The following is a 54,932-nucleotide window of genomic DNA, read 5'->3' as shown; positions in this document are numbered from 1 at the left end:
ACCCGCGCCCCCGCCCCCGCCGACGGAGCCTGACATGGCGCGCGTCGAACCGGATCGCGCAGCGCTCGAGTTCGCCCGCCACCTCCTGGGCTCGAAGGACTCGGTCGACACCATGCTCAAGAACCCGACGCTCAAGGCGGCGCTGACCGCCGCGGCCCGCCGGCACATGCGGCGCCGCGCCCAGTTCGACCCGAAGAAGCTCCAGGCCAACGACCACGACGATTAACCACCGCCCTCCCCGGGCACCCAACCACGAGGACCACTATATGTTCAGCACCCTCCATGAGCTCGCGAAGCAGGCGACGCTGATGATCACCGTCGCCGCTGAGGGCGACGACCAGCTGCGCGTCAACGTGACGCCGATGCCGTTCGACACGAAGGCGAAAGCGAAGCTGCCGCAGCCGCTGTCGCTGCTGGCCACGCCGACCGAGTTCGACGCCGACTTCATCGCGGCGCTGTCGACCTGGCAGGCGCCGAAGCGCACGCTGATCCAGCAGGCCCAGGATGCCGCCGGCGGCGCGCCTGCAGCTGCAGCACCGGCCCTGCCCGCACCGAAGGCCGACAGCAAGTCCGAGAAGCCCGGCCGCAAGCCCCGCGCCGGCAAGGGTGGCGACGACGACAAGAAGGACGGCGCGCAGCCGGCCGCCGCACCGGGCGACCAGGCCGCGGCCAGCGACCAGGTGGTGGCCGACACGGCATCCAGCGAACAGCCGCAGGCCGGCGGCGACGCAGGAACCGCTGCGGCCGACGCCGGTGGCGACGGCGCGACCGATCAGGGCACCGAGCAGGCCGGCGGTGCCGAGGCGGTCGTTGAGCAGCCTGAGGGCGCGGCGGCCGTGGTCGACCATGTCGCCAACGGTGCCGGCGAAGCGGCGGAAGCCACCGCAGGCGACGAGCCTGTGGACAAGTTCACCCTCGACCTGTTCTAAGCGGGGGCCGACATGCAAATTGATAACCTCATCCGCGAATTCCGCTACAACGGCGTCGCCCTGGCCGACCCGGGCGCGGCGCTGAGCCTGCCCCAGGTGCGCGACTTTTACGCCAACGTCTACCCGGAGATCACCAGCGCCGATATCGAGGGCCCGGAACAGGTGGGCGCCAAGGCCATTTACACCTTCCGCCGCGCCGTCGGCACGAAGGGCGGGCGCGCGTGCGAGACCGCGCTGCAGCGCCTGCGCGAGCATGGCCGCCTGGATCTCGGCGCTCGGCCGGCGCACATCATCACCGCCGACCAGGCCCGCGCACCGCTGGGCCAGCAGCTGGCCAAGATCCTCGAGCAGGCGCGACGCGCCACCGGCCCGCGCTGCCTCGCCCCTTCAATCAACCAGGTGGTCCTGCCGTGACTGCGATGCTGCCCGCCTCCATCCTCGCCCTGCCAGCGCTCGCGCCGGAGGTACCCGAGCAGTACGTCCTGCCCGGCGAGGACCAGCTGGCCGTGCCACTGACGATCGCCCTGCTCGAAGCCGGCGTGATCAGCGACGCGATGCTGCGCACCCCGAGCAACGCGCTGCTGGCCGATGTGTTCGGCGCCCGGGAGAGGCGGCTGGCCGAGCGCGCGCTCGCGCACTGGTGGACGAAGCTGGTCCGCGCGCGGCCGTGCAAGTTCTTCCGCTGGGAGCTGCACGTGCAGCAGCTGCAGGACACCGGCCACGGCTACGACGAGACGAACACGGCCTGGTTCTGCTTCACGCGAATGGGCGTCGTCGCCAACTACCCGCCGCGCTTTGCTCTCGCAAAAGGGACTGAGCAGCTGGAGCGTCTGCAGGAAGGCTTCGGCCAGACCGTGCTGGCGGTCCTACACGATGCCACCCAGCTGCTGCCGGACGCTCAAACCCCATGGAGCGCGCTTGGGTGGGTGGAATCCGTCTACTGGGGCGACAGCAACAATGACGTCGAACTGCTCGAGAACCGCCGTTATGAGCACGGCTGGGATACGGTCGCGGAGCTTGTCGAGAACGAGCATGTCGTCACACGCGAGATGTTCTACCGAGAATTGCCCGAGTGGGTGTGCGCACCGAAGCGCGTGCGTTCGCGCGCCGAGATCGGGGCGGCGGCCACGACGGCACTCGCGCGCCAGGTGGTCGAGGTGTGTGACGCGCTTCACGCCCTGGTCTGCGGCCCTGACTTTATCCTCACGCCAGCCGATAAGGGCACCTATCGCTGCGGCCGCGAGACCATCGACGGCTCGATGATCCTTCTCTGGAAACAGCACGATGTGATCGGCGAGATGATCGACGAGTACCTCAACGACCTCGGCAACTGCGGCGAGTACTGCGACTTCATCGATGCCAACCCGGTGCCGATGACCGCTGCCGGAATCCGCGAGTTCATGACCAAGACCGAGCAGGCGATCCAGGTCGCCGTGCTGACTGAAAAGCTCGTTCTGCTGTTGGGAGATGAATTTTGAGCCTGCATCCTGTGAAAATCGTCAGCGAAGGCGAGCGCGTCCTGCGCCTGGCCGGCGCCGTGCTGATGTACCAGTCTAACGTGGGCGACGTGTATGCCACCTCGCACCCAGTGCTGGCCGACGCCGTGCACCCAGGCCGCCAGGTGATCGGCGCAGGCGTGCCGCTGTCGAAGGGCGCGCTGGCGAACTTCGCGAATGCAGTCGGCGCCGCTACGGCGTTCACCGGCTTCCTGCCGGAGAACCTGCTGTTCAGCTCTCCAAACGTGATCGCCTGGTGGACGCCGGCCGCCGTGCGGATGACCTGGTTCAAGGCGGCCGGCTCCGGCACGCTGGAAGGCCACGGCATGGCCGCGCACCCGGCGCTCGTGTTCGTGGCCACGCCCAACGACTGGTTCGTATTCGCGCTGCGCGAGGACGCACGGCCCACGCCGCGCACTCGCCTGTACCACTCCCCGCATTTCAACGTGTGGGACGGCGGCCGGATCTGCACCGGCAACGTGGAACTGCCGCCGACCTTCGGCGCTGAGGTGATCGACCGCTACGAGCGCGCCTTCTTCCGCAGCCATTTCACGCACCCGAACCGCAGCAACGCTGTGAAGTGCAAAGGCGGAATGGAGCAGCTCTGGCGCGCCCAGCTGGCCAGCGCCGACCCCGACGCGATGCAGCGCGCGCTCGTTGATTCAAAAGAAACCCTGCAGGAAGCGATCACCCGGATCGCCGCCCGCGCCACCACCATCTAATTACAAGAGGACGACATGAAAAAGCAAGAATATGCCAACCAGTTCAACGAGCTGCTCGATATCTGCCGCTCATCCTTTAACACCTTCCTCGAAACGGCTGAAGCCGTCCTGCGCGAGGAGCGCCCCCTGCCGCTGGCCGTCGACGAAGCGAACGCGCCGGCCGACCAGCTGCAGATGGACATGGCCCTGCTGGCCGCAGCGCCGGTCGCCGCCGTGCCCCGCTACGCGCCATTCCACGCGCTGCAAGAAAACGGCCACCGCTTCCTGTTGGCGGCCGACGGCCTGCACCTCGAGGTGCGCCGCCCCTGGCTGCACTACATCCAGCAGCTGGCCAAGCACACCGCTGTGGCGATCCCGTTCGGCGAGATGGCGAAGAAGTGCGAGCTGGACTTCGGCACCATCGGTAGCGCCCTGGAGCTGATGAAGGAGTTCGCTGCGAAGGCGAAGGCCGACGCGCCGCTCGAGGCGGCCGCCAGCCTGCTCTGGAACCACAAGGAAAAGACCTGGCGCATCGCCTACCCCAAGGTCATCGGCGAGGCGACGACCGGCAGCATCCAGTACGAGCACGTGGTGCCTGGCGAGGACGAGAGCCTGGCAATCGACCTGCACAGTCATGGCCACCTGGGAGCGTTCTTCAGCGAGACCGACAATGCCGACGACCGCGGCTCGGTGAAGATCGCGGGCGTTTTCGGCGACCTGGACAAGGCCCAGCCGACGGTAGCGTTCCGCATGTGCGTGCTCGGGCTCTACATCGACATCCCGGTGCCGGCGTCGAAGATCTTCGGGTGATCGCATGCCGCACATCACGCCCCCCACCATGCTGAGCCATAAGGTGCGCATCGCCCTGATCGGCTGCGGCGGCAACGGCTCGCAGATGCTCACCGGCCTGGCCAGGCTGAACCACGCCATCACGGCCCTGGGCCACCCTGGCCTGCACGTGAAGGTGTTCGACCCGGACACGGTCAGCGAGGCGAACATGGGCCGCCAGCTGTTCGGCGCCTTCGACGTCGGCGCGAGCAAGGCGCACGTGCTGGTGAACCGGATCAATGCCTTCTTCGGGCTGGACTGGGAAGCCGTGCACGGCCGCTACGACGACAGCTCGATGCAGTTCGGCATGGCGATCGCCTGCGTCGACAGCGCCCGGGCGCGCCACGAGATCCACGCGAAGCTGCAGCGCTACGGCGTGCACTACCTGATGGACCTCGGCAACCGCGCGGCCGACGGCCAGGTGCTGTTCGGGGAGTTATTCACAGGCCGGGCCGGCCTGGGCGCGCCGGCGAACAGCGCACCGCTGCCGAGCCCGTACCAGGTGCTGCCCGAGCTGGTCGACCTGCAGGCCGTCGAGGACGACACGCCCAGCTGCGGCCTCGCCGAGGCGCTCGAGCGGCAGGAGCTGTTCGTGAACCAGTCGATCGTGACGCCGGCGCTGTCGATCCTGTGGGAGTTCTTCCGCAAGGGGCAGCTGACCTGGCACGGTGCCTTCGTGAACCTGCGCACCGGCAGCATGCGGCCGCTGAACGTGCGCGAGCCGGCCGCGGCGCCGGCGGCGGATCTCCCGGCGGCCGTATGAGCACGACGTTCGAACAGGCGCGCGCCCTGTACGGCAGCGACGAGCAGATGGCCCGGGCCCTGTTCGACCAGGTCGCAGTCCTGCGCCTGGACCTGCAGCTGCAGCAGGCGCTGCGCCGGCGCGCCGAGGCGAAGCTGGCCAAGAGGCCGATCGTGATGAAAAACCCGAAGAATTAGAAAGTTCGAGATGGCGAATAAAACCACCCTGAAGACCTGGCGCGAGCGGATCGGCGCCAGGCCGGATTTCCCGCTGCACGCCCCGACCGACGTGGAGCGGGCGATGGAAGCCGAAATTGCGGAGCTGCGCGCGAGCATCGAGGACGTGCGCCGTGTCGGCGCGCTGATGGCAAACACCATGTTTAACCTGGGGCAGAAGGCCGGCACGGTGGTCGACCAGCGCCTGGCCGACAGCATGCGGGAAATGCAGCGTGCCTGGGATGTGGCCGTGCGCACTGCCCCAAGGGCAGTCCAGCAGGCAGCGTGCACGTGCCCATCCGGAGACGGCTCCCTGCGCTGGCCCTGCCCGGCGCACTCTCCAGCCTGCGTGTTGACGCTGCCAGTCGCGATCATGAATTTGCCTTGCAAGCCCAGGCGCGCGATCGCGTTGCATGGCGCGTCGAAGCAGGCATACCAGGAAGGTCACCGCGATGCGCGCCATGCCGCCGCTGATCTGGTTCTAGAGCGCGCAGATGAGCTGGCGGCGCTCGCGGTCCCACACTCGCAAGCGACCAGGGAGATCGGCAATGAAGCGTAAGAGCGACAACCCTGCCAAGGCCATCGACGAAGCTATGGTCCAAGAGGCACTCAAAGCCGTGTCGATCATCCCGAAACTGAAGCCGGAAGAGCGGGGGCCGTACCTGAGCGCCCTGCTGATGATCTCCTACAAGCTGCTGCGCACGGTAGAGGGCGATCCCTTCGTGCGCGGCTGGCTGGAGTCGGCACTTGATGAAGTCAAGACGAGCCCGCCCGATGTCGCGATCCGAGAATTCCACTAAGTCGAGAGGAGAAAAGTCATGAATTTCGAATACGTGCGCAGCCACTACGGCGTTCCGGCCGAACTCGGCCGGCGCGTGGTCGTAAGCGGTAAGCCAGGCGTTATCGCAGCTGATCGAGGCCACTACATCGGGGTTAACTTCGACAGTGACAAGCCGGGCGTGGTCCGCAACTGCCACCCGACCAGCGAAGTGGAGTACGGCGGAATGGGCAAGGTGCGTAAGCCGAGCAAGGGCGCGGCGCGCTATGGGCGCTGGCTGGAATACGGCGATGCCTTCGATTCCTTTATTCAGTTCTGCCGCTGGGACGCTGAACCCGAGCGCAGCTGGAACCGGGGCTACTGACAAAACGATCAAGGAGGAAACAACGATGAGCACGACGACTGGATATCTCAGCGCGGACGAGCTGGCCGAGCTGGTCGACTGCAAGCCGAACCAACGCACCAGGATGGTCACCTGGCTGCGGCAGAGGAAGTGGAAATTTGAGGTAGGTTCAACTGGGCTTCCCAGGGTCGCGCGAGCCTACCACGATAGGATGATGGGTATTACCGATGAGCCGAAACGACAAAAATATGCGGACGAACCGAACCTCAAAGCCTTCGCCGGCGCCCACTAAAGAGAAGACGGGGATCGACAGGCTTTACAAGAGGACAGGTGTCAAGAAGGTGTCGTGGTACTACCAATACCCGGACGGCCGGAACGAAACCGTGGCGACGGCGCCGGCCGGAAACAAGGAAGAGATCCGCAAGGCGGACATTGTCGCGAAGCGCAAGGCGATCGACATCCAGCAAGGGAGGATCATCGCCGGATCGGTCGCCGAGCTGATCGACCGTTTCAAGACGGAGGAAGACCCGAAGCACTACCTGGACCAGTCAAAGGAGGGTCTCGCGGTCAGGAACGGCACCTACGCGAACCTGATCAAGTTTTTCGGCCAGATGGCTCCGAATTCGCTCAAGACGATCCACGGTTATCAGTACGTCGAGGCGCGGGCCGCCGACGGCGCGCCGGCAAAGGCCTGGAAGGAGCTGTACACCTTCTCGACCATCTGCAAGAAGGCGATCCGGTGGGGCGTGATGGAGGCGAACCCGTTCGTGGACATGGACACGGATGTGCTGGAAAAGGACGTGCGCACCGTCACCAGGTCGCAGATCGTCCGGTTCTACCTGTGGAGCCAGCGGCAGGACAACCGAGTTGTGCGCCTGATGGGCTGCATGGCCCTCTTCACCTACCTGACCGGGTTCCGGACAGCGGAAGTACGGCCGATGCTGAAGACGGGATGCTCACGCGAGGGCGTGACGGTGACGGGCGCCAAGCGGAAGCGCGGCGAGGCAGAGGTGTTGAAGCTGCGGGAATGGTCGCCACGCCTGCGCATGGTGGTCAAGCGGATCGAGCAGGCCCAGCAGCACATGCCGTCTGTGCCGCCCGAGACCGCGCAGACCATGGCGCGTATCGCTATCGCGATCGCCAAGGGCGAGACGGCGAAGGCCGCCGCCACCGCGGCCGGCATGAAGGAATCGACCTATTACTACTGGGTCGCGCGGGTGAGGAAGGACGAGCGGGTCAGGCCGAAGGAGTCGGTCTACATGTTTCCGGCAGCGGGCGGAAAGTGCTATACGAAGGGTGGCCTGTCGTCGTCCTGGCAGGAGGCCATGCTCGCCTACGTGAAGACCCGGGATCCTGGCGTGACCGAGAAGACGCTCACCCAGCACCCGGAGTATTTCGCCCAGCTGGACATCCGCCCGGCCGCGATCACGACCAAGCTGGCCAACCGGGAGGCCGACGCATACGACTTCGCGGCGCACGCGAACCCGCAGACGACGCACCGCCATTACGACCGCCGGCAGGTGAAAAAAGCACGGGCAACGGAGTAAAAATCTTACAACGGGTTTTTGCCCTCATAGGGGAAAACCGGCGCCTAAAATCGCCGCCCGTTGTAACGGCAGAAATGCAAGGCCTTGATCTTGCAAGATAAATCATGGGTTTGCTGCCGGATTGTGATTCCTGTCGTCGTGGGTTCGAGTCCCATCAGCCACCCCAAAGAATTCGACAAGAAGGCCTACATGTTCCGCATGTAGGCCTTTTTTTCAGCGCGCCGAAGGACGTCTGGGCTGGTTACACGCCCGTTGCTGCTCGACTTTTCCAGGCACCATGGCTATCCTCGGGGCTCCGGCAATCCTGTCACGCAAGTGGCGCCCCTGATGACGCAATTGCACTCGGCACCGACTCCCATCACCAGCCTCACGGCCAAGAAGCGCCCGGCCGTCCTCTACGCCATCCGCCTCCTGCTGCTGTTCTGCATATTGCTGGTCGCCGCCCAGGTCTGGAGCGCCTGGAGCGCGCGCCAGAGCCGCCTGGACGAGCATGCCGCCGCGACCTCGAACATGGCCAATGCCCTCGCGGCGCAGGCCGAGAGCTCGGTGAGGATCGTCGAAACGGTGCTGGCCGGCGTGGTCGAGCGGGTCGAGCATGACGGATCGACCCCGGCGCTGAACGAGCGCCTGCGCACGCACATGCGCAACATGGTGCTGCAGGTGAACGAGCTGCACAGCCTGTCCATTTATGGCGCCGACGGCAGCTGGCTGGTGTCATCGATCGACCATCCGCTCGCCGGCACCTACGCCGACCGCGACTACTTCCAGTTCCACCTGAACAATCGCAGCCGCAATGCCTATGTCGGCAAGCCATTCCGCAGCCGCTTGTCCGGGGTCTGGCTGCTGCCGGTGTCGCGCCGCCTCGACCAGCCCGACGGCAGCTTTGCCGGGGTGGCGCTGGGCACCATCCAGATCGCCTTCTTCGCCGACCTGTACGAAAGCTTCGACGTCGGCCAGGAAGGCGTGGTGATGCTGGCGCGCGACGACGGCACCCTGATCTACCGGCGGCCCCTGAACGAGAAGCTGATCGGCACCAGCATCGCCAACGGGCCGGTGTTCACGATGTACCGCTCTTCCGGTCCGGTCGGCACCGCCATGCTGCGCTCGAAGATCGACGGCGTCGTGCGCCTGTACAGCTACCGCCACCTGGGCGCCGTGCCCCTGGTCGTCGCGACCGCGCAATCCAAGAAGGAGATCCTGGCCGAGTGGGAGCAGTCGACCCTCGTCATGACCGGCGCCACCGTGCTGGTGGTGCTGCTGCTGGCCGGCGTTGGCGCGCGCCTCGTGCGCCAGATCGTGATCCGCGACCAGCTCGAGGCCGAGCTGCGCATCGCGGAGGAGCACCTGCAGGAGCGCAACCAGGAACTGACGGTGCTGGCGACCCGCGACGGCCTCACAGGCCTGGCCAACCGCCGCCATTTCGAAGAGACGCTGCGCCTCGAACTCAAGCGCGCCGGGCGTACCGGGGCGCCGCTGTCGCTGGTGCTGCTGGACGTCGATTTCTTCAAGAAGTACAACGACCACTACGGCCACGTGGCCGGCGACGACTGCCTGCGCCAGGTGGCGGCGGCCCTGCGCGGCGGCCTGGCCCGTCCCACCGACCTGGCGGCCCGCTATGGCGGCGAAGAGTTCGCCGTCATCCTGCCCGCGACCGGCCAGGTCGGCGCGCGCTACGTGGCCGAGCGCCTGCGCCTGGCCGTCATGGAGCTCGGGATTGCGCATGCCGCCAATCCCCCCGGCCTGGTGACCATCAGCGCGGGCGCCTGCACCTTCCACGGCAAGCCGGGCGAAGAGGAGGATCCGGACGCCTTCGTGCGGCAGGCCGACGCCCTGCTCTACCGCGCCAAGGCCGAGGGCCGCAACCGGGTCGCGACCGATGCCGGCGACAGCGGCATGGCGCCGCCCGCAGCCATATGAAAAACCGCCTGCAGGTGCAGGCGGTTTCTTGGCCGAGCCGGTAAGGCTTAGTAGCGGTTCGGGTTGTTCGGGCGGGCATCGTAGCGGTTCGGGACGCCGTCGCGGTCACGGTCGCGGCGCGCCAGGCGGTGGTCGTCGCGGACCCAGCCGCCGCGGTCCATGTACCAGCCCTTACGGTCCTGGCGCCACACCGGCTTCTGGTAGACGTAGCCGGCACGCACCCGCTCGTAGTGGCCGCGTTCCCACACGTAGCGGCGGCCGTTCCAGTTCCAGTAGCCCGGCACCCATTCGTAGCCGCGGCGGGCGGCGGGGATGCTCTCATGGCGCAGCGGCGGCGGCGCCTTGTGCACCACGATCACTTCGGTGCGGCCCTGGGCCTGCGCCTGGACCGGCGCGAAGGCTGCGGCACTGATCAGGACAGCTGCGGTAGCGGCAAGAATCGTTTTCATGGTACTTCTCCTTTCGGTTGGTGTTGGAACCACTATAGCCAGCCTCGACCGCACACGGGAGAAATGAAAAACCTGCTTACACTCGAAACATGCTGCGACGAAAATGTAACCGAGGGTAGAAAACAAAACAGCCGGCGCAAGGCCGGCTGCTTGTGAAGGGAAGAAAACCCGATCAGTCCAGCTTCCAGGCGTAGTCGACCTTGGTCCAGGTCGCGGCCGGCGCGCCGTCCTTGGTGCCCGGCTTGAACTTGCACGAGGACAGGCCTTTCAGGGCCGCCTTGTCCAGGTTCTTGAAACCGCTCGACTTTTCCAGCTTCGATTCGGTCACGGTGCCGTCGGCGCCGACCAGGAACGATGCCGAGGTGGTGCCCTGCTCTTCGTTCATCAGCGAGGCCTTCGGGTACTCGACCGCGCATTTCTTCGGGTCGAACGATGCCGGCACTTCGGCAGCGAAGGTGGCGCCGGCGGCGGTGGCGAGGGTCATTGCAGCGATCAGTTTCACGGTCAGGTTTTTCATGGTTTCCCCAAAAGGTTTTTGTTTAAGCTCCGCCGGCCCGGGGACCGGCGGTCTTTTCTCTTAGAATTCTTCCCACTCGTCGCTGGCGACGGTGGCGGCTTTCTTGGCTTTAGGAGCCGGTGCGGCCGGTGCATCTTCCTTCGCCGCAGCCGGGGCTGCGGCAGGCTTCTTCACTGCCGGCTTTTTGAGGGCCGGAGCCGGACGCTTGGCAGCGGCCGGGCGCACCACTACCGCGGTGCCGGTGGCCGGAGCAACGTGTGCCTCGGCCTGGTACTGCTCGCCCTCGCTCAGCTTGAAGATGCTGACGACGCGGGCCAGTTCGCTTGCCTGGTCCTGCAGGCTCTGCGCGGCGGCAGCGGCCTCTTCCACCAGGGCGGCGTTCTGCTGGGTCATGCTGTCCATCTCGATGATCGACAGGTTGACCTGTTCGATGCCGGCGCTCTGCTCGGCGCTGGCGTTGGCGATTTCGCTCATGATGTCGGTCACGCGCTTCACGCTCGTCACCACTTCATCCATCGTCACGCCGGCCTGGCCGACCAGCTTGCTGCCGCGCTCGACCTTCTCGACGGAGTCGCCGATCAGGGTCTTGATCTCTTTTGCCGCCGCAGCCGAACGCTGGGCCAGGTTGCGCACTTCCGATGCCACGACCGCGAAGCCGCGGCCCTGTTCGCCGGCACGGGCCGCTTCCACCGCGGCGTTCAGCGCCAGGATGTTGGTCTGGAAGGCGATGCCGTCGATCACGCCGATGATGTCCGAGATCTTGCTCGCCGAGCTGTTGATCTCGCCCATGGTGCCCACCACCTGCGACACCACTTCGCCACCCTTGCGGGCCACGTCCGAGGCGGTCGCGGCCAGGGCGTTGGCCTGACGGGCGTTGTCCGCGTTCTGCTTGACGGTCGAGGTCAGTTCTTCCATGGCCGAGGCGGTCTTTTCCAGCGAGCTGGCCTGCAGTTCGGTACGCGAGGACAGGTCGATGTTGCCGGCCGCGATTTCACGCGAGGCGGTGCCGATGGTTTCGGTGCCGCGGCGCACTTGCTGGACGATGCCGACCAGGCTGTTGCGCATTTCCTTCATTTCCACCAGCAGGCTGCCGCGGTCCGATTCTTCGGTCTCGATCGCCACGGCCAGGTCGCCGTGGGCGATGCTGGCGGCGATCTGCGCGGTGTAGGCCGGCTCGCCGCCCAGCTGCTTGCGCAGGCTGCGCGAGATGACCCAGGCTGCTGCGATGCCCATGGCGACGGCGGCGACCAGCATGCCGATCATGAAGTTACGGGCATTGACGAATTCCGATTCGGCGTCGGCCTTGCTCTGGGCATTCTGCTTCTCTTCCAGGGCGGCCAGCTGGTCCAGCGCGTCGGTCCACTTCTTCTGCACCGGACGCACTTCGCGGATCATGACGCGGGTGGCGTCCATCGCGTTGTTCGACAGGTACAGTTCGGATGCCTTGGCGATGGCCGGCATGGCCAGGCCTTCGGATTCCTTGATCTGGGCCAGCAGGGATTTTTCCTTGTCGCTGGCGTGGGCGGCGAACAGTGCCGACAGCTTCTTCTGGGCTTCTTCGTACTTGCGGGTCTGTTCCTTGAACTTGACCATTTCCGGTTCCATGTCGGCCGGATCGGTCATCAGGGTCAGCACGCGCAGCGAAGCGATGCGGTCGCTCACGTTGTTGCGCATTTCGATGACCAGGCCGGTCGAGACGTTGCTCACGCTGACGACCTTGTCGAGGCGGTCCTGGATCTGCGCCATGCGCAGGATGCCGACCACCGTCACGGCGATCAGCAGCACCAGCACCAGTGCGAAACCGAGCGCGAGGCGGGTACCGACCTTCAAGTTATTCAAAAAAGCCATTTTTCCTGTTCATCCCTGTATCTATTGATCGAAATTCGCCCGGATTATTGCGCCGTGCGACGCGTGTCACAAGCCGTTCATGCGGCTATGGTATTTCCAAGAGGATAAATCAAAAGTTCCACCCGGAAAGTTGGAAATCGACTGTAACATCCGAACTGTTTCACCTCAACAACAGAGTTGATGTTCATCAACGCGTAGGGAGCGGAAGAAATTATGCGTCTAGACTTTCCATACGGCAAGCCCTTACTAGTTATCTATACAATTTGAACAACAAACTGTAGTTATTTGCCGACAGGAAATTAAAAAGGCGTACCGAAGTACGCCTTTTTCAAGAGAGAAACGCTGTGTCAGGCCGCAACCGGCATGCGTGCCGCGGCCTCCAACAGCAGGGCCGGATCGGCGCCGGCCAGTTTCTTGGGATCGGACAGCAACTGGCGGAAGGCGCGCGCGCCCGGCAGGCCAGTCATGATGCCCAGCATGTGGCGCGTAATGCTGTTCAGCTTCAGTCCATGCTGGCCGTACAGGCGCAACTGCTCGGCGATATACGGAATCATGGCTTCCAGCACCTGCACCCGGGTTGTCGGCGGCGCTTCCTTATCGCCGTAGAACAGGCGGTCCCAGGACGCCATGACCCAGGGGTTGTGGTAGGCCTCGCGGCCCAGCATGACCCCGTCCACGTGCTCCAGGTGCAGGGCGATCTCCGCGTCGGTCTTGATGCCGCCGTTGATGATGATTTCCAGTTCCGGGAACTCGCGCTTGAGCTGGTAGGCCACTTCATAGCGCAGCGGCGGGATCTCGCGGTTTTCCTTCGGCGACAGGCCCTTTAGCACGGCATTGCGGGCATGCACGATGAAGGTCCGGCAGCCGGCGTCGGCGATGGTGCCGATGAAGTCGCGGACAAAGCCGTATTCCTCGTTGTAGTCGATGCCGATCCGGTGCTTGACGGTGACGTCGATCGAGACCGCGTCGCGCATCGCCTTGACGCAGTCGGCCACCAGCTGCGGCTCCCCCATCAGGCAGGCCCCGAAGGCGCCCTTCTGCACCCGCTCGGACGGGCAGCCGCAGTTCAGGTTGATCTCCTCGTAGCCCCACTGCTCGCCCAGCTTCGCGCTTTTCGCCAGATCAAGCGGGTCGCTGCCGCCCAGCTGCAGGGCGATCGGATGTTCCACCTCGTCGTAGCGCAGGTGGCGCTCGACGTCGCCGTAGACCAGGGCGCCGGTGGTGACCATCTCTGTATACAGCCAGGTGTGGCGGGTGATCTGGCGATGGAAGACGCGGCAGTGTCGGTCGGTCCAATCCATCATGGGCGCAACAGACAATTTCCGCCCTCTTCTTTCACTCACATCTACCTTAATCTCGTAGGGAGATGGGTCGTTTTGTTTCCTTTGATCAACCATAATATTTCACATCACTTCTCAAAAGTTCCCATCATTTTTGGCACAGTTTTGGCACAAAATCGGTCCAGTCCTCTACAATACATGGCACAAAATAGACTGTAGAGGATTGCCATGAGCACTGTCATACCACGTGGGAATAAGTTCTTGGCGCGCTTTCGCGTGACAGGATACCCATCAAAATCTAAAACGTTTGCTACTGAAAAAGCAGGTCACGATTGGCTTAAAGAGCACGAAGAAAAGGTCACCAAAGATACCTATGTCGATGCGGGGGCCTTAGCAAAGAAGACGTTCGGAGAGCTCATCGATAAATACATTGAGGATGCAACACTGCTCCGCCCACTTGGCGAGTCAAAACGCTTCGCGTTGGCCGCAATCCGTAAGGCGCTTGGTAGCGAACGCGCTACCAACATCACATCACTGCGCCTTATTGGTTACGTCAAGTCGCGCATGCAACAAGGCGCAGGCGGTGTGACGATCAATATGGATATCGGATTTATCAAGGATGTCTTGACTCACGCACGCCTGATGTACAAGTCGATCGACTTGGACATTTTCCTTGATGTGCGCCAGTTCATGAAGCAAATCAAGCTGAAGACAAAGTCAACTGGCCGAGATCGTCGCCCGATCGAGGCTGAGATCGCCGCCCTCAAGGATTACTTCCGGAACAAGAAACGACAGAAGATACCGATGTGGGACATCATTGATTTTGCAATCTTTACAACTATGCGTGTTGCCGAGATCTGCAGGATTAGGTGGGATGACGTCAACTATAAAGATCAAACGGTGATTATACGTGACCGCAAAGATCCGCAAGAGAAGATTGGTAACGATCAAGTAGTCCCTGTACTGGACGATGCTTGGAAGATTTTGACTTCGCAGCCTAAGAGTGATGACCGGATCTTCCCCTACAAGGAGGCGACGATCAGTACGATCTTCCCTCGTGCCTGCAAGGAACTCGGTATTGTTGACCTGCACTTCCACGATTTCAGGCACGAGGGCACTTCGCAACTGTTCGAGATCTTGCGGTACGAGATCCAGGAGGTGGCTGTCTTCACTGGTCACAAAGATTGGGCGATGCTGAAAAGGTATGTGCACCTTCGTGCAAAAGACCTTCACTTCGACAGACACGGCAACCGCCGCAAGCGTCGTGACATCGCTCCGGAGCTCCTACTTGCTGCAGCTTAGTCCTCATTGAGAGGTTGACATGAATGAAGAGCTTGATACCTTGTTGTGCCTGCGATACCCGAAGATCTTCGCCGACTGTCGGCGCACACAGTGCAAAGATGGATGGTTCGACCTGATTGACGTCCTCTGCGAACGTCTTCAGTTCTGGACGGATCATAACCAGGCACCGCAAGTGTTTGCCTCACAGGTGAAGGAGAAGCATGGAGAGTTGTCTTTTCATGGTCACGGAGGCAATCGAGAGCAAGACGGGATGATCGTGATGGCTGAAGAGATGTCAACGCGGCTTTGTGAACTGTGCGGCAAACCAGGTAAGACCTTGATTAGCGGAGAAACTTACCTCACGCGTTGCCGAGAACATGCTCCACCATTAGTGACCTCATAGCGTCCAGACCCAAAACTTTCGTCCAGAATGCAACGAGGCTCCTCTCGCTAAGCCGATCGCAAAGTCCTCAAGCGATAAGTCTTTTGCAGGCCACCCCTTCGGTGGAAGGAAGACCGCTGCTTTCACAGCAGCTTCAGTGGTATTGCCTTTTTGACAATTAAATTTAAGGGGAAAAGCCGGAAATTTTCGATGGTACTGCTCTCCGTTGGTGACCGGACCACTTGGCATATTCATCGGCACACCATTAGTCTTAAGGCAACCCATAGTGAAATTCTCAAAGTGCCGAGAATTGATCAGCCATACCACCCTTACGCCGGATTGCAGGTATTTCTCTGAACGACGCTCGTACTCGTCAATGGTCTGCTGTGAAATATGAACTTCGATTGCAATCTTTCGTCCACCACACTCAACAAACACGTCGGCTTCCCAGCGCTCTCCTGAAGGCGCGGAACCAGGCTCTTCAATGCGAGCAGTGAACCCGGCGTTACGGGTGCTTTCACAAGCTGGATTTGTGCGAATTCGTGCTCAGGAGACTTAGAGCGCCTAACAAAACCTCTCGACATACCGCCAACAGATGAGCGAGCAGGCAAGCGTCGGGAACGCCTGGCGTACGTCTGCTCGTCGCTCATGCCGGATGCGCGATCTGCGCAAGCCGTGTAGCCAACCCAAGCTTCGCTCGACGACCCAACGCCACCGTCCAAGCCTTTCGCGCGACTCCACGCCGTAGCGCGATACGAGCCGCGATGCCACGACTGCGCAGCCAACCCCTAGGGGTTCTCGAAGCGTACGCTCGATCCGCATGCAGCTTACCTGGGCGTTTGCGGGCACGGCCTGCCAGGCCCTTAACTGCCGGGATTGACTCTACCAACCGGATGAGGAAACGAGAGTCGTGCACCTGCGCGCCCGAGATCTGGGCCACTAGGGGAAGCCCACGCTCATCCACCAGCAAATGGCGTTTGCAGCCGAGTTTGCCGCGATCGGTTGGATTTCGGCCTGTGTCCTCGCCTCCAGCAGGTGCCGGTACGGCTGCAGCGTCAACGCAAGCTCGATCCCATATGATCTGGTCGTGCTCTCGGAGCCGTTGAAGAATCGCCTCGTGGATGCGCTGCCAAACGCCGGCTAGCATCCATTCGTGAAGGCGACGCCAGCATGTCGTGCCGCTGCCGCAGCCGAGTTCGCGCGGCAGGTACTCCCATGGTATTCCAGTTTTGAGAACAAACAGAATTCCAGTCAGGGCCGCGCGATCATCGATTCGCGGGCGGCCGCCTTTCGGCGATGAGCGATGGGTTGGAAGATGAGCTGCTATAAGGGACCACAGGTCTTCGGAAAGAAGTGCGCGGGCCATGGCATCAGTCCGTCTAAAAACACGGACGCCATGTTAGTGCTCTGACTGAGCCTGCGTACGTCCGCTATCGACCCAAAGCAGACGTAATCAATTCGGGAGTGCTGTCGCTCTCAACAACTACTATCGAACAGCTCAACTCGGAAAGATAGACCTGACGTCGGCGCTAGGGCAAATAGCTTTGCCAGACTAGGCCAAGTGGTTCAATATGGAGGGGACTTGCTGGTGGAGCGTATTTAGGCAAGACTGGCCCAACCCTAGCCTAAAGCCAAAAAGCGCGGCCGGTTGATCGAGACTGCCGTGTGCATAGGCCTAGATCTTAAAGCTGGACGGTCTGAGCTAGTCAGTCACGAGAATCATGGCTCAGTTGGCATTGGCAAAGTGCCTGTCCAAAACATCATATAGGCCACCATGACTGAGGGAACAGGCTCTGAAGCTCTAGAAGCATGCAGAGCCTGGTCAAGACTTATATCTTGCGACGGCGGCTTGCTGCGATACCGGCCACGCCAATCCCCAGTAAGGCAACCGCAAGCGGTTCCGGAACTTCAGAACTCGAACCTTCACCCACGTTGACATTGGCTTTTAAGTTCGCGCTCACAAACTGGAAAGAACCGCTAGTCGTCGAAATCCGCAGCGACAAAAGGCCGGTATCGCTGAAGTTAGTCAAAGACGTCGTATTTGTAATCGAGAATGGAAAGTCCGCGCCGTTGTTGACGATATTGATGATGCCGCCGCTGCTGCCGAGCAAATCACTCCCGATCTTGATCGTGAAATTCTCGTTGTTGGGGTTGTTCTTGTTGTCTGGACCAGTATCTTTGAACCGGAACAGAAGCTCTGCCGACGTGACGGTGTCGATTGACGGGCGGTACAAGTATGGCGTGAGGGTCAGGTTGAAGTTTACGTCGTAAAACGAATTTACATCAATGGTGTTTGAGCCGCCTTGATGCGTGAAGGTCGTATCGATGGTCGTGGTGATGGGAGCAGCACATGCCACGCTAGTGAATACAAACGCGGCCGTAGCGAGAGCAGATTTGACAAATTGTTTCATATTGGATTCCCTGTTTTGGTTTGAAAATTACACTGTCCGTATTAAGCAATTTCCGTGCCAAAAACAAGGCTCTAGAGTGGAGAAACCGTTGGTAACACTGTAAGAAACTGACAGGTGTAAAGATTTCCGACATGGAAATGTTAATTCCTCTTGGATATGTCAATAGTGATTGCTGGGGCCTTAACCTCAGCGACGCGTTCATTGTTGGCAGTTTTGCTCATGACATCGCCAGCAGCCGAACCTACCTGACCCGTCAAATTGCGCCTGCTACTGAGGCTAGCTTGAAAGCAGACAGACCTGCCGGAAAAAGCTTTAGGTTGGGCAAGATTGATGTCAAAATGTAATGCTAAAGTTCCTGTAGCGCTTAAGCACTGCTAACCTAATATGCAAATTAAATCATTAACTGGAGAGTTCGCGAACCCTACCACCGAGACTGCGTTTCTCGAGTACAGGTTAGCCCAGACACGTTCACTGCTGGGATTTACCCTAACTTTCTGTACTCTGTTCTATCTGCTCTTCTTTGTAACCGATGTTGCGGCCCTTGGGCTAGGCCCTAATACGATGACCCTGTTCGGCATCCGCATGGCGGTCGGCGTAACGGCGGGCACCTGTGCCTGGTTCGCTTACCGACACCCGTTGACAGTTCGAGCAACACGACGCGCTGCGACGATTGCAGAAATAGTCGCGCTCACGTGTTTCATGGTGATTGCTGCGCATCGCCCAGCGGAGTTTCACTGGCACGCGATGTCACTTGCGATTATGTTGATTGTGATTTATCTGTATATACCGAACCGGCTGACTTACGCGCTAATACTTGCAATTTGCTCGACGGCTGCGTTCTTGATGCTGGCCTGGCAAGCCGCCAATATGCTGCCGGCAGACATACTGACAATGAGCCTTCTGCTGATTCTGGCGAACGCCTTTGGCGCCGTGGCGGCCCGCCGTTTCAATACCGTATCACGTGAGGAGTTTCGCGCGCAGCTAGTGCTTAAGGACGCTGCCGACCGCGACCACCTCACCGGCTGCTTTAACCGACGTTACCTGCACGAACACTTAATGCCAACAGAGCTGGCAAGGGCCCAACGTCTTAGCCAGAACCTGACCGTTGTATTGTGTGATATCGATCATTTCAAACGCATTAATGACACTCATGGCCATGCCGACGGAGACGCTGTACTGCGTGCCTTTGCCGATTTGCTGAAGCAGATGACGCGCGATCAGTTTGACAGCATCGTGCGCTATGGTGGGGAAGAGTTTTTGCTGATCTTGCCATCGACCGATCTCGATGGTGGTCAACATCTTTCAGAACGCTTGCGCTCCGCGTTTGCCATGATGCAGATCCCGTCGTTGGAAAATGGTAATGTAGTGCGTGCCACTGCTAGCTTCGGCATCTCCACAGCACATTTTGGCCAGATGGCCACTAGCTATACCCTGCACGATCTCATCTCGAGTGCTGACAAGATGATGTACGAAGCGAAGCGTAACGGACGTAACCGGGTAGAAGCATTTCAGCTATGTTGAGAAGCCGCGTATGCATGACGAATTGTTGCGGCATCTGTTGACAGAGCAAACTCGCATTCCGAACCGCCTAGGACTTCAAGAGAGTATCAGGCTACACCATAAACGTCCGCTTTTGGCCGAAGGCGGCCGTTCTGCTCAGCATAGCAGGTCGTCAGGGCGGAAAAATCGCGGACTGTCACAAAGGCTGCAACCGACCCGAAGCAGACATTTGATACAGCGACAGTGAACAAGGTGATCGTAACGTACGATCTACTTACAAAGTCAAATACAAGCAAATAGCTGTCGATACAACCACGTCAAATGGACGCCGATGAAGCTGGCAGCGTCGGTTACGAGTGCGTAGTGCTCGCAGTTCTGACTAGTTTGATAATAGGATGTCTTTCTTCACGGGTACGTAGCGGTAGGGTACGCGGTCAACAGCCCTGCCGCAGCTTTCACGTGCGGCCGAGGCATCGAGCAAGACCCAGTTGCGGCGATGGGCTTCGCCAAGAACGCGTTTCTTCGTCAGATCGAAGCACTGTAGCGCTAGATTATCGGGGAGCAGCAGCACGCGATTCGGAGCTGAGCGAATCCAGCGCCAGGCATTCCATTCCTGCTGGGGTAGCGGTGCCAGGTAGCTGAAATGGACCAGGGGTCGGCTTGCAAACAACAGGAACTGTTCCTTGAACTCGAGCATGCCGACTTCCGCTTCAGGTGCAAGGCTCTGTTCGAGTTCTTGCATGACTGCGCGCGGCGTCCGGTGTGTGTTGAGGGAGGGCCACAGCCAGAAAGAAATGAACAGCCAGGTCAGCAAGCTGGCTAGGGCGAGCTGTTCGAACAAGGCGCGTTTGCGCAACAGCCAGACGATGCTGGACAGCGCCAATCCCAGTATCAGCAGACCTGGAGCCAGAGCGGCGATGGCGTCGGCGTAGTCGTCCGCTCGGTGATGCAGGCGATCCGGAGCAAACAGCGCCATCGCTGCCAGCAACATCAGCAGCAGGCCAACCACCGCGAGCGCTCCCCGTAACAGAAGAGACGCGGTGCGGCGCCCTTTCTCCGGCGCTTGTTCCCAGACGTAGGCGAGTGCCAGGGCAGACATTGGTAGCGCCGGCAGGATGTAGACCTCGCGCTTGCCAGGACTGATGGAAAAGAAGAGCAACACTAGCGCAACCCAACTCAGCAGTACGCGCAGTGCCACGCTGGACGGCCACAGCTTCCTGATGCTGCGGATCTGCAGCAGGAACAGCACGACCAGCGGAAACCACATGCTGGGCAGTGCAGTCGACAGGTAGTAGTGCCATGGCTTTATGTGATGCCATGCATTGGCATAGCGTTCAGCGGTTTGCCTGAGCAGAATGTTGTCGCGATAGGCCAATAGCTCCGGACTTTGGATGCGTTCGACCGCCACCCACATCGGCACCAGCCATAGCGCCAGCGTGCCCAGCATCAGGGTTGGTCCCCACCACGTGCGCATGCACCAGACCTGCTGCCCGGATGCGGTGACGGGGCGGCGCCAGATCGCCAGCGGTATCAGCATCAGCGCGGGAAGAAAACCGACGCCCTTGGTCACGATGCCCAGTGCCATCGCCACCCAGCTGGCGGCATACCAGCCCCAGGCTGGACCGAGCAGGAAGTGGCGGACCAGCCCGTAGCAGCCGAGTGTGATCCAGAAGCAGGCCACCGCATCGATTTGTGCGGCCTTGGCCTGCAGCAGGAACTGCGGCGTGAACGCGAGGACAAGCACTGCCGAACGGGCGACGTTCTCTCCCCACAAGCGGCGACCTAGGTCGAATACCAGCCACAGCGTGCCCAAGCCCGCCAGCGCACTGGGCAGCAGGAAAGCGATCTTCAGTTGTCCGGTGAGCTGGTAGAAAAGGGCGATCAGCCACATGAAGACTGGCGGCTTGTCCGGATAGAACTCGCCGCCGCGAGTTGGGAATAGCCACTGGCCCGATTCCACCATTTCTCGTGCGACTTGGGCAAAGCGCGGCTCGTCGGCAGGCCAGGGGTCCCGCAACCCGATGCCGGCGAACAGGGCAGCGATCAAGAGGGCAGCGATCCACGGCCACCAGTGTGCGTCTTGCCTAGCGCTCGGATTGTGCGGGAGTTGCATGCGTTTGTCCTCGGATGTCCTGTAGCCTCTGCTTGAAGCCATGATGGTAGAGATAGAGCACCATCGCCGTGGACAGCACCAGCATCAAAAGGCTGATCCAGATCTGCTGCTCGTCATGCAAGGCTAGGCCCGCGCCGGCAAAGCTGAACAGCAGCATTTGCGGCAGATAGCCCAGGAGGCTGCCCCAGAAAACCGCCGGTATGCTCAGTCCAGCCAGGGCAACCGCGATATTCGTCGCCAAATTGCTGCCGACCGGCATTAGACGCAGTGTGCAGATCCACAGCCAGGTATTCTCGCCGAGCAGTAGGCGGATGAAGGCGACGCGTTCGCCATGCCGCCGAAGCAGCCAATCCCTGCCGATATTGCGCACGTAATAGATCACCAACAGGGCGCCAAGTCCGGTCAGCGCAGTGCTCAGCAAAGCCCCTGTCAAGCCACCCATCAGGTAACCGCAACTGAATGCGAGCAGTTGGCGCGGGCCGCCGAGCGCGGTATATAGCACGCCGGTAAGCACGAAAACGGGCCAGGCAATCGCCCAATGTCGTTCGAACAACCGGTTCAGCAGGTCCAGCTCAGTGAATGATCCCCACCATTGGAAATGGAGGGAGGCAAAGCCTAGCGCGAGCAGGCAGGTCAGCAGCAGCGGCTTGAAGAGCAGCCTCAATTCAGTTTTCAATGCTGCACTTCCATGCGCTCGATCAGCGGCAGCTTGCTGCGCCGGATTAGCCAGCTGACCCCCCACATGTCGACGATGCCCACCCATAGCCGATTCCAGGCGGTGTATTTCGATACGCCGGCGGTACGGTGTCGATGGTGCACCGGAACGACTGTGATCACGCCGCCAAGGCGCTTGACCAGTGCCGGCACGAAGCGATGCATGTGGTCAAAGTACGGCAAGCAAAGCCAGGTTTCGCGCGGCAGTAGCTTGAGACCGCAGCCGGTATCGGGTACGCCATCGTCGAGTATGCTGCGGCGCACGGCATTAGCGATGCGTGACTGGATTTTTTTCCAACGCGTGTCGCGCCGATTCTTGCGGAAGCCCGCAATGCAGAAATGTGGGTGCTTATCTTCCATCGTCAGCCCCTGCGCCACTAGTGCCGGAATGTCGGCGGGGTCATTCTGACCGTCGCCGTCTATCGTGACGAGAAAACGCCCGCTAGCGTGGCGCGCAGCGGTCCAGAGAGCGGTGCTCTGTCCGGCACTGCGAGCATGGCGGATGAGTCGCCCCGGCATGCCCAACTGCTGGCATTGCTGCAGGAACACAGCGCTAGTATCGTCGTCGCTGCCATCGTCGACCAGCACTACCTCGTGAGAATGATGGCCAGCGAGGGCGCGATGAATCTCGTTGACCAGATGCCCTATATTATCGGCCTCGTCTTTCGCCGGAATCAGCACCGAGACTAGGAATGCTTGCTTACCCTTCTTTTCGTCATCCATGTTGTTCAATCGTCTTAAAGAAATCACAGGTATACATCTTGTGCGCTACTTCCTGCAGGGGCCACCATGCAGTTGCTGACGAGTAGGTTGGTAAACGCCAACTCAATAATTCTTAACGATCCAAAGATTTGTATTTTCTGGCCTGCCGCCCTTAGTAGAAAGGCGATATCAGGTAGACCCAGATCGCCCAGGACACTAGGATCCATGCCAGTACGACTTAAGCAATGCCATAGTTGCTTTTTGGCGTGCGTCTTTGCTTTGCCGTCTACTCATTGACCCGTCCCCCTGCACTCAGCAAGGACATATGAGGGAATAAGTCTGACAGCTACCCATATCAGGCACGGTAGCAGATTACATCGTCGAGGTAGCTCAATACCGGGGATGAAGTCCGGGATTAAATGGATGCGACTAAGTGCATAGGCGACGACCAGCACGCACAGCGCTTGGCAATCAGGGCGTCCATGGTTCTTTACAGGCGCACCAGAGCTGAACTATAAACAATGCAGCGTTAAGAATCTGTTAACTCACTATCGCAGCATGCTCCGCACTGGGCCAAAGTCACGCAGGCTAGTTGAATAAGGGTAACGAAACTGTCGGCACATCCAGATGCCTTGATAGATCAGCGCTGTAGCCGATTTCGGAACATAGTTTAAACGTGCATCAAGTGAGTTTCCTCTCCGTCTTAACAAGATCTATGCGAGAGTAGTCCGCTTTTGGCCGACTCCAGACATAAAGAATTCCGCGTGAAGTCATGCCGTAAGGGTAATGCTCTAAGGATTTGATCTAGGTCATGGCAGCTACACATCAGTCTTTTACCATGAACTGATGACTACTGAACATCAAACAGATCTCCTTCGCAATGCAAAATTGCTCGTAGCTGCAGTTCAATTGAGGAAGACCCACGGGTTGCTCTACGCAATGCGATTTCTAGAGGAGCACAACTTTAGCACCGAGGTTGTGTGGGAAGTGCTGAATCTGATCCCCCATGCAGTGAGTGCCGACGCCGCCGATTGCTGAGTATTCCATGGGCTCGCCACGGGTGGGAAGAACCCCACTATCTGTTCTCCCTACAGGATTCACGCGTAACTTGGCAGTACGACGGCCCGTAATTAACTTCAGATTCTGAAGTCGTCCAACGCCTTACCCTTAGCTAGGCCCTCTGCAATCCACTTTGGCTGGCGTCCCCGCCCAGTCCAGGTTTGGCTATTGTCACTTGGGTTCTGGTAGCGCGCCTGGACCTTCTGTCCCTTGCCGGTCTTGGACTTCTTTCCACCTGCGGCAAGCAGTTCCTCTACCGATACCCCTGCCTCTTGAGCAATCGCCAAAATTTGCTCGCGGGCCTTCTGCAAATCTTGGTGTTGGCGGCTCTTGATTTCTCTTTCAATGTCATGTTGCAGGCCCTTCAGTTCAGCGAGATTGTAGCCAGACAGATCGATATTTGCCATTGATGACGTCCTTTAAGTTAGTAGTTGGGTTCCTGCTGGATCGATTCTACTACGGGACGCTGAATAATTCGACGAGTGTAAAAACATGCGCACTACTGCTGTCAGCAGTATTAAGGCTACTCACAATGAGGAGGTAAATATGGACACGATTGCAGAAACCACTAGCCGGGCTATTCCATGGAACAAGGGGCGCCTAATCGGACAAAAGCTTCCGTTGAAGCTGAAGGAGATCTGGGCAATCAGGATCCGTCTCCAGCTAGCGGAACGCCTGAGAGATCTAACACTGTTCAACCTTGCGATAGATAGCAAGCTCCGTGGCTGTGACCTGGTCAGTCTAAAGGTCAAGGACGTCGCACAAGGTCGAAGCATCTTCCATCGTGCAATTGTCATGCAGCAGAAGACCAGTCGGCCTGTTCAGTTCGAGATTACTGAGCAGACGCGTCAGTCACTCCTGAGTTGGATTGAATATCGTGCGCTTACTTCGAGCCACTATCTGTTCCCCAGTAGAGTTATCGGCTGCCCACATCTTAGCACTCGTCAGTACGCGCGAATCGTCGCGAAATGGGTGGAGTCGATCGGTTTAAACTCTACAGCGTATGGCACCCATTCCATGCGGCGAACTAAGGCAACCTTGATCTACCGTAGAACGAAAAATCTTCGTGCTGTGCAGCTGCTTCTCGGGCATACTAAGCTCGAGAGCACAGTGCGGTATCTCGGCATCGAAGTCGACGATGCACTCGAAATCGCGGAGCAGACCGAAGTCTGATGGCCACCGACTCACTGGTTGACTAGTGTTCGCAACAAGCGGTCTCTTAGAGGTGACCGCTTTCGGCCGGGACCGGCCCTTCTCAATGCGACAGCATATAAATCCGCCGACGGCGGACCGCTTGCGGCCCTGTAGAACCCTCGGGCAACGACCAGGATCCAGCACTGTGGCGATTGAACAACATAGTTTGAAGGACTGCTTCAGTCGAAGCAATCCTTTACGCTAAGCAACTAGCGAATGTATGCACGGCGCTACCCCGAGCTTATTTCAAAAGAGTGTATGCTGACTCAACAATAGCGACCTCTTCCTTAGTCATCCCATACAACCGATAAACAAGTTGATCTATCTGTTCGATATTATTTGGATCAACTTGTGACCCAGACTCCACTAAAGATACGATTGTGTCCACTTTCTCCTCAACCTGCTTCACCATTTCCGGATCAAAACATTTTGATACTGGGAGTAAGTTGAGGATAGAAGGTTTAATCTGGGCCAATGCACGACCTTCCTCCATAGATAAGAGACGGTAGAAATAAGTCATTAGTCGAGAATTCAAAAGACCAACGAGAAAACTGTTCGAATATTTGCCATTAGACGCAAATACGAAAAGCCCGTCGGTGGGATATAGTTTATTGCGGTCGATAGACGTATTGATACTATCGCCAGTGATAACACCCAAAATTTTCTCTGGCTTCTCAAATATTTTTACATCCCGTGCGCGGTGTAATGCCCATATAGGGTGGTTTCCGTTCTTCACCTCGGTACATTTTATTTTTGAGCTGAACGAAGACACATGCTTTATGATATTCGGGATCGAGCTCTCCAAAGTTGCTGCGCGCGTATAGATAATCTTTTGGGTTGTAGGTACCGCTAAGTATCGACAGATGTCCCTTCCTCCGGTAACCGTTGGCTTTATAAATTCGTTCTCTAATGAGCTAGTCTTAATAATGCTGTCATTGACTATGAAGGCTTCTTTTAGGTCTGGACTGACCCCCCGCTGTATCCCATCGCTGTCCACCAAGGCTGCTAATTTGGTACCGTCTCCTTTTGCAAGAAGGGCGTAACCATCAATATTTCTCGTCGCAAATATTTTATTTGGCAGCGTATTGAATAGCGACGTCGGGACAATATTGCCAACAACGCTCTCAAGCTGCAAACCGCTATTCTTTCTATAATTCGAAACCGTAGTATCAGGTTTGCTACGGTCAGAACTAAAAATAACGATGCAACAGGCCCGCGCGACGTCTTCGAAGATATTGTCTCCTAGATTTATAGCCCGATGAAGCTGAAGAGTATTTAAAATCTTTTCCCTGATCGCTTCGTTATCGATTTGATACAGCAAGACGTCCGGCACGATTTGGGCGACGACCCCACCATTATTTTTAATGGAAATAGATAGATTCAAGAAAAACATGAAAGTATCAACCATCCTGATAACGATGTCATCGTGAACTTTCTTGATATGTTCTAGGGCTTCTGGGCTGAGTTGTGCACCCCACGGCGGGTTTCCAATACAAACATCAAACCCGATGTAATCTCCGTCATCGTTGAGTACCTCAGGAAATTCAAAGCGCCATTCGAAAGCATTTTCAAAGATTTTGTTACTCCGGATGGTCTCAATTTCTGCTCTTATTTTTGATATCTGGGCCTCAAGCTGTTTGATCTCCTTTGAACGTGCAAGCACTTCTTTTTTCGACGGCTCGAACAGAGATCCCTGAAATACTATCATTTTTAGTTTGTCTTGGAGTCCGGCAAACTCTATTACCCTACGGTCGTTAGCACTAATTTCCGATCGAAAGTTTCTCTTAATGACTTGAATCAGCTCGTCTAGCTCACGCTTTTTAGCTTTGTCTTTCGCGTGCCGATACGCTGAGACAGCGGATCTGTAGTCCGTTAGAGTGATTTTGTTTTTCTTCAGCGCCTTTTTCAGATCCGAGTCTAATGGGAATCTGCTTATCAAAGAATTACCTTCCTTGATATTGATGTCAATGTTCGGCAGCGTTTCTAACACCCCATTCGCATTGTAGTAGGCGTTCTTCAGCAACTCAATCCAGAGACGTAAACGGCAAATTTTTACTGAATTTGGATTTAGATCTACTCCAAAAAGACAATTTTCGATAATCGTCTGCTTCTCGTGGAAAAGTGCTTCCTGTACCCGCTGGCTCTCCTTATTGTGCGGTCGGTATTGAAGGTGTTCTCCTTCGTCGTCTGTGACAACCAGCTCGTCGTTCTCGACCTCGACGGTGTACTCTTTTAGACGTTGGCCATTTCTATCGCAAAGAATGCGCAGCGAACTTTTAATGGCGAGAATCTCATTTAAAGCAGAAACAAGAAAGTGACCCGACCCAACCGCAGGGTCGCAGATAGTGAGGCTGTTTATGACACGGTTTGCTTCTGTGCGGTCGGTAATCAAGTCATAAACGTCATCAAGTGTCCGACATTTCCAATCATACTTTCGATTAAACTTTTGTATTACTGCTCGACGTATAGTTTCACGGCTCATGAACATCGTAACGAAACCAGGGGTGAAGAAGGATCCGTCTCGATAACCGTTGATCTTTTCGAATATCAAACCCAGAACTGCGGAGTTAATCAGGGGCTTGTTTTCTTCATGCAAAGGGTCGTCAACCGAACTCCCAAAGTCGTATGCGTCCAAGAATGAAAGGAGGTATTCGATGGCGTTTAGTGAGCCTGTGCGACGCGTCCCATTTGGTGTCTTAAGGACTGTAGTAGAAAGCAGGGGAATAGTCGCTGAATCGCTTAGATTGCTGATAAATATCGTCGCATGCTCAACCTCGGTTGGTTCGAAAAGGGAGCTGTTCAGATACGGAATGTTGGAAAAGGCGGCTGTAATTTGGGGTGCCCTTTCCTCTGGTTTAGTCGCCAATACCTTAAAGAATAGATTATTTAGGTCGCCGAAGTTTTTGATCTTAGTGACATGCAGAAATGAATACGATTGATCATGCTTATGGTAATTTAAAAGCTGTGCCTCTAATAATTTTAAGAAAATCACCCGATTTACCCAGGTGATAGCTAGTTCCAGTGCGATATTATAGCCGCGCTCTTCCGTGTTTTTTCCGAATTGATTTGGATTGGTAAGTCTGGATATTTTATCTAAGCTGTGAAGCTGATCTATCGCGTTCTCCAATATCGATCCGGAATCACGCGCTGGCTCTGCCTTTCGACCGATAAGCCGCTTTCCGGCTTCTTTGAATTCTGTAAGCCCGATTATGTGTAGTAGCTCAGTATAAAACGCGCGGTTTAGCGTATTATTATCGTTCGCAAATGGTAATTTAAGGAGATGCGCTGGAGATAATAATTTGAAAAGTGGTATAATTTTCCGACCGTGCGCATCATCCAACGACGCCTTGGTGCTGGATTCGTATGTATCCAGGCGAAAGTGGCAAAACGCAACGTTCCCACCAATGTTTTCTATGACCGGTCTCGCAATTTCTTTATAGAAAAATTCTGTTTTGTTGCCGCCTAATTGGCCAGATTCGAATTTCTCGAACTGACTGACCAATTTCGCATTTGTGGCAAAAAGCTTTTCAAATACATGTGCATCGAATATGAACCATTCGAATACGTTCGTAATAATTAGATGTTTGATTTCTAGATTTTTTTTCGAAATTCGCTCGCGCAAGTAGTATAAGATTATTTCTTGTAGTGCTTTGGTGTTTAAATTGTCCACGTGGACCATCTCGGCTTTATTGGATGGGCTTTTTACTTCAATGATTACGCCAACAGTGCTAGTTGAGTCCGGTCCATTATGTATAACGAGATCGTTACGGCCCTTGGTATTAATAAAGTTGCCTGGATCGTAGAACGACTTCTTCAATAGTGCTGTTATCAGATTTTTGTGAAACTCTTCCGACTCTGATGGATTTGTATTTGAGAACAGTAATGAGAGCTCCAACTGGAACTTCTGTAATTCACTGCGTTGGACTTTAGCGCGTAGATACGCTTTACTTATGCTCTTCTTTGGGGAGGATATCAATATTTCCATTGTATTAACCTAGGTTTATTGCTATAAAGAGTATTTTTGTGCATTATCATAGCATTAGGGATGTTTTGGTCGCTGGGAATTTTCAGGCATTGGAATTGAGCTGAAACACAACGAGTTTTCTTCTGATGGTTATTTGGGCTTGGAGGTACAGGCTGAGCAGCCTTCTCAGACTAAAAAGATGAGTTGGGCTTGCCTACCCCAATCAACATCGCAAAGCGCAATTATTCCCATGTGCCAGCAGCTTGCCAATCATGCAGCCGTCGCTAGCAGGTCATGCCGCTGCCAAAGTCCAGTTCTTGCGGTAAATCTTCTTAGGGATGCCGGTGTGGAGCACATACACGATACCGTTCAGGGCTGCCTGGTCATCAACTGAACGCCGACAACCACCTTTTCGCGACGGTACAAGCTCAGGGATCAACGGCTCCAGCGCCCCCACAATTCATTGCTAACTTTTGGTCTTGCGATGTCCGCTACGGTACGCAAGCCATGGTCTCCTGTCCAGTTGTGTTAGCGGCTCTTAAAGCGTATGTCTGCTAAGGGGCGGAAGCCGCAGATGGTGACATTCCGTGACTTTTCCAGCGTGGCAACCTTTGTTGTTGAAGCAAGTATGAAGTCTTGTTACACGCTCTGACTCAGTCCACATGATCCTTCCCGTTCGGTTCTTTCATCCAGTATTCGGACAGAATCCACAAGATCGTCCTCATTTTTTCCTGACATTTGAAAGGCCAGGCGGCATGAGCGGTTCGCACGGAATCGACTTGTATTTCTTGTCAGCAAATAGGGTCACGCCGTCCACTTTACACCGGTAAACCGTGTCGGGCGCCTGCACTTTTGAAATAGCGCCAGCAGCTCGCGTTCTTTCGAAATTCATGCTCTCGTCAATATAAGCACACACAGCCTTAGGTGGCTTACGCCCTTTGTAACGATGTGCCGCCTGCTCGACTCCTTCATCGATCCACGTCTGCATCAGATGACGGTAGTCGCTGGGTATCTGATGTGCGAGATTCTCCCGCCATTCGGCATAATCCCCTCGGCGGTCGATCTTCGCATGGCCCTGCGTGCAAAGCTCGTCTAGGGCCAGATGCCACGCTGAGCTTTTGGCATTAGCCCGATAACGCTCCGTGTCTTCGGTATGGCCGGGGATGGCAACAAGTGCAAAGGGAATCAGAAAGAGAAAACCTTTAATCTTCATAAGCGTGCGAACGAGCGCGGCAAGCGCGAGAGGTTAGACAACCCTGAGTAACTGGGCATACTGCGGCGCATGGCCTTTACGAGCGCGTTAAGCGGTCAAGTCGCGAGTATAGCGCGTGAGACGCCATCGATTCTCACTGATCCTCACGCGCTGCCGTTGGTTATGGGTGACACAGCCTAAGCTGAAGCCTGTACAATTTAGAGGGAGAACTGTGGTCGTGAATCTGTATAAACAAGAAGTCACACCGAAATTCTCAAAGTGATTCTTACAAGGGAACGACTGCTTTTGGCCGAAACCAGACAGTCATTCGAAATTACCTGTCGGGGAATTGAAAAGTTACAGGCTTCTTTATGAGAATGTCGTTAGCTGTAGGTGCATCAGTTATGTTCAACCTACCAATTTCCTGCTCGATTTGTCCTTCGAGATGCTTGACTCGACGCTCAATGTGGGGTCGAATCTCCGAAAGATTTACTTCATATCCGCCTGCGGACAAGCAAATTCGACTTGTAGGCCAGTTAAATGTAGCAGCTAATGGTGCAGCTCCTATTTCAGGAACTGCCCGAAGGGTCCCTGGACGCAGCATGCACAAGTACGCATCAAATGGCGCATCTCTAATTCCAGTTACCCATGTCAACACCCCCAAAGCGGCCCCGTCACCCTTTGCTACAATAAATTCCGCTCGCTGAGCAATGTGGTCGGCTACGTTCCTAAGCATGCGGACAGGCTCACAGACCTCTGCAAGAGTCATTACTCCCGGCGTCGGTGGTCCAAACGAAATTCCAGGAAATTTCTGGTACAGCATGCGAAATCGATCAACCGAGTCAACTATCGCCCATGCGTCTAAAAACGCCGTAGTTGACATCAAACGTAGGTCATCTGGCGTAGTAGGATTTGTAGCAAGCCCGGTGAGTGTTGAACTCAACCGCTCATAAGCGAGCTCCACAATTTCTATAGCGTGCCGAATGCCATCGATAAACATTGCGGTTTTAGGCTCAATAACTACCGGGATACGCCTAAGAATTGAATTTTCAGATAGCATAATAATTGTCTCTATTCATAGGTCCGGTTTTGGCCGAACGTGGCCTTTAATCTCAACATCAAAGTGATCACCACGCCTCATTGAGAGAGACGTCTGGCCCCGTTACTTCCCTTGTCTACGATCCAAAATTGCCTGACGAATTTCATGGTCAGAACTGCCCTGATGGCGGTCGCCGATGTAGTCCAACTCGCGTGTTGTCAGGTCAGGGATTCCAAGAGCTTGTTGCCACTGCTGACCTGCTCTTCTTTCTTCCGAATCCTTCAAATCGTCAACTTTCTTTACTGGCATTTCTCTCTCCTAGAAATTACATTTTGTTGTGTGTAAAACCATCCGCAATGCCTTCAGCTTATGGTGCCAGCACGACAACAAGATGGCACAGGCTAAAGGCAAAGCAGCTCTACTTTTCCATCTTGCCCTTCTCGCGCTCGACTGCTTCTGATATTGCCTTAGCAGCTCGACCTGAAAATATCTCGTTGCCAGCAAAAATAACGCTATTGATAGCTGCAATACCTGCAACTTTCGCAGCAGCGGCTGTAGTAGCAGCGAAACCATCGGCACGCTTAACCGCTTCAACACTATCATCTATATCCAAGAAGTCCATAAATATCCTCATAGTATGGATTAGCAAATTTCTGTAAACGGCCGATGATAGGCCAGTTTCCGTGTGCTCTTTCAAAGAACTGCCAACAATTGTGTAATGCTGGGCATAAAACTAAGACAGCCATTCGCTTAACTGCAGTGACCGTGGACTGCAAAAGCGTTCGCCAGCACATGCATCATATCAATTAAAGGATAATCGCTAACGTCCGCTTCTGGCCGAACCCGACCGTTCATTCTACGGCAGCTATCGACCCAAAGCGGACGTAGCTGAAGCAAACCAGTCGTGCTTGGACAAGCCTTCCGCCTTATATCCTTTTGAAAATGACCAGGTTAAGGCTAACGTGCCCTCCGTCCTCAACGTTATCTCGGAGATCGATACGCACGGGAGCATCGACAGGGAGAGGCATACCTTCGAGGCGCACGCCGAGGGTGACACCCTGGTCGAACCATCTGTTTGAATGATAGACATTTGTGACAGTAAGCTTTGACCCTTGTCGCACCGGAATGTTGAAGCCAACTTCCGACCCGGTGTAGCCGAACACGGGCATCAACTTGACATAGTCGATCTGTTTATATGGATTGCGACCTATCCCGTATGCCTCTAGTTTGCCTACGACCTCATACCTGGCTCCGACGATCTCCTTGTACTCACCCCGCGCACTGACGTCCTCCAAGGTTTCGGAACAGGCGGACAGGGTAATCAAGGCACAAAACACCGAGAAAGCATAACGTCCTTTCATCCTATCACCCATCCTTCGAGACCCGGCAAATTCAAGCAGGTAGGTTGCGGCGACCAGTTTCGACCCAAAACGGACGACAAATTCGCTTTGTTTCGACGCTTTTCTGCACACAGCATCGCTTTACTTAGCGGGATGCTTGGGGTTGGTCCTTTAACTCGAAATAGGTTTGTCCAATCGCCCATCCACCGCGAATTCCTACTGCGAAGGCGCAAACCCCTGCGCCAACAAGGACAAGGGTGATCAGTACCGATTTCTTCATGTGCTTTAGTCCTTATCTTTGGTTTTACTACAGCCGGAACAGCCACCTGCATTGCCAGCCGCCTGGCGAGCCAATCTCTTGGTTGGAAGGTCCGCTCTTGGCCGAACTTAGACAATCGTCTAAGTGGGGCGATGACAGCAGTGACACAACGTGCTCAAGTTGCGGCTCCTACTCTCGTTCACGTTGACATTTATGCAGCTGCCTTTGGCGCGGTGCCACTGAGTTCACTCACATGGCAACCACGTGTTTTCGCCACCGCTTTCAGCACACTCAGGATCTGATCAAACTGGACAGGCTTAAGCAAAAACCTGTCGAAGCCTGCGGCCCACGCATCTTGCGTTATGCCTTGATAATAATGACCGGTTAGCGCGACAAGCAATGTGTCCCTCGCACAAGGCAGTGTGCGAATTTGCTTGCCGAAATCGAGACCTGTCCCATCCGACAGCCATATATCGGTGAAGATTACGTCAGGTGGAGTGGCTTCTATTAGGGCGACCGCTTCGCTGCCATTTTTAGCCGTTTCAACTCGGCACCCAGTCAACTCGAGCAAGGTCTTCAGTAAAAACCGCAAGTCGTCGTCAGGATCGATAAGCATCAGACGAAGAGTGTTTTTTGAGGACATAGTGTTCGGACTCCCAAAGTTTGAATGCTTGCTTTGGATGAAGCGGCAGTCTCACGCTGTCGTACTTCACATACGGACACTATTGCATACTGGACAATTTTTGGTCACTATCCATTCTGATAGATTGTGCTTCGCAAGTTTCGAATATGGAGCAACCGAACTCCCGACTAGAGGAAGTTACGACGTCGATGGGCCAACACAGCCTGCTCCCCGTTTCAAGCGACACGACGCCTGTCCAGAGACCGATCCAGAGGTCTCGATCTGTGCGTTCATGAGTGGCGTCTGCTCTTGGCCGAACTCGGCCGTTCGACTCAGCATAGCACCTGACCAAGACCGAAAGATCACAGACGGTCACAAAAGGCCGGAACCGAACCAAAGCAGACGTCACAAAATCATTATCTAATTAGCATGCGCTAACGCCCTTACGGAAAGTACAACCGAGGGCTCCTCTAACCCAATTCGAGTGTCGGTCCAATACACGACCTATTTTGGTAGACGCGCATGATGTGCGGGCAAAGTCGTGAGGCGTGTCGCGTACGCCAGCTGCGGCCCCAAAGCAAGCCCTCGTTGTCAAGAAATCTACTATTTGAGGCTAAGTCTAAATTTTTAGTCGAAAGCAGCATACGTTACCTTGCCACCGTTGATGGACAAGTGACCGAGCGTATGCAGTGCATCAATAACTGCCGAAACCTCCGCGTCAGTAAGCTGTTTTTGAAAATGAGCAGCAACTGAGCTTTTTAAAGTCTTTTCTGTTCGCGGTTTTGTTGAATTCGGTTGCTGGAGCTTGCCAAAAAACATACGTGCTCGCTCATCAGGTGTTTTAATATGTATCGCTTTCACTGCTGGAATTTCATCGAGCGATGTCCAGCGACCGCAGAAAATCTTCTGATCCTTAAGATGTTGGATAAGCGGATCGAAGCCGCTATCCCTCGAAATGATGTGAAAGAAGGCGTCGGGATCGCTGGAAGAAAGGCGCCCAATGTAGTAGGCAATGTGAAAGTCTAGAGCGTTTGGCCCAACCCCCGAAATCTTGACATACTCCGCACGCCCCCCATACGCTGCATAGCCGTGACCAGCTCAAAAGGAAGCTTGTTCTGTGTAGCACCAACGAATAACTTGAGCTTGAAGTGGTCACCAACAAGGAGACTAAGGGAGGCGGGTTGCACGCTCTCGAAATCGATGAGGACTATGTTTGTACGCAACTGGTGTCTTCCTCGCATTCTCTATCTTTACTTAATTGACGGAGACAGCTCAGCGTCTTTGCCGTTATAGGCCTGCCCAAGCTCGGTCCAGTTCGGGCCAAACTTGGCCGTTCAGCTCAGCATAGCAGGTCATCAGGCATCAAAAATCACAAACTGTCACGCAGGACCGGTTTAACCCAAACAAAGTGCCCTACTGAGGCAAGCTATTCTTTTCAGTTGCAAAACGACGACAACGGCACTTTACTAATGGAATTTATATTTCCAAGAAGATACTATGTAGTCGTAGCACTTACAACAACTATAGGGATGGAAATGAAAAATATCGTTTTGGCTGGACTCGTTCTTGCGACTTTGACTGGCTGTGCAACAAGACCCGAGAGTATCCCCGCATCTTATGTCTCCCATGAGAAGTACAGCGGTATCGACTGCGTGCAACTTTCTACACATTTAGGCGATGCACGTGCTCAACTTCTAAAAGTCTCCGCAATGCAAGACTCGAAAGCTAATATGGATGCCGCCACGGTATTTTTAGCGCTTGTCCCAGCTAGCAAGCTGACTGGCGACCACGCTGCAGACGTTGCAAAGTTCAAAGGAGAAGTTGAGGCAATTGAAACCGCTCAGATCAAACAGGGCTGTAAGTCCGCAAAGGTAGTTTAAGTTACCAGTTAAAGCGGTCGGCGGCGGTGGAGTCAAATACAGTTGGCCATGCCATCGCCGCCCGCGACCCATCAAATAAACGCTTCAGGCGTATCTGCGACTTCGTGCACAGGCAGGTCGTGGAAGGTCCGCTTCTGGCCGATAGCGGACGGTCGGCACGGCTCAGTGCACCCGCCTGTTTCCCTTGGAGCAACTACAGGGTTTTGTTAGGCATTCTTAGGCTTCCGGTTCGGATCGCTTTCTCCTGGCCGTGCAGCGAACCAGTATGTTCCTCTTACATTCTTCTTGAGAACTGCCGGGAGCTTACTACGACGGATCAAGTAAGATCCAGGAGGCTCTTTCTTCATCTTCTCCCAACGCTCTGGCGTGACTTCGAAAGCTTTGACAATCTCACCCGTTGAGGCTCGTATAGCAGTCAAACTCCTGAAAAAGTCACAGCAGCAAAGGTACTCTAGGCGTTGCCATAGTGCAAAACTATAATAGACTATAGAAGACTATAATCGACTGTAATGCACTACCCGGCCAGCTTTGGGTCGGGTCCCTTCCCTGCAAAATAGCGCATCAATTGCCGGATAACAACTGCCTGCGACTCACCTGTTGCAGCAGCAGCAGCCTCAAACGCTTCGCGCAGGTTCTCATCTACGCGGATCGTCATCACAGCCTTACTTACTTTCTTAGCTGGTTTGCCAGTGGTGTACAGGCACAGAAACCCGCTCCGTGTCTTGATAATGCGTTCCAATGAGGCGTGCCGGTACACTGAGACGAGCTCAGGTTCATGGCCGTCGACAACTTCAGTCACGATCATCTCGAATGCCTCTGCCTGAGCTCGCATGCTGTCAAACGATACCTCAGCGTGCATCATGCGCCCTTCCAGGCGATTGCAAAACGACAGAAGAACACCGGGCGACGGGTTGACGCGATAGTTCATGCGCTTTGTAAGAACACCAGCTTCCACTAAGCGACGAACTTCAAACTCGGCAGGCGTTGGCATCGAGCTCATGAAACCCCTTTTAGTGTGTGACGCGTATGTAGACTTTCTTGTATGTCTCGTGCATGCGAATCGGGTACTCGGCACGATCGAAGAGGTTAAGATATCCAACGGCGAGCAGCTTAGCAAGCTCGACGTCACCGTAATACCGATCGAGCAAAGGCTGCATCCCTTTCTCACTGCTAACATGAACGATGGTCAGTAAGTACGTACTATCCAAGCAACGGAATACCTTTGCGTGAATGTACTGACCTTTGAAATCCAATTCAGGTGTGTGGAAGACCTCCACCGGCTCATCATCACAGTGATCGTGCATCTGTCGTGACTCAGCATCGACAGGATAATTCTTTTCGTTTGCTAAGAGCACTTCCCCTTCATCCAGTACGCGGGGCACCACGACGAAAAAACGATATGCGGACTCAGCAATTTCAAAAGCTTCCGTGACATACGAAAAGCTCTTCTTCCAGGACTCGTCTTTGTACACAACTTCAAGATCAAAGACTGCATCAGCAGTAATCTTATAGCTGAATTCGCTGTCTTTGACTTTGCACTCATACTTCTCGAATGACCCGTCGAGAACAGCGTCTATCAAGGCTAAACGCTCAGCATTGTAACGAGCCGTCTCGTCGTACGAGTAAATAGTCCGGGGTGGGAAATCGTCAGAGAGCTCATCAAGGAAGTGTTCGCGTGACATAGAAAGCTTCTCCAGAAGTAACAATATATCTATGATACCGCTCCAGCGCGCCACCAAAAAGTGAATTTGCAAGAATTTAGATTTAACGTACGTTTCGCACCCATCCTCGAAACCCGTGTTTGAGAGCACGTGCATCGTAAAGCGCGTGATGCTCTGCTTGCTTGTGCTTGACGTGCCACTCATACATCTTAAGTTTGTTGACGTGACTGGCACCGAGACATCGTAAAACTGTTGACGGAGGCATTTTTGTTTCAAAAATCTGCTCCAGCATCCTGCGATCGTATTCAGAATCAAAACATATAAGGATTGGCCCCGAGCTGCGAACTTGCTCAATCCACGATAGTAGCGCTAACCGAAGCTCCTCCAGGCTGTGCTTCCTCTCTTGTGTCAGCAATGGAAGAACTGTCTTACGAACGAATTCGCTGCACTCTTCTATCGAATACTCGACTTCTGCATAGAACTCCTCCCCGCCTAGGCCCGCAATTCCAACGCTAATCAACTTTGGATCGTTGAAATCCGTGAATTCGGTATCCAAGAATAAAAGTTGTTGCTCCATAACAACATTTCACCTATGCATGTTTGACTGCTTGGATGGGTACTACGCTACCCTTTTTCGACAAAATGTCCCTCTTAGTACACATCATTATCTCTCCTATCCGAGATGTAGGCACTCAGATTCTTAACTTTCTGAAAGATCGGTTGTGCATAAGCCGCTCTTCGTAAAGAATAATGAAAAAGGAGAAAGCATGAGCGAAACTAATCCGCACCATCGACTCGACGCAATAAAATACCGACTCTCATCTGAAGTTCTTTCCAGGTTCCCGCTCAGCGTTATTCGTGAACATGCACGCGCTAATTTGCTGCGCTGGAAAGCCCAGGACAGCTGGGGGCCGACGTATGAGGAATGGCTAGCAATTCTAGATTCTAACGACGATAAATTGCTGCGGGAGTGCATGGAAAGCTTGGACGCGAATAGTAATAGGCTACGCCAATCAATCCCGTATGTTGGCATGCTCCCACAAGACGTCGTTTTAAGTATTTATGCAGAATTCCCGCGTTAATGCGGAAATATTGGGCTATTTGTCGTTTTCCGAAAAATCGACAATAAATAAGTATTAATTTTGCTTTGTGAAACCCCACAAATAAAACAAAGGACTTATCATGAACAATTTAATTAAATCGCACATCCGTCAAACAACCTACAAATGCTCAGCTGAACGCGAGATCCGTCAATTTAAAAATGCTGAGCGTCGTTCCACTGCAATCATCATCGCTGGCGCACTCACTGTTGTCGGCCTGCTTGTCGCCAGCGCAGCTTAAGCCGTGTCGGGTCCGGTTGTATCCGTCGCCGTTGGTACTTTCGCTAACGGAAAGGTTTCGCTTCTGCTTGATACTGGAAACGGTTGTGCCCAAGATAATAATTCAATCCCTATTAAGACAAAAACGCACCGAAGTGCGCTTCACTTAATTACCAGTTACATATTGAGTTTTTTTATTAGCAACGCTCCTCTCCATTCTTATATTTCTTTGGAACAGGCTCGAGCATAACGAATAATTTCTTCTCCGCTTTAATCTCTGACTTTAGGGACTGTCCGCTATCTATTCCACTCCCCTTCCCTCCTGCTTCAGTCTTTTTGAATATATGCGACATTCCGAAATAACTAAACGTTTCGAGTTTCCCAACCGCTTCTTTAAGCCAGCTGTATGCCGATTGGAATTTGTTTTTCCAATGTTCGATTTCTAATTTCGCAACTTCGAGCGCATGTTCAATTAAACGCAAGTCCTCTTTGAGCTTGACATTTTCCTTGAAGACTCGCACGGCTACCCTCTCATCACCCTTTATTAACGCCTGAATCGTCCGCTCTTTTTCTTCCGCAGCCAGCTTCGCTATCTTCATAATGCGCTGGCCTTCGACTTTCGCACGCTCCTGCGCGTCCTCGATCATTTGTCTGCTGATTGCCTCTGCTTCGCGCTCAGCTTCTTTCTTTCTCCTAGCAATTTCTTCGTTTGCCAGTCTGCGCGCTTCCATCGCCGCACGTACTTCCTCGAACGCTTTTTCCTTGAGTTTCTCTGCTTCAATACGCTCAGCTTCAGCGTTCCTAATATCTCTCTGACGAACGGCCTCAGCGTGACTGAGTTTCTTCATTTGTGGTCCGAGGCGGGCTAAGTTGAAGTGGCGCGCTACATCATGCTGGAATTTGTCTTGATATTCCTTCATTGCATCAACAAACGCTTTTCCAGTTTTTGCGCCTTTAGACGTCCCTGATTTTTCGATCGAACCGCGTCGAGCAGCACGGCTTTCGGCATATCCTTCATGCACAGCCCCGAATGGCTCAGAGAACGGTCGCCCATCCTTAAATCCATGACTCGCCACAAGATATGCATGGATATGAGGATTTTCCTCATCCAGATGTTCTATAATTAATCTCAGTCTTTCGCCATACTTTTCTTTCATCCATTTAACTGAAGCATCTCGAAAAGCAGGCCAATCCTCGATCATCTCTTTCGGCAATGAAATTACGACTCCTGCCATAACGGGGCTGTTCCGCTGGTGAGCACGGCCAGTCACAGTCTTGCGGGAGTCGGCCCACTCTTCAGCCAGTTCGGCGACTTTAAGTGGGTTCTGCCGTACTTCGTCGCTGCACGCATATAAGATCCCTGGAGGTAGCGTCTTCTTCACGTGCGGAATATGCCCGTCAAGACGCATTGCTTCCGAAAGCAAATCTAACGCAGACCAAGCGATCGGTTTGATCTCCCTGCCGCGTACTATTAGTGTTTCTTTTTTATCGAGCTGTATTCGCGCAGCCCAGATCTTGTTGATATATTGCGCTCTTGTCGCTTCTTGTGCGATTTTTGTCATGACATGCCTCCGATTTGATAATAATTATTTCTATGCATCAAACAAAATAATACTAGCATGTCAAAATCGCTATTTTTCCCGAATTTCCGTATTTTGGGCAGATACTATTATCAGACTAGACACTTACCTGCGGAAAGTGTCGTCTGCCCTTACGGGACCTACGGACCATCTCCTCGATACGGCGGTCTTATAGCATTGGTCTCTAGATGAGATTACGTATCAACTGTCAAACCTTGGACTATAGAAGTGCGATGCGTTGAAGGCAGGAATGCACCGCGCACTCACAAATAGTTCGTAAGCGCGGCTATTGAAGGTGTTTGATTAATCCAAAGCACGAACCGCAGCGTTATATCTATCACGGGAACCTAAAACCGATTTCTTCGAAAAGAAAATCTGTTGAATAAATACCCCAATTGTTAGCCAAGCCGATATTTGAGCCGGCGTGTCGAAAGCAATTGGACTATGGCGCTTGCCGAATAACTGGACTAAAAACGCTCCTGCCACGAAAAAGCACAGCCAAATGATTACTCCCATTAAGGCGTATACAAGAATATTCTGACCGATTTGCGTTAATGTAATCGCACAAGCCCTTCCAGACGTAAGCTCAGGAGAATGCTCAACGTTTTCTCCGTCACGTAGAGCCACCACCATTCCAGCGACATTTTTTTGTAGACTTTAGCGAGCGAAAGACTGATCTCTTTACCTACGGAATATTGAAAATTATCATTAATAGAGTTTGCAACGTAGACATTATTTAATCGCTTATCATCGATTTTTATATATTCGTAATGCCAGTGTTCCCGTCAGCTTTCCGCGAAGATGAAATTTGCGACAGTCGTCCTTTAACTATTGCGGATTCGCTCATCGATTGCCCCTTTAAAGTTAGTCAAGCGAACTATTATCTAAATTTACCTAAATTTTGCAAATCAAAAATTTTCGCACGAGTTGTTCGGCACATGGTAGTGGCCTTCCGCTGGCGCAAGGTAGATGGTGAGATTAAGCTTGCCCATACTTTATGCGAATGGGATATCTCACAAGCTCGATCGGAAAGATAAATGTGCCGGATCCACGCGAAGCTTTTAACAAAAGAATCCTAGACACTTGGTATTAATATTGTGATAATTCAACTTTTTTTGCCGAGAGTGTCATGAAGAGTATTTTGATAGATCAGCCGAATGTTTCCTTGTTCGATAGCAGCTTCCAGAAAAAATTCTATGTGTTTGCTTTGATTACAGCGATGGCTGTAACTGGTTGCGGCGGTGGTGGTGGTGGTAGCGAATCCGCTCCTTCAACCCCGATCGGTACTGCGCCCGCCGCACCTACCCCTGTGCCGCCAGTTTCGTACGTGCAGCCAGCAGCCCTGCAAGCCGCTGTGAAGCCTGACTATCCGGCTGGCTCGGCTCTGGAAGCATCGTTCAACGAACTGAACGCCTTCCGTGCTGCACAAGGTCTGGGTCCGGTCAACCAGAACGCCAGCATCGACGTTGCTGCGCGCAATCACGCCGAGTACATCCGCATCAACAACAGCGGCGCTGATCCGCACACCCAGGTTGCAGGCAAGCCTGGCTTCACTGGCGCTACTGTTCAGGATCGCGTGATCGCTGCTGGCTACGCTGCTACCGTTTCGACCGAAGTGATTGCCTTCAGCCTGCAAGCTGGCAATCCTGACGCATCGGCCATCGACAACCTGGTCAACGGCCTGTATCACCGCAATGCCATGATGCACCAAGGCATGACCCATGTGGGCATCTCGGCTGAAGATGCAGCGTCGCCTCTGCTGGCAAACCTGGCCGCGATCAAGCCACAGGTCAACGCAGGTGATTATGTTGGCGTGTACCCGGCCAACAATCAGACTGGCGTGTACCTGACCCACAGCCTGGAAAGCCCAAATCCGTTCTATCAGGAGATGGAAATGACCGTTGCGAACATGTGCACCAAGACTAGCTCGCCTGTCACCGTGGCTTCGCAGGCATCGACCGCTCTGAGTGTCACCAGCTTCACCGTGACTGAAGAAGGTCAAGCTACCCCGCTGGATGCTCGTATCATCACCAAGGCAAGCACCCCGCAGGATGGTATCTACCTGGGCAGCAACGTTGCTCACTACGTCGCCAAGACCCCATTCAAGCCGAACACCAAATACAATGTTCGCTTCATTGGCAAGGCTACTGGCGATGCAACTGGCGCTGCAAACGGCCTGTCGATCGACAAAGCGTGGACCTTCACCACTGGCTCTTACAAGATGTTCTGCAAATAACCGATTAAAGAACTCCGCGAACCTAACGGTTCAAAGGACGGCTGTGATGCATATCTTAAAATGATATCGACACTAATGCTTCAGCTCAATAAGAGACGGAAAAAGGCTGGAAAAGTGAGAATTCTATCCGGAAGCTCTAAACTCGCTATTTAGTATTTGCTAGCGCGTTAACGAGGTAATGAAGGCTAGATTATTTAGCCTTCTAGTTACTCCCCTCGGATAACTAGGTAAAGTTTTCCGTTTGAAACTTCTTTCGTTTTTAGCCGGAATTCTAGGCGCGCCTAAAAATGCTAGAAATTCACGTGGAATTTGGAGAATTCGAGCTAAAATTAGACTTATTGCTGTGTCATTTTCAGTTATTGAACAATGAGCATATATAAAAAATGAAGAAATATCTTCTTCGGTTACTAGCACACAACGACAAATAGCCGGTTGACCGGCCATATTTATACAATGTTGTTCTTAGCGCCGCTAAGTATCTTGCGCTGCTGCCCTAGTCGAACTTGGAAACTTTTTGAAAAGACTTTGAATTTTAGTTTCAAATGCCCACTCGTCGAGCTTTGTCCGTAAGGTAACGAGAACTTCAACAAAACTCGTCGAGACTTTTTTATTAGTCTTCGCACTAATATTAAGTTTTTCGACCTTCCTGTTCTTTTTCTTCAATAATCTCAATCCAATCGTCTTCTCAATTTTATCTCCGTATTTATTAACGCCAGTCTCAACCAAACGACTGATAACATAACGTTTAGTATTTCTTTTTCCGTTTCGAGCGGCATCAAGCCCACCTAACATCTGCAAAAAATGGTACGCATCCGCGCGCTGTCCACAACCTGCAGCGACCCTTCCTTCTGCGGTTCCTCCGCGCGCCATCACCCACAATTTTCGCAAAAACCAATGTGCAGGAGGTTTCTGCATACGCCTAAACTGATCCCAGACGCTTAAGCACTTAGCAACACCAAAAAGCCGCCCTTGATTCATACCCCAGATTGCACGATATGTGTCAACGCGTGCCATCCCATCACTTTTCTTAGACTGCCCAGCATTTTTTTTATTGTCTACTTGAGCGAGATCCTTCAAGCTTTTTGGTAGCGTACCCATGACGTACTTCATTACATAGGAAGCAGCCTTGCTTCGAGCTGGATCAATTCGAGAAAGTTCAACCTGGGATTCCTCGTCTTCTTTTGTACATGCCCTCCATTTTCCTACAATAAAATCATTTCTGTTCTCATAAATAATATCGTTGGTTGCTTCTTTATCATCAACTGGCGATCTAACTTTCAGTTTTAGTTGGAAGTATCGCATTATCGTAAGCAAAATTTTTTTTTCGTGTTCAGGGCGATATATCAACCAGGTATGGTAGTGAGGACACCCATCGCCGTGCGGCTCAGTTGCCCTGAAACCGCTAAGGCGAATCCCAATTCGATGAAGATCTCGCAAAACTGCCTGCCACCGTGTACAGAACGACTTATGCGCTGCCCTAGGAGATTTTCCGTTCCATGTATTTTTTCCGTATTGAGGATTCGGATGCCACTCTGGTTCAAGTGTAATAGTCAGCATAGCGGAATGAAGTTTCGATTTCTGGGCAAGCTTCTCCATTGCTTTGATGAAACTGTAAAGTTTCGCGAATTTTTGCTTTGGCGTTTTTACGACATCAGCTAAACGGATTTCGCTTTTCGCGGAATTCCTACCCATCTCAGCATCATTTTTTTTTCTTAGTACAGTGTTCTCTATCCACCTTTGCTGCATCCGGAGTTGTTGCTCCCTGGCATCAACGCCTAGATCTGAGGCATAACGTTCGTCTGACAATCCAAGCTTCCCGAGACGAAGGAAGAATTGTTCTCGGCCTCTCTCAACGGCAACTGTAAGTGATCGACGCCAGAATGACGCGTCACATACGCGAGCATATTGTGATTCACGCGTGGAACCGGGGATATTGTGTCCAAGCAAATTCTGTGCCTCGCTTATTTTTTCGTCGCGGTTGCCGACATACAGTTCTGCCAAAGAGACAGCTAGTTGCTTAATTTCATGTCGGCTTAAGTCGATGTAGTTGGCAATCTTTCCCTCAGCACTAGTTATCATTGCTACCCGCCTAGCAACCTCGCGGCGTATAGCATTCAGCTCATCCTCGTCTTGTCGACGAATGGATTTGAGAATTTCATTTTCTGTTTCGTAAGCAGAGCCATAACGCTCCGTGAGGAGCTTACGGGTTTGCTCGGATTCGTACAAGTGAAGCATCTCGGCAACGCCGATACGAGTGCTGCGGCTCTGCACCTTTTCAAACTTGGCATTGCTTCGTTGCTCAGTACATGCGTCTGCAGTTAGCTTGTTCAGTTGTGGCTTCATGCGATCACTCGGCCGCGACTTCACACTCAGCAAAAACCAGATGCAGTTGTCGATGGTCAGCGCTAGCTCGCATTTCTCGCCGTGCCGCTGACTTCGCTGCATTGATCCGGTTCAGATTGCGTTTTTGGAAATTTTTTTGGATTGGTGCAGGTTCCAGGTCGGGGATTTCAAACTGGATCGTCCGAGCGGGAGCTTGTCGAGATAGTGCTTGAGCTGAGTTTTTGCCTTCAAACGCATGGCGAATCAAGCATCCGAGTTCGGGTCTCGTAAAATCTAAATCGTTTTCCATCGTAATAGCTCCAAGAGATTGAGCAATTACGATACCAAATTTCTCGGGCGGCTTTGGACAGGAAAATGTAGTTTCTCTGTTTTTCTTACAAATTTAGCCGAAATATTTAGCGATACCGCATTCTCTGATGCAAAACTTAACTTGTTTTAAATTAAAACGAAACATATGTCGTTTTAAACAGATAGCGATTATTAACATCTTTGAAACTGTGTTGGGAATTTGCGAAAAAACATGGTTATTGGGTGATTTTCTGTATCCATAACAAAATTCATGCGCCCTTCGATATAAGATTCAGCAAGATTTATAACACTGATCCAACGTAGATTTGTGTGCATGTGCCTGGACCTTAATTTCTATGCAAAATCATTTCACTAATATGCTCAACATTTATTGTTATTTCACCTCCATTGCTCACGCTTTGCCCGCCCGTACTTCCAGAAAGGGATCATAATGGACTCGTTCATGATGCTGTGCTGGAAACATAATAAGATCAGTTTAACATTAGAGGAGACCTGTAATGAAATGGGAATTAAAATCGGGACGGCGTACAATCTGCTCAGCATGGGGAAATTTCCCCTCCCTACGCGGAAACAGGGACGACAGATTTTTGTCGATGTACGCGATCTTGGGGAATATTTCGACCGCCAGCGAGAGATAGCGCGGCAGGCTTTTGGTCGTTGACCTTCCAGCTCTATTTAGTGGGCGTTAGGATTTGTGACCCTTCCTGTAAACGCCCTAAAAGTGCCTGCTGTGCACGGAGCACTCTAGCAGGAGTCGCACTGTGTGCTTCCATAACGCCATTGTAATCACATAAACAGCGAACTGCGAGGGGCAACCTGTGTAAACAGGGAGCAACTTGCATATTTCCTCCCTTATTACGCTGAAAGGAACTGTGGCACCTCCATGCGATAGATCGTCACGGTCCTCAGGCATGATCTCGCAGCCCCCAGGTACAAGTGTCTTCCATTGGACAGTTCGCCTACTACTGGCATCTCAGCAGCTTATTCCCCTAGCAAAACTATTAGGTTTCCGCTCGACTTGCCACAAACGAACGGAATGTTGTCGAACACCTCGCAGACAAAGGGGATGGCGTCGAACACATGGCGGTCTCGATCGAACATGGCGACCTTGAGGCGGAGGGTAGCGCATTGGAGTGTGGCCAACGACCTTGACCTTGACGACCACGAAGCGTTCACCAGGCAAGCACGAAACGTACACCAAATACACACGAAGCGTGCCCCAGGCTGAGAGCTATTGCCAAGAATGCAATCCATTAACAGATTTCGTGGATAACCCTGTGCAGAAGGCAGCAAGCGGAAAGAACCACAAGAGGAAATCGAAGTGACTGTATGAAAAAGTGCGCTCATCGCTCTCGTCGTGACAACACCATGGCCTAGTCGCAGCGCCGGAAAACCCACCAGAGGAATCATCAGCGCGGCCACGGCAAAGTGATACACGTTGTCTAGATAGCTGTAGCCCTGCGGCGTTCGCAGGTGCACTTACTCATTCAAGGAGCTTTCCTATGCAAGTCAAAATCACTCCTAGGCTCGTCACCGCCTTGTCAGGCCTTGTTACCGCCTCTGCAGGCTTTGTCCTTGCCCTAGAGCGCAGTCCTGTAGGCGGCGCTTACCTAGTGATCCTCACGACCCTATTCATCATTGGGTTGGCGTACCGGAAGACCTAAGGAGCTGGCCGGGTTCGCTCGGCCTATTTTGGTCCATAGGATCCATTCCGACGTTATTCCGACGCCTTCCGAGTTGTTTTGGCCCTACACCCCATCTTGTCGGGAAATTTTACAGAATCCATCTAAAAGAAAAATTCTTTTTATGCAAGTAGTTGATTTTTAACATCTTATTTTTTTGGCACAAAAATTGCAAGAAGTAGAATTTTGTCAAAAAATAGATCATGAAAAACGAACTGTCCAAGCTTGCTGTTGCCCTTGCCCTGTCCGCCGCATCTTTCGGCTCTTTTGCAACTCCGCTTCTGATCACGGGCGGTACGGTCCTCGAGGGCGACTGTACTTTTGCCTGCGTCAGCCATTATCAGCAGTCGTACTCTGCTTCAGCTTTCGGCACGTCACCTGTGACGATCAATAGCGTAAGCTTCTTTGTTTCGTACTCCTCCTCTTGGGCTCCAAACAATCTGTGGCAAATAAGTTTGTCGACAGGTGCTAATAAAACGGGTTCTCTTGCATCGAACTTTAACGCGAATCTGGGCGCAGACAATTCGGTGTTCGAGGTTAAAAGTTTTTCTGGGATCCTAGATGTGCACTCGGCAATTTCGTTCAACGGGGCTTTTTCCTATGACCCTACCAAGGGTGACTTGCTCGTTGACATAGTGGCACTGGGTAATACCGGTGGCCCAGCGGTTCAATACAACCCCACCTCAGGTGGGGCTTTCAACCGCGTCTTTTCATTTGAAAATTCCCCAACCGGTTCCATTGGAAGCAACTATGGCAACATAACGTCGTTTGAGCTTAGTGCTGCTGAAGCCCCCGTGCCGGAGCCAGCATCCGGCCTGCTGATCGGCCTTGGCTTGGCTGGCCTGGGCATCGTGCGTCGAAAGTGGAGCCGCTCGTAAATTTGCGATCTGCGAACCGAGGGTTCGGTCTTTGGCGAACCCCTTCGCATGTCTGATTTCTTCAAAAGCCGCTGCTTCATCAACGGCTTTTTTGTAGCCAATCCCTAACCTTCTGACTTCAGACCGGCACTAGTCAGAGTAGCCCTGTTTTTGTCAGGATAAGTAGCGACAAACAAAAAAGCCCTGCTAATGCAGGGCTGATTCCTCCACTTGGCCACCTGATTAGCCGACACGCTCAGTTTGGTATACGGCTTGATTTTGCGCATTCTTGTGCAGGAAGCGCACTTTCATCTGATAGCCATGTTCGAGCTGAGTACCGCCAGCAGATTGAGCATCCACCAGACGCTTGAAGGCCTTGCCGACCCTGATTCGGGTGCCTCGGTCATGAACACTCCAGTCGCCCCTGTTCAGTCGGCCATACACCTTCTCAACCAGATACTGCTTATTGGCAGGGTAGCTCAAAGCTTCCGTGAAGATAGCTTGAGCAATATCTTCGACATCGTCTGCGCTGACCGCGTTAGCCGGCGCCTGCTCTTCGACTACCTGGTCGAGATCGGCATTCAAGCGCATCTCAACATATTTCTTGAACTCCATTCCCTGAACGGTTGCTGCTTTGATCAGGTCAGCTACGGTGTTCTGGTGCAGTTCCAGGATTACTTGCATCATGATTGATTCCCCTAAGTACACAGCATATTGCTGTTAGAACTATGATGGTAGATTACACGACTGTGGTCAGCAAGTTTTTCTACTGATGTAGTTTTTTTGCTGACTGAGTTCTACAGTTCATTTTGGGTATTCCCTAACTAGACCAGAAAGCACGCGCATCTGTTCAGGCATCGAAATTCAATTGAACCATTTATACTAGACCTTTGATATTAGACCACTTATAATGGATCACACTAGATCGCAACTTATCCTAACCGCTCAAGATAGTTCCAAAGGAGAAAGACCATGTTTGTTCGTGGATACCTTCGCGCATCGACCAAGGAGCAGGACGCCAGCCGAGCTAAGGCCCAGCTGGAAGCCTTTGCGGCTGAACGTGGTTTGAACATCGCTGCCTTCTACGTCGAGAACGAAAGCGGCGCATCGCTGCAGCGCCCTGCCCTGTTTGAGCTCATCGCTGACGCATCGGTAGGCGACATCCTTCTGATTGAACAGGTCGACCGCCTGTCGCGCCTGAACGAAGCGGATTGGGCCAAGCTGAAGCAGTCGCTCAATGAGAAGCACATCAAGGTTGTTGCCCTGGATCTGCCAACGTCGTGGATGATGATCGCGACCGACGAAACCACCGCGCGCATGTTCGACGCCATAAACAATATGATGCTCGACATGCTGGCTGCGATCGCACGCAAAGACTATGTGACGCGCCGGCAGCGCGCTGCTCAAGGCGTCGAGAAGGCGAAGGCTGCCGGTAAGTACAAAGGCCGAGCCGAGGATGCCGAGCGCAACACACTGATTCAGCGTCACTTGAAGGCTGGCGTGTCGAGCTGGAAGGAGATTATGGAGTTGGTAGGCTGCAGCCGTGGAACGGTGGCCAAACAAGCAGCGCTGCTGAAAGCTGCTGAATAAAGGGACATTCAAAGCAGACTAGCATGAAACGCAGCTATGAAATAAGCCCCCGCCCTCAGGATCTTGGAGGCGGCTGGAACTTGAAACTCTATGAGGATGACCAGGAAGCTGTAGGTGGTGTGTTCCCTATCCCGGCAGATGGCCCACATGAAGGCATGTTTTGGCGGAAGAGCCTCAGTGAGGAACCACGTGCTCACTGGCTCATGATGGCCGCCTCTGCCATGCCAGCAGCAGCGCGCCATGCCTTCTTGACGTCTGAGGCATATAACGACGCCCTTGATGAGGGCGAGTCTTGGACGAGCCTCTAAGGCACAAATTACCCTTAGAGGCTTGCACCAATCCTACTCACGCCGGCTTACACACTCTTGAGCCAGCTCCATAAATGCCGGGTCGTTTTCGCCATTGCGGGCGTACGACTCTGCCATCTCTAAGAATGCGGCCAAGTGATCTTGGTCAAGATTCGTCAGACGTGACAGGCCTGTTTTGTAATCCTGTCCGTTGTACATGGCCAAAACTGCAGACTCTAGGAACTGCGCTGCTCCGTAGCCGCCCAATACCTTGCTCCGATGCTTGATGAATGGGGAAGTCATTGTCTCTCCTATAACGATGGGAGCGACACAGTACACCCGCATGACGTTATCGAAAACGAAATTCTTCGATAATTTGTAACAGAGCTCGACGCCACTGCAAAACCTACTATCCATGCGGGTTGCAGCTCTTTAACGCACTCAAAATAGGTCTTTCGGCGCCCGCGTCGTACCTGCCTCAACTTGCAGGGTCTCGGGCAGCGCCTGAGCTTCGAGAAGTGTGTGGATGCGGCACGTCGTGGCTACACGCTTCTCATCCTGTCCTGGAGATGTTGGGTCGAACAATGGGTGATGTAGTGGGGGAAGGCCACCTAGCATCTCGTCGGCTAGCTCATGCATCGTCCAAGCGGTATCGGTAAGCACTGCATCCATCAGGATCTCCTCTCGCTCGCTTGCTCGCTCATCTATCCAGGTATGCCGAGTGGTTTGGTAGGCGCTATTAAGCAGCTGTCACTTGGCTCAGATATTGGCACGACCGAGTTTGCCCAGACCGGGGCTTGGCACAAAATTGGCACAGACGTCGATAATTCAGAAAAACGTGGGGCAATCCCCACTTAATTCGGTCCAGTCCATCATAGGGGCGACGGATAGGCGGCGGGGAGGAACAGGAGAAGTCGGAGCAGTCGTCACTTGTGCAAGCCAGGGAAAGGATCAAGCCCGCAATGATAACGGCTTCAGGCTTGCCAGTGCAGACGCAACTATTTCATGACAGAGTGCTCACATGCAAAATATTTCCTCATGGAACTTAATCGCTGCTCGATCGCGGTCGCCTTGAGCTTGTGAGGGCAAATCGCCCGATCACCCCCCTAGGAGTTAACCATGCTGAGCCTTCACACCAACAACGCCGCCCTGTCGGCACAGAATTCGCTGTCGCGCACCCAGAGCACGCTGTCGACCTCGATGACGCGCCTGTCGACGGGCTTTCGCATCAACTCGGCCATGGACGATGCAGCCGGCCTGCAGATCGCTACCCGCCTGAAAGCCCAGTCCAGCGGCATGAGCGTGGCCATGCGCAACACCCAGAATTCGATTTCGATGATGCAGACCGCCGAAGGCGCGCTCGACGAAGTCACCAACATCCTGACCCGCATGAAGGATCTGGCGACCCAGTCGGCCGATGGATCGTCGTCGACGGCTGACCGTACCGCGATGCAGGCCGAGTTCACTTCGCTGACCGACGAGCTGAGCAACATCGTCAAGAATACCAGCTTCGGCGGCACTGGCCTGCTGAACAACACCACTGGCGCGCTGGGCAAGTTCGCCGCCTCGATCGACTTCCAGATCGGCGCGTCCAAGGACGAAAAGATGACGCTGAACATCGGCACCAGTGTCACCACCATGCACACCAATATCCAGCTTGCCGCTCTCGGCTTCGATGGCGGCACGGCGATCGGCAGTGCGGCCGACAAAGGCAAGGAGATCACCGAACTGGCTGCAAATGACGGCCTTGGCGCCTCCAGGGCCAACGCCACCATCGACAGGCTCAAGACCGCGATCGAAAGCGTCAGCACCGTTCGTTCGGCCATCGGCGCCGCCGCCAACCGCCTCGACCACGTGCACAACAACCTGGCCAACATCAGCACCAACACCAAGAACGCCACCGGCCGCATCATGGACGTCGACTTCGCTACCGAAAGCGCGACGATGACCTCGAACCAGATGTTGATGCAGGCAGGCACCGCCATGCTGAAGCAGTCGAACAGCATGTCCTCGATGGTCATGTCGCTGCTGCAATAAGCACAGCTCCATACTAGGACCATGGCCAGTTTCATACTGGCCATTTCTATATTGAAATAAATTTCGTGTCTTTCTTAATGGAACGCGCCTGAGGGTCGTCTTGTACTTATAAGCGCAAGGGGCGCGACACGAGACACGTAAATATCCGGGAAATACCATGCTGAGCCTCCACACCAACAACGCCGCCCTGTCGGCCCAGAATTCGCTGTCGCGCACCCAGTCCACGCTGTCGACCTCGATGACCCGCCTGTCGACGGGCTTCCGCATAAACTCGGCCATGGACGACGCCGCCGGCCTGCAGATCGCCACTCGCCTGAAAGCCCAGACCAGCGGCATGGCCGTGGCCATGCGCAACACCCAGAATTCGATCTCGATGCTGCAGACCGCCGAAGGCGCGCTCGACGAAGTCACCAACATCCTGGTGCGCATGAAGGACCTGGCAACTCAGTCTGCCGACGGCTCTTCCAGCGCTGCCGACAAAGGTGCGATGCAGTCGGAATACGATTCGCTGGCGAGCGAACTGAGCAATATCATGGGCAATACTTCGTTTGGCGGCGCCAAACTGATGAACAGGAAGGCGACAGGAACGGAACCCGCCGACGCCGCTACCGCTGCCAGCAATGCAGCCAGTGCCACGACTGCTACCGACAGCGCGCATACGAGTGCGAAAAGCGACTACGATGCCGCCAAAGCCCTGTCGGATGCGGACCCGACCGACGCTCTCCTGAAAGCCAACACGGACGCGAAAAAGGCCGCCTTTGATCTTGCACTCCAAGCCAAGACCGAGGCGGATAACCTGAAGGGGGCGACGGCCGCCTACTCGGCCGCCTCCGCCGCCTCCGCGGCTGCGGCAGTCAAGAATGGATCGCTCTCGGCAGCAATCAGTTTCCAGATCGGCGCCTCGTCCGGAGAATCCATGTCGCTCGATCTTTCGACCGACATGACTTCGCTCCATGCTGCGCTTCGGACTGTCAGCGGCAATTACAACTCGTTTGGCGCGGCTATCTCCTTTACCGGCACCGAATTGACCAAGAATGCGTCGACGATGATCGACAATCTCAAGACCGCCATCGAAGAAGTCAGCTCCGTACGCTCGGGCATCGGCGCCGCCGCCAACCGCCTCGACCACGTGCACAACAATCTGGCCAATATCAGCACCAACACTGCCAACGCCACCGGCCGCATCATGGACGTCGACTTCGCCACCGAAAGCGCGAAGATGACCTCGAACCAGATGCTGATGCAGGCGGGCACTGCCATGCTGAAGCAGTCGAACAGCATGTCCTCGATGGTCATGTCGCTGCTGCAGTAATCATCGTTCGACGCGCCACGCGGCGCATTGGAATAAGCCAGCCTCCGGGCTGGCTTTGTCGTTTACGCTCGGGCCAAAAATTTCCACATGGCACTTAATGTTCGAACTGCCCGGGTCGCCTTGTACTGGTGAGCGCGCGGAAAACATGTATCCCACCAGGCTGCGCGACCGACCTTTTCGTATAACAAGGAGTTCACATGCTGAGCCTTCACACCAACAACGCCGCCCTCTCGGCCCAGAATTCGCTGTCGCGCACCCAGTCGTCGCTGTCGACCTCGATGACCCGCCTGTCGACCGGTTTCCGCATCAACTCGGCCATGGACGACGCTGCAGGCTTGCAGATCGCTACCCGCCTGAAAGCCCAGACCAGCGGCATGAGCGTAGCCATGCGCAATACCCAGAATTCGATCTCGATGCTGCAGACCGCCGAAGGCGCGCTCGACGAAGTCACCAACATCCTGACCCGCATGAAGGATCTCGCCACCCAGGCTGCCGACGGTTCGTCCTCGGACGCCGACCGCACCGCCATGCAGGCCGAGTACACCTCGCTGACCGATGAGCTGACTAATATCGTCAAGAATACGACCTTCGGCGGAACCGAACTGTTGAACAACTCGACCGGCAAACTGAAGGACGCGGTTAGTTTCCAGATCGGCGCCAGCACCGGTGAGAAGATGTCCCTCGATCTGCGCACCGAGCTCAACACCATGCACAAAAATATTTATGCTGCGGCAGGCAAATTCAATGGCGGCTCGATTACAGTCGACGCTGCCGGTGCCCCCGCTGTTTGGTCGAAAGGCGGCGAAGGCGGCAAAGAACTGGTGGCGACGATCGCCAGCGAAGCAACCGGTCTAGCAACTGGCGCATCCAATGCGAACGGCAGTATCGATCGCCTGAAGACCGCAATTGAAAGCGTCAGCACCCTGCGCTCCTCGCTGGGTGCCGCCGCAAACCGCCTCGACCACGTGCACAACAACCTGGCCAATATCAGTACCAATACCGCCAACGCCACCGGCCGCATCATGGACGTCGACTTCGCCACCGAAAGCGCGAAGATGACCTCCAGTCAGATGCTGATGCAGGCAGGTACCGCCATGCTGAAGCAGTCGAACAGCATGTCGTCGATGGTCATGTCGCTTCTGCAGTAATCTACGTCTGAAACGTCTGTCAGACGCATCCAACGCCAGCCTGCGGGCTGGCTTTGTCGTTTACACCTTTAAAAAATTTTCTTACAGCACTTAACGTCAGACTCTGGTAGGTCGCCTTGTATTGGTGAGCGCATAGAATAGACGTGTCACAGCGGACTGCGCGACAATCTTCCTTACAACCAGGAGTTCACCATGCTGAGTCTTCACACCAACAACGCCGCATTGTCAGCCCAGAATTCGCTGTCGCGCACCCAGTCGTCGCTGTCGACCTCGATGACCCGTCTGTCCACTGGCTTCCGTATCAACTCGGCCATGGACGATGCAGCCGGCCTGCAGATCGCTACCCGCCTGAAAGCCCAGACCAGCGGCATGAGCGTGGCCATGCGCAATACCCAGAATTCGATCTCGATGCTGCAGACCGCCGAAGGCGCACTCGACGAAGTCACCAACATCCTGACCCGCATGAAGGATCTGGCCACCCAGGCCGCCGACGGCTCCTCGTCGGATACCGACCGAACCGCAATGCAGTCGGAATATGACGCCCTGACCGATGAACTGAGCAACATCGTCGGCAATACCTCGTTCGGCGGCACCTCGCTGCTGAGCACGAAAACGGACAGCAAGCTCAACGCGGCAGTCAAGTTCCAGATCGGTGCGTCGTCCGGCGAAACCATGGACCTCGACATCGCCGGCGCCGCGGGCAAGCCTCTCACCGACATGCATACCAAACTTGGTTCGGTCAACACAGTCCATCTGTTCAGCTCTCTCGGCACTGCCGGTACGGGCACCGGCACCGCCCTGTCGACCGCAACGCTCGCCAACGGCTCGATCAAGAACGTCTCCGACGCGATCGACGCCGTCGCAACCGTGCGCTCGTCGCTGGGCGCGGCGGCGAACCGCCTGAACCACGTCTACAACAACCTGTCGAATATCAGCACCAACACCGCCAACGCCACCGGCCGCATCATGGACGTCGATTTTGCAAGCGAAAGCGCAAAGATGACCTCCAACCAGATGCTGATGCAAGCCGGCACCGCCATGCTGAAGCAGTCGAACAGCATGTCCTCGATGGTCATGTCGCTGCTGCAGTAATCCTCGCTCCCGGGCACAGTTCGGGGTAGTATCGAAAGGCCGGCCCGCAAAGGCTGGCCTTTTTTTCATAGGTAGATCCTCATGTCCAGCATCCCGTCCATCGTCCCTCTCCTGCCGCCCACGGCAACGCCGCTGGGCGTCGGCGCGGTGGCCGCGGCCGCGCCCGTCGCGCTGGCGCCTTTCGACGGCGGCGAGCCGCCCCTGCCGATGTCCCAGCTGCTCGCGCCCGCCCCTGCC

Annotated in this window: 60 protein-coding genes and 3 pseudogenes (2 of these 63 only partly in view); 32 read left to right on the top strand and 31 right to left on the bottom strand. The window is 54.7% G+C overall.

Annotated elements, in window-relative coordinates; all coding sequences use genetic code 11:
- The 15 genes from FG94_RS24650 to FG94_RS24580 form a co-directional block, all read left to right on the top strand.
- Positions 1-33 carry the end of a hypothetical protein gene (locus tag FG94_RS24650; RefSeq protein WP_036217226.1) on the top strand. It extends 174 nt beyond the left edge of the window, so only the last 33 of its 207 coding nucleotides appear in the window; its start codon lies off the left edge, out of view; it ends in the stop codon at positions 31-33.
- 1 nt (position 34) lies between these two features.
- A complete protein-coding gene (locus FG94_RS24645) occupies positions 35-226 on the top strand; it encodes a hypothetical protein (protein WP_036217224.1) in 192 nt (63 codons plus the stop codon).
- A 40-nt stretch (positions 227-266) separates the two neighbouring features.
- Positions 267-929 (top strand): PRTRC system protein E, encoded by a 663-nt coding sequence (locus FG94_RS26300; RefSeq protein ID WP_051997072.1) that lies wholly within the window; start codon positions 267-269, stop codon positions 927-929.
- A gap of 12 nt (positions 930-941) precedes the next feature.
- A complete protein-coding gene (locus tag FG94_RS26965) occupies positions 942-1,343 on the top strand; it encodes a PRTRC system protein C (protein ID WP_081926191.1) in 402 nt (133 codons plus the stop codon).
- A gap of 5 nt (positions 1,344-1,348) precedes the next feature.
- Positions 1,349-2,407 carry a PRTRC system protein F gene (locus FG94_RS24630; RefSeq protein WP_036217223.1) on the top strand — a complete coding sequence of 353 codons (1,059 nt, stop codon included), beginning with the start codon at positions 1,349-1,351 and terminating at the stop codon, positions 2,405-2,407.
- The gene (locus FG94_RS24625; protein WP_051997071.1) at positions 2,404-3,147 is read left to right on the top strand and encodes a PRTRC system protein B; all 744 of its coding nucleotides are present in this window, start codon (positions 2,404-2,406) and stop codon (positions 3,145-3,147) included. The genes FG94_RS24630 and FG94_RS24625 overlap by 4 nt, the downstream gene beginning before the upstream one ends.
- Before the next feature lie 15 nt (positions 3,148-3,162).
- On the top strand, positions 3,163-3,936 hold the full coding sequence (locus FG94_RS24620) for a PRTRC system protein A (protein WP_051997070.1): 774 nt from the start codon (positions 3,163-3,165) through the stop codon (positions 3,934-3,936).
- Between the two features lie 4 nt (positions 3,937-3,940).
- Positions 3,941-4,717, top strand: a complete 777-nt coding sequence (locus FG94_RS24615) for a PRTRC system ThiF family protein (protein WP_051997069.1) — start codon at positions 3,941-3,943, stop codon at positions 4,715-4,717.
- A complete protein-coding gene (locus FG94_RS24610) occupies positions 4,714-4,893 on the top strand; it encodes a hypothetical protein (RefSeq protein ID WP_036217221.1) in 180 nt (59 codons plus the stop codon). Before FG94_RS24615 ends, FG94_RS24610 begins: the two co-directional genes overlap by 4 nt.
- Before the next feature lie 10 nt (positions 4,894-4,903).
- On the top strand, positions 4,904-5,470 hold the full coding sequence (locus FG94_RS24605; RefSeq protein ID WP_036217219.1) for a hypothetical protein: 567 nt from the start codon (positions 4,904-4,906) through the stop codon (positions 5,468-5,470).
- Complete coding sequence (locus tag FG94_RS24600; RefSeq protein WP_036217218.1) at positions 5,460-5,711, top strand: hypothetical protein; 252 nt, start codon at positions 5,460-5,462, stop codon at positions 5,709-5,711. The genes FG94_RS24605 and FG94_RS24600 overlap by 11 nt, the downstream gene beginning before the upstream one ends.
- Before the next feature lie 18 nt (positions 5,712-5,729).
- A complete protein-coding gene (locus tag FG94_RS24595; protein WP_036217216.1) occupies positions 5,730-6,053 on the top strand; it encodes a hypothetical protein in 324 nt (107 codons plus the stop codon).
- A 25-nt stretch (positions 6,054-6,078) separates the two neighbouring features.
- Positions 6,079-6,324: a DUF4224 domain-containing protein gene (locus tag FG94_RS24590; protein WP_036217213.1), complete on the top strand. Its 246-nt coding sequence runs from the start codon at positions 6,079-6,081 to the stop codon at positions 6,322-6,324.
- On the top strand, positions 6,281-7,579 hold the full coding sequence (locus FG94_RS24585; RefSeq protein WP_152571122.1) for a hypothetical protein: 1,299 nt from the start codon (positions 6,281-6,283) through the stop codon (positions 7,577-7,579). Before FG94_RS24590 ends, FG94_RS24585 begins: the two co-directional genes overlap by 44 nt.
- A gap of 327 nt (positions 7,580-7,906) precedes the next feature.
- Positions 7,907-9,496, top strand: coding sequence for a sensor domain-containing diguanylate cyclase (locus tag FG94_RS24580; RefSeq protein ID WP_051997068.1), 1,590 nt, complete (start codon positions 7,907-7,909; stop codon positions 9,494-9,496).
- A 47-nt stretch (positions 9,497-9,543) separates the two neighbouring features.
- Here FG94_RS24580 and FG94_RS24575 read toward each other — a convergent pair whose 3' ends face one another.
- The 4 genes from FG94_RS24575 to dusA all read right to left on the bottom strand — a co-directional run bounded on the left by FG94_RS24575 (position 9,544) and on the right by dusA (position 13,665).
- Positions 9,544-9,945: a YXWGXW repeat-containing protein gene (locus tag FG94_RS24575; protein WP_036217208.1), complete on the bottom strand. Its 402-nt coding sequence runs from the start codon at positions 9,943-9,945 to the stop codon at positions 9,544-9,546.
- 172 nt (positions 9,946-10,117) lie between these two features.
- Entirely contained in the window at positions 10,118-10,462 is a 345-nt protein-coding gene (locus FG94_RS24570) for an energy transducer TonB (protein WP_036217204.1), read from the bottom strand.
- 60 nt (positions 10,463-10,522) lie between these two features.
- Positions 10,523-12,310 (bottom strand): methyl-accepting chemotaxis protein, encoded by a 1,788-nt coding sequence (locus tag FG94_RS24565; RefSeq protein ID WP_229446062.1) that lies wholly within the window; start codon positions 12,308-12,310, stop codon positions 10,523-10,525.
- Positions 12,311-12,657: 347 nt separating this feature from the next.
- On the bottom strand, positions 12,658-13,665 hold the full coding sequence (dusA, locus tag FG94_RS24560; protein WP_036217312.1) for a tRNA dihydrouridine(20/20a) synthase DusA: 1,008 nt from the start codon (positions 13,663-13,665) through the stop codon (positions 12,658-12,660).
- A gap of 153 nt (positions 13,666-13,818) precedes the next feature.
- Between dusA and FG94_RS24555 the strand changes: the two genes are divergently transcribed.
- Together FG94_RS24555 and FG94_RS27550 are read left to right on the top strand one after the other, a co-directional pair.
- Positions 13,819-14,892, top strand: coding sequence for a site-specific integrase (locus tag FG94_RS24555; protein ID WP_051997067.1), 1,074 nt, complete (start codon positions 13,819-13,821; stop codon positions 14,890-14,892).
- A gap of 19 nt (positions 14,893-14,911) precedes the next feature.
- Positions 14,912-15,274 (top strand): hypothetical protein, encoded by a 363-nt coding sequence (locus tag FG94_RS27550; RefSeq protein WP_152571121.1) that lies wholly within the window; start codon positions 14,912-14,914, stop codon positions 15,272-15,274.
- Here the strand turns inward: FG94_RS27550 and FG94_RS27545 are convergent.
- The 3 genes and pseudogenes from FG94_RS27545 to FG94_RS24550 all read right to left on the bottom strand — a co-directional run bounded on the left by FG94_RS27545 (position 15,269) and on the right by FG94_RS24550 (position 17,664).
- On the bottom strand, positions 15,269-15,691 hold the full coding sequence (locus FG94_RS27545) for a hypothetical protein (protein ID WP_152571120.1): 423 nt from the start codon (positions 15,689-15,691) through the stop codon (positions 15,269-15,271). The two genes, FG94_RS27550 and FG94_RS27545, sit on opposite strands and share 6 nt — an antisense overlap.
- A 171-nt stretch (positions 15,692-15,862) precedes the next feature.
- Positions 15,863-16,619 (bottom strand): annotated as a pseudogene (locus FG94_RS26960) (IS5 family transposase); the annotation flags it as partial.
- Positions 16,620-17,082: 463 nt separating this feature from the next.
- Entirely contained in the window at positions 17,083-17,664 is a 582-nt protein-coding gene (locus tag FG94_RS24550; protein WP_036217200.1) for a PEP-CTERM sorting domain-containing protein, read from the bottom strand.
- A 131-nt stretch (positions 17,665-17,795) separates the two neighbouring features.
- On the opposite strand from FG94_RS24550, the gene FG94_RS27540 reads away from it, so the two are divergent.
- Together FG94_RS27540 and FG94_RS24545 are read left to right on the top strand one after the other, a co-directional pair.
- Positions 17,796-18,008, top strand: coding sequence for a hypothetical protein (locus FG94_RS27540; RefSeq protein ID WP_152571118.1), 213 nt, complete (start codon positions 17,796-17,798; stop codon positions 18,006-18,008).
- A 217-nt stretch (positions 18,009-18,225) separates the two neighbouring features.
- On the top strand, positions 18,226-19,185 hold the full coding sequence (locus tag FG94_RS24545; RefSeq protein WP_229446060.1) for a GGDEF domain-containing protein: 960 nt from the start codon (positions 18,226-18,228) through the stop codon (positions 19,183-19,185).
- Between the two features lie 358 nt (positions 19,186-19,543).
- Here the strand turns inward: FG94_RS24545 and FG94_RS24540 are convergent, their stop codons facing one another.
- The 5 genes from FG94_RS24540 to FG94_RS24525 form a co-directional block, all read right to left on the bottom strand.
- Positions 19,544-21,277, bottom strand: coding sequence for a glycosyltransferase family 39 protein (locus FG94_RS24540; RefSeq protein WP_051997066.1), 1,734 nt, complete (start codon positions 21,275-21,277; stop codon positions 19,544-19,546).
- Complete coding sequence (locus tag FG94_RS24535) at positions 21,249-21,953, bottom strand: TVP38/TMEM64 family protein (protein WP_036217195.1); 705 nt, start codon at positions 21,951-21,953, stop codon at positions 21,249-21,251. Before FG94_RS24535 ends, FG94_RS24540 begins: the two co-directional genes overlap by 29 nt.
- Complete coding sequence (locus FG94_RS24530) at positions 21,950-22,714, bottom strand: glycosyltransferase family 2 protein (protein ID WP_036217193.1); 765 nt, start codon at positions 22,712-22,714, stop codon at positions 21,950-21,952. The genes FG94_RS24535 and FG94_RS24530 overlap by 4 nt, the downstream gene beginning before the upstream one ends.
- A gap of 269 nt (positions 22,715-22,983) precedes the next feature.
- The gene (locus tag FG94_RS28670; RefSeq protein WP_221435089.1) at positions 22,984-23,148 is read right to left on the bottom strand and encodes a hypothetical protein; all 165 of its coding nucleotides are present in this window, start codon (positions 23,146-23,148) and stop codon (positions 22,984-22,986) included.
- A 681-nt stretch (positions 23,149-23,829) separates the two neighbouring features.
- A complete protein-coding gene (locus FG94_RS24525; RefSeq protein ID WP_036217190.1) occupies positions 23,830-24,159 on the bottom strand; it encodes an H-NS family nucleoid-associated regulatory protein in 330 nt (109 codons plus the stop codon).
- 139 nt (positions 24,160-24,298) lie between these two features.
- Between FG94_RS24525 and FG94_RS24520 the strand changes: the two genes are divergently transcribed.
- Positions 24,299-24,925 carry a tyrosine-type recombinase/integrase gene (locus FG94_RS24520; RefSeq protein WP_036217184.1) on the top strand — a complete coding sequence of 209 codons (627 nt, stop codon included), beginning with the start codon at positions 24,299-24,301 and terminating at the stop codon, positions 24,923-24,925.
- 262 nt (positions 24,926-25,187) lie between these two features.
- Here the strand turns inward: FG94_RS24520 and FG94_RS24515 are convergent, their stop codons facing one another.
- From FG94_RS24515 to FG94_RS28665, 10 genes and pseudogenes are all read right to left on the bottom strand, one after another.
- Positions 25,188-28,931: an Eco57I restriction-modification methylase domain-containing protein gene (locus tag FG94_RS24515; RefSeq protein WP_036217182.1), complete on the bottom strand. Its 3,744-nt coding sequence runs from the start codon at positions 28,929-28,931 to the stop codon at positions 25,188-25,190.
- Positions 28,932-29,197: 266 nt separating this feature from the next.
- A pseudogene (locus FG94_RS26955) lies at positions 29,198-29,396 on the bottom strand (transposase); the annotation flags it as partial.
- A gap of 235 nt (positions 29,397-29,631) precedes the next feature.
- A complete protein-coding gene (locus FG94_RS27535) occupies positions 29,632-30,123 on the bottom strand; it encodes a hypothetical protein (protein WP_152571116.1) in 492 nt (163 codons plus the stop codon).
- Between the two features lie 313 nt (positions 30,124-30,436).
- Positions 30,437-31,162: a hypothetical protein gene (locus FG94_RS27530; RefSeq protein ID WP_152571115.1), complete on the bottom strand. Its 726-nt coding sequence runs from the start codon at positions 31,160-31,162 to the stop codon at positions 30,437-30,439.
- 102 nt (positions 31,163-31,264) lie between these two features.
- On the bottom strand, positions 31,265-31,450 hold the full coding sequence (locus FG94_RS27525; RefSeq protein WP_152571114.1) for a hypothetical protein: 186 nt from the start codon (positions 31,448-31,450) through the stop codon (positions 31,265-31,267).
- A 109-nt stretch (positions 31,451-31,559) separates the two neighbouring features.
- Positions 31,560-31,763, bottom strand: a complete 204-nt coding sequence (locus FG94_RS27520) for a hypothetical protein (protein ID WP_152571113.1) — start codon at positions 31,761-31,763, stop codon at positions 31,560-31,562.
- 304 nt (positions 31,764-32,067) lie between these two features.
- Complete coding sequence (locus FG94_RS24510; RefSeq protein ID WP_152571112.1) at positions 32,068-32,502, bottom strand: hypothetical protein; 435 nt, start codon at positions 32,500-32,502, stop codon at positions 32,068-32,070.
- A gap of 449 nt (positions 32,503-32,951) precedes the next feature.
- Entirely contained in the window at positions 32,952-33,383 is a 432-nt protein-coding gene (locus FG94_RS24505) for a response regulator (RefSeq protein ID WP_081926187.1), read from the bottom strand.
- Positions 33,384-33,989: 606 nt separating this feature from the next.
- Positions 33,990-34,223, bottom strand: coding sequence for a hypothetical protein (locus FG94_RS28370; RefSeq protein ID WP_229446059.1), 234 nt, complete (start codon positions 34,221-34,223; stop codon positions 33,990-33,992).
- Positions 34,224-34,331: 108 nt separating this feature from the next.
- Positions 34,332-34,412, bottom strand: a pseudogene (locus tag FG94_RS28665) (hypothetical protein); the annotation flags it as partial.
- Between the two features lie 485 nt (positions 34,413-34,897).
- Between FG94_RS28665 and FG94_RS26950 the strand changes: the two are divergent.
- The gene (locus tag FG94_RS26950) at positions 34,898-35,242 is read left to right on the top strand and encodes a hypothetical protein (RefSeq protein WP_081926196.1); all 345 of its coding nucleotides are present in this window, start codon (positions 34,898-34,900) and stop codon (positions 35,240-35,242) included.
- 514 nt (positions 35,243-35,756) lie between these two features.
- On the opposite strand, the gene FG94_RS24495 is transcribed toward FG94_RS26950, so the two are convergent.
- The 3 genes from FG94_RS24495 to FG94_RS26945 form a co-directional block, all read right to left on the bottom strand.
- Positions 35,757-36,242 (bottom strand): ribbon-helix-helix protein, CopG family, encoded by a 486-nt coding sequence (locus FG94_RS24495; protein WP_152571111.1) that lies wholly within the window; start codon positions 36,240-36,242, stop codon positions 35,757-35,759.
- A 10-nt stretch (positions 36,243-36,252) separates the two neighbouring features.
- Entirely contained in the window at positions 36,253-36,924 is a 672-nt protein-coding gene (locus tag FG94_RS24490) for a hypothetical protein (RefSeq protein ID WP_152571110.1), read from the bottom strand.
- Positions 36,925-37,006: 82 nt separating this feature from the next.
- Positions 37,007-37,480, bottom strand: a complete 474-nt coding sequence (locus tag FG94_RS26945; protein ID WP_081926185.1) for a 3'-5' exoribonuclease domain-containing protein — start codon at positions 37,478-37,480, stop codon at positions 37,007-37,009.
- Positions 37,481-37,670: 190 nt separating this feature from the next.
- Here FG94_RS26945 and FG94_RS27515 point away from each other — a divergent pair, with 190 nt between their 5' ends.
- Positions 37,671-37,985 (top strand): hypothetical protein, encoded by a 315-nt coding sequence (locus FG94_RS27515; RefSeq protein WP_152571109.1) that lies wholly within the window; start codon positions 37,671-37,673, stop codon positions 37,983-37,985.
- 100 nt (positions 37,986-38,085) lie between these two features.
- Positions 38,086-38,244 (top strand): hypothetical protein, encoded by a 159-nt coding sequence (locus FG94_RS27745; protein WP_161783998.1) that lies wholly within the window; start codon positions 38,086-38,088, stop codon positions 38,242-38,244.
- A 175-nt stretch (positions 38,245-38,419) separates the two neighbouring features.
- Here FG94_RS27745 and FG94_RS27510 read toward each other — a convergent pair whose 3' ends face one another.
- Both FG94_RS27510 and FG94_RS27505 read right to left on the bottom strand, forming a co-directional pair.
- Positions 38,420-39,784 carry a hypothetical protein gene (locus FG94_RS27510; protein WP_152571108.1) on the bottom strand — a complete coding sequence of 455 codons (1,365 nt, stop codon included), beginning with the start codon at positions 39,782-39,784 and terminating at the stop codon, positions 38,420-38,422.
- Between the two features lie 321 nt (positions 39,785-40,105).
- Positions 40,106-40,429: a hypothetical protein gene (locus FG94_RS27505; protein WP_152571107.1), complete on the bottom strand. Its 324-nt coding sequence runs from the start codon at positions 40,427-40,429 to the stop codon at positions 40,106-40,108.
- Positions 40,430-40,931: 502 nt separating this feature from the next.
- Between FG94_RS27505 and FG94_RS24475 the strand changes: the two genes are divergently transcribed.
- The gene (locus FG94_RS24475; RefSeq protein WP_081926184.1) at positions 40,932-42,038 is read left to right on the top strand and encodes a CAP domain-containing protein; all 1,107 of its coding nucleotides are present in this window, start codon (positions 40,932-40,934) and stop codon (positions 42,036-42,038) included.
- A 471-nt stretch (positions 42,039-42,509) separates the two neighbouring features.
- On the opposite strand, the gene FG94_RS26940 is transcribed toward FG94_RS24475, so the two are convergent.
- Both FG94_RS26940 and FG94_RS27740 read right to left on the bottom strand, forming a co-directional pair.
- Complete coding sequence (locus FG94_RS26940) at positions 42,510-44,381, bottom strand: replication endonuclease (protein WP_161783997.1); 1,872 nt, start codon at positions 44,379-44,381, stop codon at positions 42,510-42,512.
- A 4-nt stretch (positions 44,382-44,385) separates the two neighbouring features.
- On the bottom strand, positions 44,386-44,670 hold the full coding sequence (locus FG94_RS27740) for a hypothetical protein (RefSeq protein ID WP_161783996.1): 285 nt from the start codon (positions 44,668-44,670) through the stop codon (positions 44,386-44,388).
- Positions 44,671-46,575: 1,905 nt separating this feature from the next.
- Between FG94_RS27740 and FG94_RS26935 the strand changes: the two genes are divergently transcribed.
- Positions 46,576-47,250, top strand: a complete 675-nt coding sequence (locus FG94_RS26935) for a PEP-CTERM sorting domain-containing protein (protein WP_081926182.1) — start codon at positions 46,576-46,578, stop codon at positions 47,248-47,250.
- Between the two features lie 222 nt (positions 47,251-47,472).
- Here the strand turns inward: FG94_RS26935 and FG94_RS24465 are convergent, their stop codons facing one another.
- A complete protein-coding gene (locus FG94_RS24465; RefSeq protein ID WP_152571106.1) occupies positions 47,473-47,916 on the bottom strand; it encodes a hypothetical protein in 444 nt (147 codons plus the stop codon).
- Between the two features lie 285 nt (positions 47,917-48,201).
- On the opposite strand from FG94_RS24465, the gene FG94_RS24460 reads away from it, so the two are divergent.
- Together FG94_RS24460 and FG94_RS26930 are read left to right on the top strand one after the other, a co-directional pair.
- On the top strand, positions 48,202-48,819 hold the full coding sequence (locus FG94_RS24460; RefSeq protein ID WP_036217158.1) for a recombinase family protein: 618 nt from the start codon (positions 48,202-48,204) through the stop codon (positions 48,817-48,819).
- Positions 48,820-48,842: 23 nt separating this feature from the next.
- Positions 48,843-49,127, top strand: coding sequence for a hypothetical protein (locus FG94_RS26930; protein WP_081926181.1), 285 nt, complete (start codon positions 48,843-48,845; stop codon positions 49,125-49,127).
- Positions 49,128-49,160: 33 nt separating this feature from the next.
- On the opposite strand, the gene FG94_RS24450 is transcribed toward FG94_RS26930, so the two are convergent.
- The gene (locus tag FG94_RS24450; protein ID WP_152571105.1) at positions 49,161-49,409 is read right to left on the bottom strand and encodes a hypothetical protein; all 249 of its coding nucleotides are present in this window, start codon (positions 49,407-49,409) and stop codon (positions 49,161-49,163) included.
- An 816-nt stretch (positions 49,410-50,225) separates the two neighbouring features.
- Between FG94_RS24450 and FG94_RS24440 the strand changes: the two genes are divergently transcribed.
- The 5 genes from FG94_RS24440 to FG94_RS24420 form a co-directional block, all read left to right on the top strand.
- Complete coding sequence (locus FG94_RS24440; RefSeq protein WP_036217148.1) at positions 50,226-51,143, top strand: flagellin; 918 nt, start codon at positions 50,226-50,228, stop codon at positions 51,141-51,143.
- A gap of 157 nt (positions 51,144-51,300) precedes the next feature.
- Positions 51,301-52,455, top strand: coding sequence for a flagellin (locus tag FG94_RS24435; protein ID WP_036217147.1), 1,155 nt, complete (start codon positions 51,301-51,303; stop codon positions 52,453-52,455).
- Between the two features lie 197 nt (positions 52,456-52,652).
- On the top strand, positions 52,653-53,603 hold the full coding sequence (locus FG94_RS24430; protein WP_036217144.1) for a flagellin: 951 nt from the start codon (positions 52,653-52,655) through the stop codon (positions 53,601-53,603).
- 192 nt (positions 53,604-53,795) lie between these two features.
- Positions 53,796-54,695, top strand: coding sequence for a flagellin (locus FG94_RS24425; protein ID WP_036217141.1), 900 nt, complete (start codon positions 53,796-53,798; stop codon positions 54,693-54,695).
- Between the two features lie 81 nt (positions 54,696-54,776).
- Positions 54,777-54,932, top strand: the 5' end (the start) of a protein-coding gene (locus FG94_RS24420) for a hypothetical protein (protein ID WP_036217138.1). Its footprint extends 702 nt past the window's final position; 156 of the gene's 858 nt are visible here — the first part of the coding sequence; its start codon is at positions 54,777-54,779; the stop codon falls past the right edge of the window.

It is taken from the genome of Massilia sp. LC238 (assembly GCF_000735635.1).
Lineage (GTDB): Bacteria > Pseudomonadota > Gammaproteobacteria > Burkholderiales > Burkholderiaceae_D > Telluria > Telluria varians.
The sequence above is the reverse complement of the archived record's forward strand: the minus strand, read 5'-3'. Positions and strand labels throughout refer to the sequence as shown.

What these genes read in the sequence shown, in the direction of transcription:
- FG94_RS24645 (WP_036217224.1), top strand. Translation starts at nt 35, where the DNA reads ATGGCGCGCGTCGAACCGGATCGCGCAGCGCTCGAGTTCGCCCGCCAC.
- FG94_RS26300 (WP_051997072.1), top strand. Translation starts at nt 267, where the DNA reads ATGTTCAGCACCCTCCATGAGCTCGCGAAGCAGGCGACGCTGATGATC.
- FG94_RS26965 (WP_081926191.1), top strand. Translation starts at nt 942, where the DNA reads ATGCAAATTGATAACCTCATCCGCGAATTCCGCTACAACGGCGTCGCC.
- FG94_RS24630 (WP_036217223.1), top strand. Translation starts at nt 1,349, where the DNA reads ATGCTGCCCGCCTCCATCCTCGCCCTGCCAGCGCTCGCGCCGGAGGTA.
- FG94_RS24620 (WP_051997070.1), top strand. Translation starts at nt 3,163, where the DNA reads ATGAAAAAGCAAGAATATGCCAACCAGTTCAACGAGCTGCTCGATATC.
- FG94_RS24615 (WP_051997069.1), top strand. Translation starts at nt 3,941, where the DNA reads ATGCCGCACATCACGCCCCCCACCATGCTGAGCCATAAGGTGCGCATC.
- FG94_RS24610 (WP_036217221.1), top strand. Translation starts at nt 4,714, where the DNA reads ATGAGCACGACGTTCGAACAGGCGCGCGCCCTGTACGGCAGCGACGAG.
- FG94_RS24605 (WP_036217219.1), top strand. Translation starts at nt 4,904, where the DNA reads ATGGCGAATAAAACCACCCTGAAGACCTGGCGCGAGCGGATCGGCGCC.
- FG94_RS24600 (WP_036217218.1), top strand. Translation starts at nt 5,460, where the DNA reads ATGAAGCGTAAGAGCGACAACCCTGCCAAGGCCATCGACGAAGCTATG.
- FG94_RS24595 (WP_036217216.1), top strand. Translation starts at nt 5,730, where the DNA reads ATGAATTTCGAATACGTGCGCAGCCACTACGGCGTTCCGGCCGAACTC.
- FG94_RS24590 (WP_036217213.1), top strand. Translation starts at nt 6,079, where the DNA reads ATGAGCACGACGACTGGATATCTCAGCGCGGACGAGCTGGCCGAGCTG.
- FG94_RS24585 (WP_152571122.1), top strand. Translation starts at nt 6,281, where the DNA reads ATGCGGACGAACCGAACCTCAAAGCCTTCGCCGGCGCCCACTAAAGAG.
- FG94_RS24580 (WP_051997068.1), top strand. Translation starts at nt 7,907, where the DNA reads ATGACGCAATTGCACTCGGCACCGACTCCCATCACCAGCCTCACGGCC.
- FG94_RS24575 (WP_036217208.1), bottom strand. Translation starts at nt 9,945, where the DNA reads ATGAAAACGATTCTTGCCGCTACCGCAGCTGTCCTGATCAGTGCCGCA.
- FG94_RS24570 (WP_036217204.1), bottom strand. Translation starts at nt 10,462, where the DNA reads ATGAAAAACCTGACCGTGAAACTGATCGCTGCAATGACCCTCGCCACC.
- FG94_RS24565 (WP_229446062.1), bottom strand. Translation starts at nt 12,310, where the DNA reads ATGGCTTTTTTGAATAACTTGAAGGTCGGTACCCGCCTCGCGCTCGGT.
- FG94_RS24555 (WP_051997067.1), top strand. Translation starts at nt 13,819, where the DNA reads ATGAGCACTGTCATACCACGTGGGAATAAGTTCTTGGCGCGCTTTCGC.
- FG94_RS27550 (WP_152571121.1), top strand. Translation starts at nt 14,912, where the DNA reads ATGAATGAAGAGCTTGATACCTTGTTGTGCCTGCGATACCCGAAGATC.
- FG94_RS24550 (WP_036217200.1), bottom strand. Translation starts at nt 17,664, where the DNA reads ATGAAACAATTTGTCAAATCTGCTCTCGCTACGGCCGCGTTTGTATTC.
- FG94_RS27540 (WP_152571118.1), top strand. Translation starts at nt 17,796, where the DNA reads ATGGAAATGTTAATTCCTCTTGGATATGTCAATAGTGATTGCTGGGGC.
- FG94_RS24545 (WP_229446060.1), top strand. Translation starts at nt 18,226, where the DNA reads ATGACCCTGTTCGGCATCCGCATGGCGGTCGGCGTAACGGCGGGCACC.
- FG94_RS24540 (WP_051997066.1), bottom strand. Translation starts at nt 21,277, where the DNA reads ATGCAACTCCCGCACAATCCGAGCGCTAGGCAAGACGCACACTGGTGG.
- FG94_RS24530 (WP_036217193.1), bottom strand. Translation starts at nt 22,714, where the DNA reads ATGGATGACGAAAAGAAGGGTAAGCAAGCATTCCTAGTCTCGGTGCTG.
- FG94_RS24525 (WP_036217190.1), bottom strand. Translation starts at nt 24,159, where the DNA reads ATGGCAAATATCGATCTGTCTGGCTACAATCTCGCTGAACTGAAGGGC.
- FG94_RS24520 (WP_036217184.1), top strand. Translation starts at nt 24,299, where the DNA reads ATGGACACGATTGCAGAAACCACTAGCCGGGCTATTCCATGGAACAAG.
- FG94_RS24515 (WP_036217182.1), bottom strand. Translation starts at nt 28,931, where the DNA reads ATGGAAATATTGATATCCTCCCCAAAGAAGAGCATAAGTAAAGCGTAT.
- FG94_RS27535 (WP_152571116.1), bottom strand. Translation starts at nt 30,123, where the DNA reads ATGAAGATTAAAGGTTTTCTCTTTCTGATTCCCTTTGCACTTGTTGCC.
- FG94_RS27530 (WP_152571115.1), bottom strand. Translation starts at nt 31,162, where the DNA reads ATGCTATCTGAAAATTCAATTCTTAGGCGTATCCCGGTAGTTATTGAG.
- FG94_RS27525 (WP_152571114.1), bottom strand. Translation starts at nt 31,450, where the DNA reads ATGCCAGTAAAGAAAGTTGACGATTTGAAGGATTCGGAAGAAAGAAGA.
- FG94_RS27520 (WP_152571113.1), bottom strand. Translation starts at nt 31,763, where the DNA reads ATGGACTTCTTGGATATAGATGATAGTGTTGAAGCGGTTAAGCGTGCC.
- FG94_RS24510 (WP_152571112.1), bottom strand. Translation starts at nt 32,502, where the DNA reads ATGAAAGGACGTTATGCTTTCTCGGTGTTTTGTGCCTTGATTACCCTG.
- FG94_RS24505 (WP_081926187.1), bottom strand. Translation starts at nt 33,383, where the DNA reads ATGTCCTCAAAAAACACTCTTCGTCTGATGCTTATCGATCCTGACGAC.
- FG94_RS26950 (WP_081926196.1), top strand. Translation starts at nt 34,898, where the DNA reads ATGAAAAATATCGTTTTGGCTGGACTCGTTCTTGCGACTTTGACTGGC.
- FG94_RS24495 (WP_152571111.1), bottom strand. Translation starts at nt 36,242, where the DNA reads ATGAGCTCGATGCCAACGCCTGCCGAGTTTGAAGTTCGTCGCTTAGTG.
- FG94_RS24490 (WP_152571110.1), bottom strand. Translation starts at nt 36,924, where the DNA reads ATGTCACGCGAACACTTCCTTGATGAGCTCTCTGACGATTTCCCACCC.
- FG94_RS26945 (WP_081926185.1), bottom strand. Translation starts at nt 37,480, where the DNA reads ATGGAGCAACAACTTTTATTCTTGGATACCGAATTCACGGATTTCAAC.
- FG94_RS27515 (WP_152571109.1), top strand. Translation starts at nt 37,671, where the DNA reads ATGAGCGAAACTAATCCGCACCATCGACTCGACGCAATAAAATACCGA.
- FG94_RS27745 (WP_161783998.1), top strand. Translation starts at nt 38,086, where the DNA reads ATGAACAATTTAATTAAATCGCACATCCGTCAAACAACCTACAAATGC.
- FG94_RS27510 (WP_152571108.1), bottom strand. Translation starts at nt 39,784, where the DNA reads ATGACAAAAATCGCACAAGAAGCGACAAGAGCGCAATATATCAACAAG.
- FG94_RS24475 (WP_081926184.1), top strand. Translation starts at nt 40,932, where the DNA reads ATGAAGAGTATTTTGATAGATCAGCCGAATGTTTCCTTGTTCGATAGC.
- FG94_RS26940 (WP_161783997.1), bottom strand. Translation starts at nt 44,381, where the DNA reads ATGAAGCCACAACTGAACAAGCTAACTGCAGACGCATGTACTGAGCAA.
- FG94_RS27740 (WP_161783996.1), bottom strand. Translation starts at nt 44,670, where the DNA reads ATGGAAAACGATTTAGATTTTACGAGACCCGAACTCGGATGCTTGATT.
- FG94_RS26935 (WP_081926182.1), top strand. Translation starts at nt 46,576, where the DNA reads ATGAAAAACGAACTGTCCAAGCTTGCTGTTGCCCTTGCCCTGTCCGCC.
- FG94_RS24465 (WP_152571106.1), bottom strand. Translation starts at nt 47,916, where the DNA reads ATGATGCAAGTAATCCTGGAACTGCACCAGAACACCGTAGCTGACCTG.
- FG94_RS24460 (WP_036217158.1), top strand. Translation starts at nt 48,202, where the DNA reads ATGTTTGTTCGTGGATACCTTCGCGCATCGACCAAGGAGCAGGACGCC.
- FG94_RS26930 (WP_081926181.1), top strand. Translation starts at nt 48,843, where the DNA reads ATGAAACGCAGCTATGAAATAAGCCCCCGCCCTCAGGATCTTGGAGGC.
- FG94_RS24450 (WP_152571105.1), bottom strand. Translation starts at nt 49,409, where the DNA reads ATGACTTCCCCATTCATCAAGCATCGGAGCAAGGTATTGGGCGGCTAC.
- FG94_RS24440 (WP_036217148.1), top strand. Translation starts at nt 50,226, where the DNA reads ATGCTGAGCCTTCACACCAACAACGCCGCCCTGTCGGCACAGAATTCG.
- FG94_RS24435 (WP_036217147.1), top strand. Translation starts at nt 51,301, where the DNA reads ATGCTGAGCCTCCACACCAACAACGCCGCCCTGTCGGCCCAGAATTCG.
- FG94_RS24430 (WP_036217144.1), top strand. Translation starts at nt 52,653, where the DNA reads ATGCTGAGCCTTCACACCAACAACGCCGCCCTCTCGGCCCAGAATTCG.
- FG94_RS24425 (WP_036217141.1), top strand. Translation starts at nt 53,796, where the DNA reads ATGCTGAGTCTTCACACCAACAACGCCGCATTGTCAGCCCAGAATTCG.